Source organism: Caulobacter sp. GW821-FHT10C03 (genome assembly GCF_059415485.1).
On record NZ_JBWKNI010000004.1, the window covers coordinates 1 to 55,694 of the forward strand.

At 66.6% G+C, this 55,694-nt stretch carries 53 protein-coding genes (1 of these 53 running past the window's edge); 14 read left to right on the top strand and 39 right to left on the bottom strand.

Features of this window, described 5'->3' with window-relative positions; translation table 11 throughout:
* From trbL to trbB, 7 genes are all read right to left on the bottom strand, one after another.
* A partial coding sequence (gene trbL, locus AC07NG_RS05865; RefSeq protein WP_492860843.1) for a P-type conjugative transfer protein TrbL occupies positions 1–914 on the bottom strand: 914 nt, incomplete at its 3' end.
* The gene (gene trbK-alt, locus AC07NG_RS05870) at positions 914–1,177 is read right to left on the bottom strand and encodes a putative entry exclusion protein TrbK-alt (RefSeq protein WP_492860842.1); all 264 of its coding nucleotides are present in this window, start codon (positions 1,175–1,177) and stop codon (positions 914–916) included. The genes trbK-alt and trbL, both read right to left, overlap by 1 nt.
* Positions 1,174–1,914, bottom strand: coding sequence for a P-type conjugative transfer protein TrbJ (gene trbJ, locus AC07NG_RS05875; protein WP_492860841.1), 741 nt, complete (start codon positions 1,912–1,914; stop codon positions 1,174–1,176). The genes trbK-alt and trbJ overlap by 4 nt, the downstream gene beginning before the upstream one ends.
* A complete protein-coding gene (trbE, locus tag AC07NG_RS05880) occupies positions 1,911–4,328 on the bottom strand; it encodes a conjugal transfer protein TrbE (RefSeq protein ID WP_492860840.1) in 2,418 nt (805 codons plus the stop codon). Before trbE ends, trbJ begins: the two co-directional genes overlap by 4 nt.
* Positions 4,329–4,332: 4 nt before the next feature.
* The gene (locus AC07NG_RS05885; RefSeq protein WP_492860839.1) at positions 4,333–4,602 is read right to left on the bottom strand and encodes a VirB3 family type IV secretion system protein; all 270 of its coding nucleotides are present in this window, start codon (positions 4,600–4,602) and stop codon (positions 4,333–4,335) included.
* A complete protein-coding gene (locus AC07NG_RS05890; protein WP_492860855.1) occupies positions 4,599–4,910 on the bottom strand; it encodes a TrbC/VirB2 family type IV secretion system protein in 312 nt (103 codons plus the stop codon). The genes AC07NG_RS05885 and AC07NG_RS05890 overlap by 4 nt, the downstream gene beginning before the upstream one ends.
* A gap of 50 nt (positions 4,911–4,960) precedes the next feature.
* Positions 4,961–5,878 carry a P-type conjugative transfer ATPase TrbB gene (trbB, locus tag AC07NG_RS05895; protein WP_492860854.1) on the bottom strand — a complete coding sequence of 306 codons (918 nt, stop codon included), beginning with the start codon at positions 5,876–5,878 and terminating at the stop codon, positions 4,961–4,963.
* Between the two features lie 269 nt (positions 5,879–6,147).
* On the opposite strand from trbB, the gene AC07NG_RS05900 reads away from it, so the two are divergent.
* Positions 6,148–6,411, top strand: a complete 264-nt coding sequence (locus tag AC07NG_RS05900) for a hypothetical protein (protein WP_492860838.1) — start codon at positions 6,148–6,150, stop codon at positions 6,409–6,411.
* On the opposite strand, the gene AC07NG_RS05905 is transcribed toward AC07NG_RS05900, so the two are convergent.
* From AC07NG_RS05905 to AC07NG_RS05915, 3 genes are all read right to left on the bottom strand, one after another.
* Positions 6,408–6,827, bottom strand: coding sequence for a CopG family transcriptional regulator (locus AC07NG_RS05905; protein ID WP_494592706.1), 420 nt, complete (start codon positions 6,825–6,827; stop codon positions 6,408–6,410). The two genes, AC07NG_RS05900 and AC07NG_RS05905, sit on opposite strands and share 4 nt — an antisense overlap.
* Before the next feature lies 1 nt (position 6,828).
* Positions 6,829–8,796, bottom strand: coding sequence for a conjugal transfer protein TraG (locus AC07NG_RS05910; protein ID WP_492860836.1), 1,968 nt, complete (start codon positions 8,794–8,796; stop codon positions 6,829–6,831).
* 286 nt (positions 8,797–9,082) lie between these two features.
* The gene (locus AC07NG_RS05915) at positions 9,083–9,397 is read right to left on the bottom strand and encodes a hypothetical protein (RefSeq protein ID WP_492860835.1); all 315 of its coding nucleotides are present in this window, start codon (positions 9,395–9,397) and stop codon (positions 9,083–9,085) included.
* A gap of 159 nt (positions 9,398–9,556) precedes the next feature.
* Between AC07NG_RS05915 and AC07NG_RS05920 the strand changes: the two genes are divergently transcribed.
* Positions 9,557–10,318: a helix-turn-helix domain-containing protein gene (locus AC07NG_RS05920; protein ID WP_494592707.1), complete on the top strand. Its 762-nt coding sequence runs from the start codon at positions 9,557–9,559 to the stop codon at positions 10,316–10,318.
* 38 nt (positions 10,319–10,356) lie between these two features.
* Entirely contained in the window at positions 10,357–11,283 is a 927-nt protein-coding gene (locus AC07NG_RS05925; RefSeq protein WP_492860833.1) for a 3'-5' exonuclease, read from the top strand.
* A gap of 15 nt (positions 11,284–11,298) precedes the next feature.
* Here the strand turns inward: AC07NG_RS05925 and AC07NG_RS05930 are convergent, their stop codons facing one another.
* The 5 genes from AC07NG_RS05930 to AC07NG_RS05950 form a co-directional block, all read right to left on the bottom strand.
* Entirely contained in the window at positions 11,299–11,934 is a 636-nt protein-coding gene (locus AC07NG_RS05930) for a DUF2026 family protein (protein WP_492860832.1), read from the bottom strand.
* A 107-nt stretch (positions 11,935–12,041) separates the two neighbouring features.
* Complete coding sequence (locus AC07NG_RS05935; protein ID WP_492860831.1) at positions 12,042–13,769, bottom strand: UvrD-helicase domain-containing protein; 1,728 nt, start codon at positions 13,767–13,769, stop codon at positions 12,042–12,044.
* On the bottom strand, positions 13,766–15,499 hold the full coding sequence (locus tag AC07NG_RS05940) for an ATP-dependent nuclease (RefSeq protein ID WP_492860830.1): 1,734 nt from the start codon (positions 15,497–15,499) through the stop codon (positions 13,766–13,768). The genes AC07NG_RS05935 and AC07NG_RS05940 overlap by 4 nt, the downstream gene beginning before the upstream one ends.
* 180 nt (positions 15,500–15,679) lie before the next feature.
* Positions 15,680–16,060 carry a response regulator transcription factor gene (locus AC07NG_RS05945; protein WP_492860829.1) on the bottom strand — a complete coding sequence of 127 codons (381 nt, stop codon included), beginning with the start codon at positions 16,058–16,060 and terminating at the stop codon, positions 15,680–15,682.
* Positions 16,061–16,167: 107 nt separating this feature from the next.
* Positions 16,168–16,791 carry a response regulator transcription factor gene (locus AC07NG_RS05950; protein ID WP_494592708.1) on the bottom strand — a complete coding sequence of 208 codons (624 nt, stop codon included), beginning with the start codon at positions 16,789–16,791 and terminating at the stop codon, positions 16,168–16,170.
* 69 nt (positions 16,792–16,860) lie between these two features.
* Between AC07NG_RS05950 and AC07NG_RS05955 the strand changes: the two genes are divergently transcribed.
* Positions 16,861–18,840, top strand: a complete 1,980-nt coding sequence (locus tag AC07NG_RS05955; RefSeq protein WP_494592709.1) for a PAS domain-containing protein — start codon at positions 16,861–16,863, stop codon at positions 18,838–18,840.
* Here AC07NG_RS05955 and AC07NG_RS05960 read toward each other — a convergent pair.
* The 4 genes from AC07NG_RS05960 to AC07NG_RS05975 all read right to left on the bottom strand — a co-directional run bounded on the left by AC07NG_RS05960 (position 18,809) and on the right by AC07NG_RS05975 (position 22,184).
* Complete coding sequence (locus AC07NG_RS05960; protein WP_492860826.1) at positions 18,809–19,438, bottom strand: ATP-binding protein; 630 nt, start codon at positions 19,436–19,438, stop codon at positions 18,809–18,811. The two genes, AC07NG_RS05955 and AC07NG_RS05960, sit on opposite strands and share 32 nt — an antisense overlap.
* Positions 19,439–19,552: 114 nt before the next feature.
* Positions 19,553–20,191 (bottom strand): DedA family protein, encoded by a 639-nt coding sequence (locus tag AC07NG_RS05965; RefSeq protein ID WP_492860825.1) that lies wholly within the window; start codon positions 20,189–20,191, stop codon positions 19,553–19,555.
* Between the two features lie 198 nt (positions 20,192–20,389).
* On the bottom strand, positions 20,390–21,361 hold the full coding sequence (locus AC07NG_RS05970; protein WP_494592710.1) for a pirin family protein: 972 nt from the start codon (positions 21,359–21,361) through the stop codon (positions 20,390–20,392).
* 226 nt (positions 21,362–21,587) lie between these two features.
* Positions 21,588–22,184 carry an NADPH-dependent F420 reductase gene (locus AC07NG_RS05975; protein WP_492860823.1) on the bottom strand — a complete coding sequence of 199 codons (597 nt, stop codon included), beginning with the start codon at positions 22,182–22,184 and terminating at the stop codon, positions 21,588–21,590.
* Positions 22,185–22,393: 209 nt separating this feature from the next.
* On the opposite strand from AC07NG_RS05975, the gene AC07NG_RS05980 reads away from it, so the two are divergent.
* The 3 genes from AC07NG_RS05980 (at position 22,394) to AC07NG_RS05990 (ending at position 25,118) form a co-directional block, all read left to right on the top strand.
* The gene (locus AC07NG_RS05980) at positions 22,394–23,305 is read left to right on the top strand and encodes a LysR family transcriptional regulator (RefSeq protein ID WP_492860822.1); all 912 of its coding nucleotides are present in this window, start codon (positions 22,394–22,396) and stop codon (positions 23,303–23,305) included.
* A 171-nt stretch (positions 23,306–23,476) separates the two neighbouring features.
* On the top strand, positions 23,477–24,040 hold the full coding sequence (locus AC07NG_RS05985) for a helix-turn-helix domain-containing protein (RefSeq protein ID WP_494592711.1): 564 nt from the start codon (positions 23,477–23,479) through the stop codon (positions 24,038–24,040).
* A 187-nt stretch (positions 24,041–24,227) separates the two neighbouring features.
* Positions 24,228–25,118, top strand: a complete 891-nt coding sequence (locus tag AC07NG_RS05990) for a hypothetical protein (RefSeq protein ID WP_492860820.1) — start codon at positions 24,228–24,230, stop codon at positions 25,116–25,118.
* A 22-nt stretch (positions 25,119–25,140) separates the two neighbouring features.
* Here AC07NG_RS05990 and AC07NG_RS05995 read toward each other — a convergent pair whose 3' ends face one another.
* The 4 genes from AC07NG_RS05995 to AC07NG_RS06010 all read right to left on the bottom strand — a co-directional run bounded on the left by AC07NG_RS05995 (position 25,141) and on the right by AC07NG_RS06010 (position 28,494).
* The gene (locus AC07NG_RS05995; RefSeq protein ID WP_492860819.1) at positions 25,141–25,689 is read right to left on the bottom strand and encodes an ester cyclase; all 549 of its coding nucleotides are present in this window, start codon (positions 25,687–25,689) and stop codon (positions 25,141–25,143) included.
* Positions 25,690–25,828: 139 nt separating this feature from the next.
* Positions 25,829–27,061: an MFS transporter gene (locus AC07NG_RS06000; RefSeq protein ID WP_492860818.1), complete on the bottom strand. Its 1,233-nt coding sequence runs from the start codon at positions 27,059–27,061 to the stop codon at positions 25,829–25,831.
* Between the two features lie 48 nt (positions 27,062–27,109).
* Positions 27,110–27,709 carry an NADPH-dependent F420 reductase gene (locus tag AC07NG_RS06005; RefSeq protein ID WP_492860817.1) on the bottom strand — a complete coding sequence of 200 codons (600 nt, stop codon included), beginning with the start codon at positions 27,707–27,709 and terminating at the stop codon, positions 27,110–27,112.
* Between the two features lie 32 nt (positions 27,710–27,741).
* Positions 27,742–28,494: a 3-oxoacyl-ACP reductase family protein gene (locus tag AC07NG_RS06010; RefSeq protein WP_492860816.1), complete on the bottom strand. Its 753-nt coding sequence runs from the start codon at positions 28,492–28,494 to the stop codon at positions 27,742–27,744.
* A 104-nt stretch (positions 28,495–28,598) separates the two neighbouring features.
* Between AC07NG_RS06010 and AC07NG_RS06015 the strand changes: the two genes are divergently transcribed.
* Positions 28,599–29,528: a LysR family transcriptional regulator gene (locus tag AC07NG_RS06015; protein WP_492860815.1), complete on the top strand. Its 930-nt coding sequence runs from the start codon at positions 28,599–28,601 to the stop codon at positions 29,526–29,528.
* Positions 29,529–29,590: 62 nt separating this feature from the next.
* On the opposite strand, the gene AC07NG_RS06020 is transcribed toward AC07NG_RS06015, so the two are convergent.
* From AC07NG_RS06020 to AC07NG_RS06030, 3 genes are all read right to left on the bottom strand, one after another.
* Complete coding sequence (locus tag AC07NG_RS06020) at positions 29,591–30,025, bottom strand: DoxX family protein (protein ID WP_492860814.1); 435 nt, start codon at positions 30,023–30,025, stop codon at positions 29,591–29,593.
* A gap of 46 nt (positions 30,026–30,071) precedes the next feature.
* Positions 30,072–30,734: a hydrolase gene (locus tag AC07NG_RS06025; RefSeq protein WP_492860813.1), complete on the bottom strand. Its 663-nt coding sequence runs from the start codon at positions 30,732–30,734 to the stop codon at positions 30,072–30,074.
* Positions 30,735–30,842: 108 nt separating this feature from the next.
* On the bottom strand, positions 30,843–32,393 hold the full coding sequence (locus tag AC07NG_RS06030) for a CehA/McbA family metallohydrolase (RefSeq protein ID WP_492860812.1): 1,551 nt from the start codon (positions 32,391–32,393) through the stop codon (positions 30,843–30,845).
* Positions 32,394–32,752: 359 nt separating this feature from the next.
* Here AC07NG_RS06030 and AC07NG_RS06035 point away from each other — a divergent pair, with 359 nt between their 5' ends.
* Positions 32,753–33,580 carry an alpha/beta hydrolase gene (locus AC07NG_RS06035; RefSeq protein WP_492860811.1) on the top strand — a complete coding sequence of 276 codons (828 nt, stop codon included), beginning with the start codon at positions 32,753–32,755 and terminating at the stop codon, positions 33,578–33,580.
* A 188-nt stretch (positions 33,581–33,768) separates the two neighbouring features.
* Here AC07NG_RS06035 and AC07NG_RS06040 read toward each other — a convergent pair whose 3' ends face one another.
* From AC07NG_RS06040 to AC07NG_RS06065, 6 genes are all read right to left on the bottom strand, one after another.
* Entirely contained in the window at positions 33,769–34,230 is a 462-nt protein-coding gene (locus AC07NG_RS06040) for a hypothetical protein (protein ID WP_492860810.1), read from the bottom strand.
* A gap of 235 nt (positions 34,231–34,465) precedes the next feature.
* The gene (locus AC07NG_RS06045) at positions 34,466–35,503 is read right to left on the bottom strand and encodes an alpha/beta fold hydrolase (RefSeq protein WP_492860809.1); all 1,038 of its coding nucleotides are present in this window, start codon (positions 35,501–35,503) and stop codon (positions 34,466–34,468) included.
* Between the two features lie 37 nt (positions 35,504–35,540).
* On the bottom strand, positions 35,541–36,758 hold the full coding sequence (locus AC07NG_RS06050; RefSeq protein ID WP_492860808.1) for an epoxide hydrolase family protein: 1,218 nt from the start codon (positions 36,756–36,758) through the stop codon (positions 35,541–35,543).
* A gap of 217 nt (positions 36,759–36,975) precedes the next feature.
* The gene (locus tag AC07NG_RS06055; RefSeq protein WP_492860807.1) at positions 36,976–39,231 is read right to left on the bottom strand and encodes a TonB-dependent receptor; all 2,256 of its coding nucleotides are present in this window, start codon (positions 39,229–39,231) and stop codon (positions 36,976–36,978) included.
* Positions 39,228–40,559, bottom strand: coding sequence for an MFS transporter (locus AC07NG_RS06060; RefSeq protein WP_492860806.1), 1,332 nt, complete (start codon positions 40,557–40,559; stop codon positions 39,228–39,230). The genes AC07NG_RS06055 and AC07NG_RS06060 overlap by 4 nt, the downstream gene beginning before the upstream one ends.
* Positions 40,560–40,608: 49 nt before the next feature.
* Positions 40,609–41,187, bottom strand: coding sequence for a helix-turn-helix domain-containing protein (locus AC07NG_RS06065; RefSeq protein ID WP_494592712.1), 579 nt, complete (start codon positions 41,185–41,187; stop codon positions 40,609–40,611).
* Between the two features lie 192 nt (positions 41,188–41,379).
* Here AC07NG_RS06065 and AC07NG_RS06070 point away from each other — a divergent pair, with 192 nt between their 5' ends.
* Entirely contained in the window at positions 41,380–44,178 is a 2,799-nt protein-coding gene (locus AC07NG_RS06070; RefSeq protein ID WP_494592713.1) for an ATP-binding protein, read from the top strand.
* A 13-nt stretch (positions 44,179–44,191) separates the two neighbouring features.
* Positions 44,192–46,942, top strand: coding sequence for an ATP-binding protein (locus AC07NG_RS06075; protein ID WP_494592714.1), 2,751 nt, complete (start codon positions 44,192–44,194; stop codon positions 46,940–46,942).
* A gap of 171 nt (positions 46,943–47,113) precedes the next feature.
* Here the strand turns inward: AC07NG_RS06075 and AC07NG_RS06080 are convergent, their stop codons facing one another.
* The 6 genes from AC07NG_RS06080 to AC07NG_RS06105 form a co-directional block, all read right to left on the bottom strand.
* Positions 47,114–47,485 (bottom strand): ester cyclase, encoded by a 372-nt coding sequence (locus tag AC07NG_RS06080; RefSeq protein WP_492860802.1) that lies wholly within the window; start codon positions 47,483–47,485, stop codon positions 47,114–47,116.
* Positions 47,486–47,764: 279 nt separating this feature from the next.
* A complete protein-coding gene (locus AC07NG_RS06085) occupies positions 47,765–48,190 on the bottom strand; it encodes a cyclophilin-like fold protein (RefSeq protein ID WP_492855632.1) in 426 nt (141 codons plus the stop codon).
* 32 nt (positions 48,191–48,222) lie between these two features.
* Positions 48,223–49,191 (bottom strand): alpha/beta hydrolase, encoded by a 969-nt coding sequence (locus tag AC07NG_RS06090; protein WP_492860801.1) that lies wholly within the window; start codon positions 49,189–49,191, stop codon positions 48,223–48,225.
* A gap of 154 nt (positions 49,192–49,345) precedes the next feature.
* Entirely contained in the window at positions 49,346–50,557 is a 1,212-nt protein-coding gene (locus tag AC07NG_RS06095; RefSeq protein WP_492855629.1) for an MFS transporter, read from the bottom strand.
* 86 nt (positions 50,558–50,643) lie between these two features.
* The gene (locus tag AC07NG_RS06100) at positions 50,644–51,552 is read right to left on the bottom strand and encodes a LysR family transcriptional regulator (RefSeq protein ID WP_492855628.1); all 909 of its coding nucleotides are present in this window, start codon (positions 51,550–51,552) and stop codon (positions 50,644–50,646) included.
* 186 nt (positions 51,553–51,738) lie between these two features.
* Positions 51,739–53,037: an integrase arm-type DNA-binding domain-containing protein gene (locus tag AC07NG_RS06105; protein ID WP_492855627.1), complete on the bottom strand. Its 1,299-nt coding sequence runs from the start codon at positions 53,035–53,037 to the stop codon at positions 51,739–51,741.
* A gap of 298 nt (positions 53,038–53,335) precedes the next feature.
* Between AC07NG_RS06105 and AC07NG_RS06110 the strand changes: the two genes are divergently transcribed.
* Entirely contained in the window at positions 53,336–53,797 is a 462-nt protein-coding gene (locus tag AC07NG_RS06110; protein WP_494592715.1) for a low molecular weight protein-tyrosine-phosphatase, read from the top strand.
* 119 nt (positions 53,798–53,916) lie between these two features.
* Here the strand turns inward: AC07NG_RS06110 and AC07NG_RS06115 are convergent, their stop codons facing one another.
* Complete coding sequence (locus AC07NG_RS06115; RefSeq protein WP_110120406.1) at positions 53,917–54,564, bottom strand: TetR/AcrR family transcriptional regulator; 648 nt, start codon at positions 54,562–54,564, stop codon at positions 53,917–53,919.
* Positions 54,565–54,745: 181 nt separating this feature from the next.
* Here AC07NG_RS06115 and AC07NG_RS06120 point away from each other — a divergent pair, with 181 nt between their 5' ends.
* Together AC07NG_RS06120 and AC07NG_RS06125 are read left to right on the top strand one after the other, a co-directional pair.
* Positions 54,746–54,913, top strand: coding sequence for a hypothetical protein (locus AC07NG_RS06120; protein WP_487290672.1), 168 nt, complete (start codon positions 54,746–54,748; stop codon positions 54,911–54,913).
* Between the two features lie 62 nt (positions 54,914–54,975).
* Positions 54,976–55,694, top strand: partial view of an efflux RND transporter periplasmic adaptor subunit gene (locus AC07NG_RS06125; RefSeq protein ID WP_494592716.1) — the 5' portion only. The gene runs 457 nt beyond the window's last position; only the first 719 of its 1,176 coding nucleotides appear in the window; the start codon lies at positions 54,976–54,978; its stop codon lies beyond the right edge, outside the window.

Below are 55,694 nucleotides of genomic sequence, written 5' to 3' on the forward strand. Positions count from 1 at the left end.
CCCATCGCCAGGCCCGCCGCGCCTCCGGCCGCCATTCCCGCCAGAGCGCCGCCGGCCAGCAGGGCGCCGCCGGCCGCGGCCCCCGCGCCCACGGCCGCCCCGGCCGACAGCTGAGGCCCGCCCGCGATCAGGCCGCTGGCGATGCCCGGCGCGAAGAGGCCAAGCCCCAGCAGGCACAGCGAGGCCAGGACAACGGCCAGGGCTTCCTCGATCGTCGGCTGGGTGGAGGCGAACCCGGCGGTGAACTGGGAAAACAGCGTCGAGCCGATGCCAACCACAACCGCCAAGACCATGACCTTCACGCCCGAAGCCACGACCGCGCCCAGCACGCGCTCGGCGAGGAACGCGGTCTTGCCGAATAGGCCCCAGGGCATCAGCACAAAGCCGCACAAGGTGGTCAGCTTGAATTCGATCAACGTCACGAAGAGCTGCACCGCCAGGACGAAGAAGCTCAGAACGACGATCAGCCAGGCCAGCAACAGGACGGCGATCTGGATGAAATTCTCGAAGAAGGCGACATAGCCCATCAGGCCCGAAATGCTCTCGAGCAGCGGGCGTCCAGCGTCGATGCCGGCCTGGGCGACCCTTCCGGGCCGGAGCAGGTCGGCGGCCGAGAAGCCCGTTCCGGAAGCCTTCAGGCCAAGGCCAGCGAAGCTCTCGAAGATGATCCGGGCCAGAGCGTTCCAGTTGCCGATCAGATAGGCGAAGGCGCCGATGAAGAGGGTCTTGCGGATCAGGCGCGCGATGACGTCCTCGCCCTCGCCCAGGCTCCAGAACAGCGCCGCCAGGGTGACGTCGATGACGATCAGGGTCGTGGCGATGAACGCCACCTCGCCGCCGAGCAGTCCGAAGCCGGAGTCGATGTAGGACGTGAAAACGCCCAGGAAGCGATCGATGACGCCGGGCCCTTCCATCAGCGCTTGGCCTCCGAGCCGCTCAGGAAGCGCGTGCGCGCATCGGCCCAGGCCTTCAGGCAGGTCGGCTCTTGCGCGCCGGCCGCGCCGAGCGCCTGGCAGCGCGCCAACTCGGCCTGCTGGGCCTGGGGATGGGTGGGCGCGGCGACTACTGGCGCCGGCGGCACGACCGGCGTCTTGCGGCCGGCCTCGAGCGCGGTGACGAGAACGGCCAGGGCGGCCAGGCCGATCGCGCCCAGGCGAAACGCCAGGCGCGTGTTCATGGCTGATTGAACATCTTGGCCGCGCCAGGCTGGTAGCCTGCGCCGGGCGTCAAAAAGCGACGAAGCTGCTCGCGTGCCTGGTCCTGCGCCGCGGCGCGCTGGGCTGCTTCCAGCGTCTGGGCCCTGCTCGAGGCGGCCAGCAGGGTGATCAGATCCGACAGTTGCTGCGATTGGAGCGCCAGGAGTTGGTTGCCGGCCTGAGCCGCCTGCAAGGCCCCGCTCGCCGACTGGCTGGCGCCCACCAGAACGCTCATCTCCGAACGGGCGTCGTCGAGATTGCCCACGACGCCGGCCTGCACCTTCAGGGCGTCCTGGAAGGCCGCCACGCTGTTGGCCCAGCGCGTGCGCGCGTCGGTCACAAGATCGAGGTCGCCGGCGCTGAGGTCCGCCGGGCGATAGGCGGCCTTGAACGCCGCCTCGATATCGCTGACCCGCAGCGCCAGGCCCTTGGCCTCGTCGACCAAGGCGCGGGTGCGTTGCAGCTGGCTCTGCAGCGTCCCCAGGGCCGAGTATGGCAGCGACGTCAGGTTTCGCGCCTGGTTGACGAGCGACTGGGCTTGGTTCTGGAGGCTGGTGATCTGGTTGTTGATCTGTTGCAGCGAACGGGTCGCGGTCAGCAGGTTCTGGGCGTAGTTGGTCGGATCAAAGACCGTGAACTGCGCGAACGCGACGGCCGGGACGGCGGCCAGAACGCCGGCCGCGAGCAGCAGCCGGCGCCGAGCAAGGCGCTGGGTCATGACAGCATCTCCTGTGGCAGGGTCGAGAGAAGGTCGGCGGCCCAATCGAGCCCCCGCTCGATCAGCCAGGCTCGGGCGAAGCCATCCTGGCCGGCTTTCGCCAAGACCCGGTCCATGGCGGCGTGATCGCTCTTGGAGGAGGCCGCGGCGAAGGCCAGGGCCACTTCGCCCAGACCAAGCTCGAACAGGCGGTCTCCCACCGGCGACTGGCAGTAGTAGTCGCGCTTGGGCGTGGCCTGGGCGAGGATCTCAATCTGCCGGTCGTTGAGGCCAAAGCCCCGATAGACCTCGGCGATCTGAGGTTCCAGCGCCCGGGCGTTAGGGAGGAACAGCCGTGTAGGACAGCTTTCGATGATCGCCGGCGCGATCGTGCTGCCTTGGATGTCGGCCAAGGATTGGGTCGCGAAGACGACGCTGGCGTTCTTCTTGCGCAGGGTCTTGAGCCATTCGCGCACCTGGCCGGCGAACAGCGGGTCATCCAGCGCCAGCCAACCCTCGTCGATGATCACCAGGGTTGGCCGCCCGTCGAGCCGGCCCTCGATGCGGTGGAAAAGATAGGCCAGGACCGCAGCGGCGCCGGGCGCGCCCACGAGGCCTTCGATCTCGTAGGCTTCAAGGTCGGCAAACCCGAGACTTTCATGGTCCGCGTCGAGCAGGCGGCCGGCCGGCCCACCCAGGCAGTAGGGCGCCAGCGCCAACTTCAAAGGCGCATTCTGCAGGAGCGCGGCCAGCCCACTCAGGCTTCGCTGGTCGACGGGCGTGCTCGCCAGGGCCCCTAGGGCCGACCAAAGGTGCTGGCGACCCTCCGGATCGGGCGCCATCCCCTCCTTGGCCAATAGCGCCGTCAGCCAGTCGAGCGCCCAAGCCCGTTCGGCGGGATCGTCGACCTTCGCCAAAGGCTGCAGCGCCGGGGCGCCGTCGGTCCCCAGGTCGTGGAAGCGTCCGCCCATGCCCAGAACCGAGGCGCGGATGGAGCCGCCAAAATCGAACGTGAAGATTTGAGCGCCGGGGTAACGACGGAACGACAGGGCGAGGATGGCCAGCAGCACGGACTTGCCCGCGCCAGTCGGTCCCAAGACCAGGGCGTGACCAACGTCGCCGACGTGCAACGAAAAACGGAACGGGGTCGACCCGTCGGTGCGGGCCTGAAAAAGGGGCGGGCCGCCGAGATGAGCATCGAGGTTTGGCCCGGCCCACACCGCCGACAGCGGCATCATGTGCGCGAGGTTGACCGTCGAGATCGGCGGCTGACGGACATTGGCATAGACTTGGCCCGGCAGGCTCCCGAGCCAAGCCTCCACCGCATTGAGGGTCTCGGGGATGACGGTGAAATCCCGACCCTGGATCACCTTCTCGACCAGGCGGAGCTTATCGTTGGCGACCTTGGGATCGGCGTCCCAGACCGCGACGGTGGCCGTAACGAAGGCCTGAGCCACATCGTCCGCGCCGAGGTCCTGCAGGGCAGCGTCGGCGTCGGCGGCCTTGTTGGCCGCGTCGGTGTCGACCAGCGCCGAAGCCTCGTTGGTCATCACCTCCTTGAGAATGGCGGCGATTGACTTGCGCTTGGAAAACCACTGCCGCCGGATCCGCGAAAGCAGTTTGACCGCGTCGGTCTTGTCGAGCATCAGCGCGCGCGTCGACCACCGATAGGGAATGGCCAGACGATTGAGCTCATCCAGGATCCCCGGAAAGGTCACGCTCGGAAAGCCGATCACGCTCAGCACCCGCAGGTGTCTCTCGCCCAGGCGCGGCTCAAGGCCGCCGATCAGAGGCTCGGTCGCCAGAAGCACGTCCAGGTGCATCGGTGTCTCAGGGACCCGAACGGCCTGCCGTTGGGTGGTGACCGCACCATGCAGGAACGTCAGGGTCTCGGCGTCGTCGAGCCAGGTCGCCAGCGGCATGAAGCCTTCGATCAGCTGCAAGACCCGGTCCGTGCGAGCGATGAAGCCTTGAGCGTCCTCCCAGGCGTCCGGCCCCCGCGAGGCGCGCCCTTCGATCATCAGCGCGCCGAGACGGGAGACATCCTCGGCCGGCGGCCGCCAGACGAAGGTCAGATAGTAGCGGGACTCGAAGTGAGACCCGTGCTCGGCGAATTGCTCACGCCGTTCCAGGTCGACCAGGGCCGACGCGCGGTCGGGAAAACTGCTCCTGGCATAGCCGGGGGCCGGATCACGTCTGGCCTCGATGAATAGCGCCCAGCCCGAGCCGAGCCGGCGGAGCGCGTTGTTCAGGCGCGCGGTGGTCGCCGTCAGCTCGGCCGGAGTGGCGCTGTCGAGGTCGGGGCCGCGAAACCGTGCGGTTCGCTGAAGGCTGCCATCCTTGTTGAGCACCACGCCTTCAGCGACCAAGGCCGCCCAAGGTAGGAAGTCGGCCAAGGCCGGCGTCCGGTCGCCATAGACCTTCAGCGCCATCATCGGCCTACACCCGCAGATAGGGCGGGTAGCGCAGGTGGCGTCGTCCCACCTCGACGAACTGCACATCGTAGCGCGCGGCCCAGACGGCGAGCGCGTGCCCGACCAGCCAGACGATCAGACCGACGATCCACAGCCGCAGGCCAAGACCGATCGCCGCGGCCAACGTGCCGTTGGCGATCGCCACGGTTCGCGGCGCGCCGCCCAGCAGGATCGGCTCCAGCAACGCGCGATGCACCGTGGCATAGTAGCCGGCGGGGACCTCGGCGGACGTCATGCGATCATCGCTCCGCCGCCGAACGAGAAGAACGACAGGAAGAAGCTCGACGCCGCGAAGGCGATCGACAGACCGAACACGATCTGGATCAGCCGCCGAAAGCCGCCTGAGGTTTCGCCGAACGCCAGCGACAGACCCGTCACGATGATCACGATCACCGCCACGATCTTGGCGACCGGCCCCTCGATCGATTCCAGGATCGACTGCAGCGGCGCCTCCCAGGGCATGGAGGAGCCGGCCGCGCGCGCTGGCAGCGCGTAAAGCACACTGCCAGCTGTGAGGGCCGCGCAGCCGAGCCGGTCGAGCATCGTGCCGGCCAGCAGCCGGCGTTTGCGGCGTGCGGCCGCATGAGGCGAGGTCATTGCAGGTCTCCTGGGGGTGAGAGCACGTAGTCGCCGTCGGCGAGCGCCTCGACGGCGGCCAGATCGATCAGGCGGCGCGGTCCGTCCCGTCCCGACAGGACCGCGACGATATCGACCGTCTCGGCGATCAGGGCGCGGGGGACGACGGTGGCCGCTTCCTGGATCAGCTGTTCGAGCCGGCGTAGTGCGCCGAGCGCCGAGCCGGCGTGAATGGTGGCCACCCCGCCTGGATGACCTGTCCCCCAGGCCTTGATCAGGTCGAGCGCCTCGGGACCGCGCACTTCGCCGATGATGATCCGGTCTGGGCGCAGGCGTAGGGTGGAGCGCAGCAGCTCGGTCAGGGAGGCCACGCCCTCCTTGCTGCGCAGCGCCACGGTGTTGGCCGCGAGGCAGCGCAGTTCGATGGTGTCCTCGATCAACACGATCCGTTCGCGGCGGTCGGCCAGTTCGGCGAGCAGCGCGTTGGCCAGGGTGGTCTTGCCGCTGGAGGTGGCGCCGGCGATCAGGACGTTTCGCCGGCCAGCGATCGCGGCCTGGAGCACGGCGGCCTGCCGACTGCTCATCACCCCGGCGGCGACATAGTCGGCCAGGCGCATGGCCCGGACAGCCGGCTTACGGATGGCGAACGTCGGGGCGACGACGACGGGCGGCAGCAGGCCTTCGAAGCGTTCGCCGCCTTCCGGCAACTCGGCCGAGATTCTCGGTGAGCGCGCGTGAACCTCGGCGCCAACGTGATGAGCGACCAAACGAACGATCCGTTCGGCTTCGGCGGCGCTGAGCACCGCCTCGGTCGCGATGAGCCCCTCGCCAAGTCGGTCGACCCAGAGCCGACCGTCGGGATTGAGCATCACCTCGATAATGTCGGGCTCGCCGAGCCAGGCGGCTATAGCCGGCCCGAGCGCCGTGCGCAGCATGCGCTGGCTGCGCTGCGCGGGTTCGCTGTTGAGGAGTTGGAGCGACACTGGGGAGCCTCGGCATGGGGCGGAGGCTTTCTAGAGAAGGCTGACCTTCCGGCGACGCAACAAGCCCCTTGGGTTCGGCGTGGGCTGGCGGGCAAAGACAGGCGATGGCGTAGGCGGGCCGGGTTTGCGAGGAGGCAGAACTACGGAGAGCCTGAAAAACGCCTATGGCTCAGCTTGCGAGGCAGGGCGTTGGCCGTGATGGTAACGGCGTGGTTGAGCGAATGGATTTCACCGACAAGATAAGGGCGCTGGTCATCACCGAGCTGGCCCTGGCCAATCGCGATCCGGAGCGGATCGAGCTGGTTATCGCCCGACTGACCGAACTGCTCGGCGCGGCGCTTGTTGTGGCCCATAGGGATGATCGAAGGGCGCTCGATCAAAGATGCTCCGCGCTCGAAGGCCAGATCCATCGCGAAGCCGTTCTCAAACTTGAGATGCTCAAGGCGCTCGGCGCCGACCGATGGGACGACGAGCCTCCGGCCTAGGGATCCATCAGATCATCAACCTGGGTTCCAGCGATGTCCTGCGACAGGGTCCTGCCCTTGGCGATCCGCCGTCCGAGCGCGGCCAGGAAGTTGTCATAGCGCTCACGCCCCTTGGCCTGCTGCGCCGCCAGCGCCGCCTCGGGGAGCGCCAAGGTGTTAGCCAGCCAGAACCTGACGAAGAGCCCGATGGCTTCGTTGGCGATGAGACCTTGCTGTTCGAGACGGTCGGCCTGCCGCGACAGGCGATCTAGCCGCCGGCTGAGCGCGGCCTCGAGTTGCTCGGCGCCATCGGGCGACAGGAACGATTCAAGCGCGGCCTCGACGACCAGCGCTTGGGAAATGCGCTTGCGGAGCGCGTAGTCCGCCAAGCGGCGCGCCAAGCTGGGGGGAAGGCGGAACGTGTGCTTGCTGCGCACCCTAGAGCTCCACACCATCGTCGGGATCGAGCGCGGCCAAGCGGGCGGTCCCGGACATGCGTTTGTCGACGCGAACACTCGCGGCGTCGAGATCCGCATTGGGACCGACATCCTCGAACGCGAACTCGTCGGTGAAGGTGGGGAGCTCATTCAGGGTCGGCGCCAGTTCGAGCGTGCGGGGCGCAGGTCCCTCGCCAGCGCCTTCAACCGGGGTTGACGGTCCGGCTTCGGCCAAGCCGTCTACCGGGATCGCAAGCCTTGCCCAATCGTCACGCCGCGATTCCGCCGCGCGCCAGGGCGATGGCGGCTGGAGGATTCGTCCAGCCAGGCGCGGATCCTCGAAGTAGCGGGCCTTGTGGGCGCGAATTGGCGGCGAGCCCGCGAGCATAACCACCTCCTCGTCGGCTGGCAGCTGCATGATCTCGCCAGGCGTCAGCAGCGGCCGCGGTGACTCCGCCTTCGAGACCATCAGGTGACCAAGCCAAGGAGAAAGTCTGTGGCCAGCATAGTTGCGCATGGCTCGCTCCTCCGTGGCCGTACCCAAGGCGTCGGAGATGCGCTTGGCGGTGCGCTCGTCATTGGTGGCGAAGCACACGCGCACATGACAGTTGTCGAGAATGGCGTTGTTGGGCCCGTAGGCTCGTTCGACCTGGTTGAGGGACTGGGTGATCAAGAACGCCTTCACGCCGTAGCCGGCCATGAACGCTAGGGTGCTCTCCAAGAAATCGAGGCGGCCGAGGACGGGAAGTTCGTCCAGCATGAGCAGGAGGCGCTGCCGGGTTGAGACGCCCTGCAGGCTTTCGGTCAGTCGACGGACGATCTGGTTGAGGATCAGTCGGATCAGAGGCTTGGTGCGGCTGACATCCGAGGGCGGTACGACCAGGTACAGGGAACAGGGACCGCCATCGACCAAATCGGCGATGCGCCAGTCGCACCGCGCTGTGACCTGGGCGACGACCGGATCGCGGTAGAGGCCTAGGAAGGTCATCGCGGTGGAGAGCACGCCCGAGCGTTCGTTGTCGCTCTTATTCAAAAGCTCGCGGGCGGCGCTGGCGACGACGGGGTGCGGCCCGGCCTCGCCAAGATGCGGGGTGCGCATCATCACCGCCAAGGTCTGCTCGATGGTGCGCCTGGGATCGGAGAGGAAGGTGGCCACGCCGGCCAAAGTCTTGTCCGCTTCGGCGTAAAGCACGTGCAGAATGGCGCCGACCAGGAGAGCGTGGCTGGTTTTCTCCCAATGGCTGCGCTTGTCGAGCGAGCCTTCCGGATCAACCAGAATGTCGGCCACGTTCTGCACGTCGCGCACTTCGTTCTCGCCGCGGCGCACTTCCAGCAGCGGATTATAGGCCGACGACCGCGCATCGGTCGGATCGAACAGAAGGACACGGCCCAGTCTCGCGCGAAACCCCGCCGTCAGCGTCCAGTTCTCGCCCTTGATGTCGTGAACGATGGCCGATCCCGGCCAGGTCAGCAGACTGGGCACCACCAAGCCGACGCCTTTGCCTGACCGGGTCGGGGCGAAACAAAGAACGTGTTCTGGGCCTCCATGACGAAGGTAGCCGTCTTTATGTCGGCCAAGCATCACGCCTTGGTCGACAAGCAGCCCCGCTTTTCGGATTTCGGCGGTTGTGGCCCAGCGCGCGGTCCCGAAGGTGCCGGCCCGGCCCTGTTCTCTCGCACGCCAAACGGACAACGCGATGGCGACGACCGCCGACAGCAGCCCGCCACTCGCCGCCACGAGAGCGCCCCGCAGGAAGACGGAGGGCGCATAGGCGTCGAAGGCGAACCACCACCAGAAGAACGCCGGCGGCGAATAGACGCCGTAGTCGCCCAGTCTGAACCAGGGCGGACCAAGCTGTGGCTGATGGCCGAGTGCATCGGCGGTCAGTTGGGTCGCCGCCCAGGTCGTCGCCAGGACGATCGCGCCCACGACAACGATCGGAACCCAGAGAATTCTGGCAGGCGACATGGCCGTCTCCACACAAGCGGAGACAGACCAATTGCGTCAGGCGGCAGGGACGCCAGGGCCAAAAAGCGCCCATCGCGCCCTGGCGTGCAAAGACAGGCGATGGCGAAAGCCCGTCCTTTGACCGCGCGCCGGTGTAGCGCTAACCGATGGAGACCTTGGTCGGGGAGCCTAGCGGCATGTCCAAGCGCTCGCGCCAAAACCCTGGGAGTCCTCGCACGACTTTTCCAACTCCCCGACTAGGATGGGCAATCTTTGAATTTGAGACGGCCGGAGGCATGATCGGTTCTCAGATCGCGCCCGAGGCGTCGCGGGCTTCCGGCGGCTTCCATGCGTTCTTAAGTCGGTAGGCGTCTTCGTAGGCGAAGCTCTCAACCCTCTGTAGGCCCCACTGGGCGTAGCGCCGCTGCGAGCATGCCCGGCCCACCCATTCACGCAAGTTGGCCGCTTTCTCACTCACGTACCCGTCGTGACCTGCAAGCTTCTCCAATTCGCGGGTCAGCCTATCGATCTGACCAACCAAATCCGGCCGGGGCCGACCGCCAAAGCCGGGCTCGGTCAATTTGAGAAGTTGCTCGACGATTTCATCGTATCGGTCAGCCACGTTTGATCTCCAAAGGAAACGGCACTCGAACACTAAACTTGAGTCGTCGCGGGCACAGGCCGGGTCGGATAGCCCAGGCACAGCGGTGCTGATTGGCCACGCAATTCAGATAGACACCACGCATTGCGTGGGTGTAGGCTTGATTGCGTGGAGAAGGTCATGGCAAGCTTGGAAGCCCCGTCGTCGCAGGATATCCGACTTTTTCGCGCCCAGCTCGACATGAGCCGTGCCGAGCTTGCGAGCCGTTTGGGGGCTGGCGTGCGCACCATCGAGGACTGGGAGGCCGGGCGGCGCACCGCGCCGGTCATGCTCCGCTTGGCGCTCGCGGCGTTGGCCCGGGAGGTTCCGCCCTGGAACCCCGCGCCCGCCTTGACCCCTGAAGCCAGTGTCGAAGAGGCCGAGCTGGCCGTCACGGCGATCCTGGCCCGGCTCGGCGACGAGAGGGCCTCGCGGTTTGTTGATCGCTACAAGGACTGCGTCAGGGCCGAAGCGACACCGGCCGAGCGAGTACTTTGCGGTCACCTGATCGGCTTTGAAGACGGCTACAACGTCGCCGACCTCTGCGAGACCTGGAACAGTTGGCCACAAAGGGGGTGGCGGACGAGCTACGTATTCTGGCCGACGATGCATGGCGTCACTCCGACCGTAGGCGTCGAGTGTCGACATGACGATAAGGTCAGGGAGTTGGCGATCTTCGTGGATCAGCATCGACCCGGTGAGAGACTCCCGGAGAAGCTCCGCATCGAGACGGCGCTGGTGACGCGAGGGGTGCGCGTCCTCTCGTTTAGCGCCGCCGACGTGCTGACCGATGGCGAGCGGTGCAAAGACACCATCGAAGTGGTTGTGTCCGAGATGGTCGACGAAGTCCTCTACGAGGACGGTCAAATCGCAAGTCCCTGGAAACGTCCGGAGCATCGATAGAGATCAGGACGCTCTGGCCTGACACATCGCCGATTCCCATGCCTGACGACGACCAGCCCCACCAAGTCTCGATCGAACCGGACCTCGCCGCCCTGGAGGCCATGGCCGCCCAGCTAGAGGCCAGCGGGCGCTACCGTCTGCTGCGCCGGTTCGAGTTCTGCAGCCTGCACACCGCCTTTGATCCCCAGACCCTCAAGCGCGGCATTTATCTCGACACCGAGACCACCGGCACAGACGGCCGGCGCGACGAGGTCATCGAACTGGCGATGATCCCGTTCGACTACGACCCGACCGGACGCCTCTGCGCGGTCGGCCAGCCGTTCGTGGCCCTCAACCAGCCGTCCAAGCCGATCCCGGCCGAGATCAGCAAGATCACGGGCATCACCGACGCAATGGTTGAGGGCCAGGCCATAGACCCGGTCACGGTCGCCGCCTTCATCGCCGAGGCGGTGTTAATCGTCGCCCACAACGCCGCCTTCGACCGCCCGTTCGCCGAGCGCCTGACCGACGCGTTCAAGTTCAAGGGCTGGGCCTGCTCAATGAGTCAGATCGATTGGAAGGGCCACGGGTTCGAGGGAACCAAGCTCTCTTACCTCGCTGGCCAATGCGGCTTCTTCTTCGATAGCCACCGAGCCGAGAACGATTGCTTGGCGGGTCTGGAAATCCTCGGCCGCCCTCTGCCCACCGGCCGCACGGCGCTCTCTCACCTGCTTGAGGCCGCCCGCACACCCAGCTGGCGCATCGTCGCAGAGCGCTCGCCGTTCGAGATGAAGGACAGGCTCAAGACCCGCGGCTACCGCTGGAACGGCGACGAGGCCGCCGGCCCGAAGGCTTGGTACACCGATGTCACCGAGGCCGACCGCGAGGCCGAACTCCTCTATCTCGCCCAAGAAATCTACGGCTACGAGCCCAACCTCAGCCCCAGGCGCATCACCGCCTTCGAACGGTTCTCCGAACGGGCCTGAGCGCCACCTGCAAGGTTACCAAATCCCAGTCGCGACCGTGGTGGGCAAGGTCAACCGCAGCGGGGCTCCATGGCTGTCGCCCATCATGATCGACGCCTTCTGCTTGCCGGTTCGCTTTCCAAACCAATGATCCGCGACCCTTAGAAGGTCGCCATTGGCTTCGCGATCAAAGAACCGGTCGATCAGCTCCTCGGTCAGCTCGGGATTCGGCATACCGTAGAAGTCGCCCGGCGTGTCCAGTGCATCCAGCGCCAGTGCCTCTTCAGCAAGCGGCCGCTGCAGCATCTTTCGCGGCGTTCCGAAGGTCGCCCCATGCTCGGCGAAGGCTTCCGGGAAGATCGGTGCCATGAAGTCCACTAGGTGGGTTTCCGTCTGAACCCACATGTGAAAACCCCCACCATCCGAGCTCAGCCGTCCCTCGTTCTGGCGCCCGAAGAAGGCGACGTCGGGCCGGTCTCCCCCGTTGACACACAGTCCAAATGCGCCGGCCACGACCTGCGCCCTGATCTTGTAATGCTTGTTGAGAACGAGCGCGCCGAAGGCGGCGAAGAAGATGCAGGCCCGTTCGGCAGACCCGATATCGCGGATAACCCCATGTGCGACCTGGTAGACGCGGTTGTACTCACTCAGCGGCAGCAGGGGTCTGGCCATGGCGGGCTCGGGACGGCGTCGAAGGGGCGACCCAGGCTTACCTGCGCTGCGGACCAAAGACCATGGCCGCATTCGACCGGGTCGCAAAAGCACCCAGGACGACCGCGCTATAGCGCGTGCTTCTCATCAACGAACAGGGGCCTTAGCCCCACCGCCGCCAGGCCAGCCTGATGCTCGGGCCAGATCGCCTGGGGCACCGCCACCCAGAGCAAGTCCCGGGGACGGGTGACGGCGACATAGCCGATCCGTCCGAGCTCGGTCCGGACCCCCGCAAGCAAGTGCTCCAGGTGCGGCTTGGTGACGATGTAGAGCACCGCGTCCAGGCTCTCGCCCTTGGCGCCATGGACCGTATCGATCCGCAGCTTCCTGACCAGGGCTGGATCGAGGGCGCAGACCGGGGCGGCCGGCAACGCCTTGACCGCCAATCGGCGATTGAGATTGTCGGCCGGTTTCAATCCGGACTGGGCTTCGATGGCCACGAGCAACGCCGCGGTCGTTACTCGCAGACGCTGGATCCAATCGGTGTCGGCCTGCAAGGTCGCCGACGGCAGACCCTCGCCCGACGAACGGGCAAACTTCCAGACGAGGCGGCGGACCGCAAGCAGTTCGCCATGCCGTCGCGGGTCGGCCAAGTGAGCCGCAAAGCCGCGCGGCGGATCGTCGAGTAAGGACTGTTCCAGGGCCTCTGCGACTAGAGCAAAGGCGCGATGGACATCGCCGCCGCCGTCCCGTGCCGCCGAGGCGGCCGCCAGCAGTCGCACCGCGCCGGCGCCGACCTCATCACCTTCGCCGGTCAGGGTGTCGACGAGCTTGGCGGCTCGGCACAGAACCGCGCTCTTGGCGGGATCCAGGCCGCAGGCGGCGATGGCGTGACGGAACCGGTCGATCACCACGTCGTAGCGTTCAGGGTCGCAAGGCACGGCAAAGGCGCCGAACGGTGGCGCGTGCGACGCCCGGTCGGTTTCGCCCTGCACTCCGCACAGGGCGTAGGCCACTGCGGTAATCTCCGGAATCGAGCGGTAGTTCTTGGAGAGCGGGCGCGGCGCAGGACTGTGAGCCTGCAGATAGGCGCCGTCAGCGCCGGCATATTCGTAAATGGCTTGGTTGGGGTCGCCGATCAGGGTCACGGTTGCGCCGTGCCGGGCAATAGCCGAGAGGATCGCCTGTTGGACGGAGCCGACGTCCTGGGCTTCGTCGATCAGGATCTGCGGATACCGGTTGGCGAAAGCCTTGAGCAGCCGCGGTTCGGCCCGAAAAGCGCGGCAGCACCAATAGCGGCCTAAGTCGTGGGTGTAGGCGCCGGTCTTACCCAGCCGCTCGACCAGATCCTTGGCCGCGTCGACGTCCAGGTCGATCTGCTTGTTGAACACCTCCAGATAGAAGACGAACCGCCCGCGCACTACTTTGACCCGGATGTTCTCGACGCTGACCGGTGGCCAGCCCTTGGCGGGCGGAGGCAGGGTAAAGCCCTTGAGGAAGGGCTCAGAGCCGTTGACCAGGAAGGCGGCCCGCTGCGCGCCCATCGCTCGATAGGCGTGCGGCCGCAGGACGTTGGCTGTGATGAAGGCGTCGATGGTGTCGATCTCGACGGGGCCCAACGCCGAGACCGCCTTGGCTTGGCACAACGCCGAATAGTCTCGGCGAAAGGTCTCGACGGCGACGTTGGAGAACGACAGTAGGGCTACGCGGCCATTGGGCCGGCCCAGCCGCTCACGCACGGCCAACAGCCGATGCACGGCGGTTCGGGTCTTGCCGCTGCCCGCGCAGGCCAGCACAGCCAGCGGATCAAGGTCTGCAGCGACGACCTCCTTCTGCTGATCAGAGAGGTCGATCATCGGGCCTGCATCTGACAGGCGTGGGCGATGGCGTCTTTGATGTAGCCCGGCACTACGCAGGCCGCGTCCTTGGCCAGGAAGGCCTGGGCGAGGGCCTGGCCGTAGCGGCCCTTCTGCACATTGTTCTGCGGCCGCTCGAACATGCCGCAGAACACCGCCCGCGCGCGGGCTTGACCCTCGGGCAGGTCAACGATTGCTTTGGCCAGGTCCGCGCCGATGCCCGGGTGGATGTCTGTTAGCGCCGCCATCATGGTGGCGACATTATCCGGTTCGAGGGCCAGGTCGTATTCCAGGGTCTTGAGGCCATGACAGACCTTCACCAGCGCGTCCTGGCGCTTGCACATACTTGCGGTGTTAGCCGACACGACAACCGCGTCGCCGGCGGCCGGATAGAGGGCTCTGCCCTCGGCGTCGATAGGGTCGGCGTCGGTGATAGCGGCGACAGGCACTCGCAGGGCCTTCTCGCCGAACAACGGCAGGAAGCAATCGAAGTTGAGGCCCTCAACGCTGATGACGCTGACCCCGTGGTCGCGCAACTTGAAGCCCGCCTTCTCGGCTAGAACGTTGACCAGCATCAGCTCCGCGGCCCCCTCAACGAAGATGATCCGCCGCGCGAAAAAGATCTCCGCTCGGGTCACGTCGAGATAGCGCTCAAGCTTCTCCCGCTTGCCCTTCTCGAACGCGACTGTGCGCGGCAGGAAGGCCTCGACATGGTCGCCCTGGTCGACCAGGCAGATCAGCGTCTTGAGTTCGGCGATGCTGGCGAAATTGGGCGAATGACTGGTGACGAAGATCTGCACGGGCTTTTCGCCCTCGACTGCGGCCTGGATGCCGGTCAGGTAGCGCAGAAGGACGGCCTGCAGCTGCGGATGCAGGTGGGCCTCCGGCTCTTCGATTACTAGGCCCCGGAAGGCGGCGCGGGTGTTCTTGGCCATCTCGCTGAGGACCACGGCCATAAAGATCAGGTTATTGAAGCCCAGGCCGTTCTGCTCGATGTCCAAGGCGTCGACGCTGATCGACAGGCGGGCGGCTAGACGCTGGAAATCGCTAACGCTGAGCCCTACGTCGAGCACCTGGGCCAACTGGTCGCCCAGCATGGTGGCGTGGCGGCCGGCGATCGCTTCCTGAGTCTTGATGATGGGCGGATGCTTCTTCAGCGTTTTGTCCAGCTCAACTAGGGCGGCGTTGATGCCTTCGCGGCCTTCGTCGTCAGCCAGGATTTGGATCAAGCGCGCCAGTTGGCTGCCGCGACTGGGTTTGAGCCCGTGAGACGCATCGCGCAAGGCTGGGAGATAGACCCCGCGCAGGTGGTCGGCCATGTCCGTGGTCAGGCTGTTTTCTTTGTGTTCGCCGCACCAGCGTCTTGCCTGCAGACGGCCGGTCTTGTCGGGCGAGCCGTAGCTAACGGAAAAATGAGCCCGCATTTGATCCCCGCCGGCGGGGCGGACCGCAGGCATGAACTCGGACTCGTCGTCCAGATCCAGGCCCGCGAACACATACTCGAACAGAATGTCGCCCTCGGCCTTTCCGCCTTTGGGCCGGTGGATGTCCTCGGTGGTCATGCGTGGATAGGGCTCGTCGAGGCCGCCTAGGAGCGCGCGCAGCGCGTCGACGACGGCGGTCTTGCCGGCATTGTTGGGTCCGACAAGGATGTTGAGGCCAGGCTGGAACTCCAGCGTGACGTCCTTCAGCTTCCGGAAGTTGCGGACCCGAAGTTCAGCCAGATGCACGCCGTTCTCCCCCCGCGCCCCAGGCTTCACATCGCGCGCCAGAGCGTCGATTCGCAGTATAAAGGACAGCGCCGCTGGAAAGGCGAGCCTAGGACGGTCGAACTCGCGCAGGTAGCGGACGGGTCTGCAACTCCGAGGGCACGAAGCACCTGAACCTTGCCAGTCTCATGCGCCCCTACGTTAAGGCTCAGGTTGGCGCGTCAGAGCGTCCTCAAGGCAGGTGATGAGGGCTTCGCCCGTGAAGGGCTTCTTCAGGAAGCAGGCCGCGCCGAGCTCGAGGCCGCGCTGTCGAGCGCGCTCGTCGACGAAGGCCGTAATCAGGATGACGGGCGTGGCGACGCCGCGCTCGGTGAGGGCGATCTTCAGGTCGAAGCCGCTGAGACCTGGCATTTGGACGTCGCTGATGACGCAAGCGCTGTCTCCGGCATGGTCGGAGGCGAGGAAGGCCGCCGCGGAGTCGAAGGTCGCAACCCTGTGGCCGAGCGAACGGATCAGCGCCTCGAGCGAGGTGCGGACCGCCTCATCGTCGTCGACCACCGAAATCAGGGGAGCTTGCGACACCACTACATCCTCTACGGACGTCGGGCCGCTCCAGGCGCAGGCGACGTCGACGCGGGCATAAGTGCCGCAAACCTGCTGGCCGTGAAATTATACTCGGGTCTATGGCGTTATGACGCAGCCGTCGCCTTCAACCCCAGAAGCTCGGCCAGACGCGCGAACTCAAGCATCGATTTGGCGCCCATCTTCCGCATCGCCGTGCTCCGATGGATTTTCACGGTGATCTCCGAAAGCCCGATCTCGAAGGCGATCTGCTTGTTCATGAGGCCGCCGGCGACCAGGCCCATGACTTGGCGCTCGCGGGCGGTCAGCGTCTCGTAGCGCTGGCGCGCTTCCTCGATCCCGGTGCGCTGCTGGCGCTGGGTCTCGTCCTTGGCGATGGCGGCCATCACCGCATCGAGCATGTCCTGGTCGCGGAACGGCTTGGCCAGAAAGTCGATGGCGCCGGCCTTCATGCCGCGAACGGTCATGGGGATGTCGCCGTGGCCGGTCATCAGCACCACGGGCATGCGGATGTCGGCCGTATTGAGCTGAGCCTGGAAGTCGAGGCCGCTCACGCCCGGCAACCGGATATCCAAGACGAGGCACCCTTTGTCATGCGCATGTCCGGACTTGAAGAAGTCCTGCGCGGTGGCGAACACGCGGGTTGCTAGGCCAACGGAGCGAAACAAGCTGTCGAGCGCGTCGCGGACAGCTGCGTCGTCATCAACGATGTGGACAGTGGGCTCTGACATTTGGCCTGATAGCTGGACCAACCGCCGAGCGCCGTCAATAAAGGCCCGCAACCTTTGGTGAGGATGATGTTGAAGGCCTTCGACGCCGCCGAACAGACGGGCGTTTCGCAGGAGGACATGCGTGCGATCACCAATGCGGTGCCGGCGCTGATCTCGTTTTTCGACGCCGACCACGTCTGTCGTTTCGCCAACGATTTTCACCGTGAATGGTATGGGCGCCCGCCGGAGGATCTGGTCGGCAAGGCGATGCTCGATTTCATCGGCCCAGAGCTGTACGCCGCCCGCCGACCCTTCCTTGATCGCGTCGCGGCCGGCGATCAGGTCGCCTTCGACGCCCAGGTACCCCACCGCGACGGCGGCATGCGCGACGCGGCCATCCGCTACATGCCCAAGATGGGCCCTTCGGGCTTCGAGGGATTCTACATTTTGGTATTTGATGTCGCTCGGCGAAAGCAGGAGCTGGCGGGCATGCTCGACCTCGCCCACGACGCCATCTTCGTGCGCGACCTGCAGGACAACATCACCTTCTGGAACCAGGGGTCTCAGGAGCTGTACGGCCACAGCCGGGAGATTGCTCGGCTCTCCAACGCCCATGATCTCCTTCAAACCCGCTTTCCCGCACCCCTCGACGAAATCAACAGCCAGCTCCTGGCCACCGACCAGTGGCAGGGCGAACTGACGCGGCGCCTGGCCGACGGCCGCGAAGTGGTGATCTCCACGCGCTGGTCGCTGCGTCGCGACGAGACCGGGACACCGGTCGAGATCCTCGAAACCGGCCGCGACATCACCGAAGGCCGCCGGGCCGAGGCGGCCCTGCGCCGTAGCGAATATCGCTTCCGCAACGTGTTCCACGCCATGAGCGTATCGTTCTGGGAGCTCGACTTCTCTGCTCTGGGCGGGATCCTCGGCCGGCTCAGGAGCGATGGCGTGACGGATCTGCGCGCCTACATCGCCGACCACCCGGGCTTCGTGCGCAAGATGATGGAATGTAGCCAGGTCGTGGACGTCAACGACAAGTCGCTGCAGCTGTTCAACGCCACTCGCGACCAGCTGGTCGGTCCCGTCGCCCGCTTTTGGCCGCCGTCGAGCGAACATATCTTCGCCGCCAGCGTCATGGCCTCCCTGGAACGCAAGTCCCACTTCGAGGCCGAGACCAAGTTCCGCACGCACGACGGCCGCGACTTCGACGGCCTCTTCACCTGCTGTTTCCCGCGCGAGCATTTGCAGCGGGGCACGACGCTGGTGGGCATCATCGACATCTCCGACCGAATTCGCGCCCAGGAAGATCTTCAGCGCGTGCAGTCCGAACTCGCTCATGCCGCTCGAATCTCGACCCTGGGCGAACTGACCGCCTCGATCGCCCATGAGGTCAATCAGCCACTCACCGCCATTGTCACCAACGGCGAGGCGGGCATGCGTTGGCTGCGGCGCGAAACCCCGGACCTGGAAGAGGTGCGCAAGGCGATCGACCGCATGATCGGAGAGGCCACGCGGGCGTCGGGCATCATCGGGCGGATCCGAACCATGGCCGTCAAAGGAGAACCCGAGAAGGCCAGGGTCGCGATCAACGGTCTCGTTGAGGACGCCACCCTCCTCGTTCGCCGCGAACTGGCGGCTCACGATGTGGCCTTGCAACTGCAGTTCGCGGCCGACCTGCCGGAGTTGGATGCCGACCGCGTCCAGCTTCAGCAGGTTCTGGTCAATCTGATGATCAATGGCGTCCAGGCGATGGGCGAGGCTGGCGGCCCCGAGAGAAACCTCACCATCCGTACCACGCTGGACGGCGACCGTGTCACGGTGTCGGTCAGCGACACCGGCCCTGGCGTTGCGCCCGAGCGCCGGGACCAGCTCTTCAACGCCTTCTACACCACCAAGTCCAACGGCATGGGCATGGGCCTGTCGATCTGCAAAACGATCATCGAGGCCCATGGCGGCGAGATCACGCTCGACGGAGAGGCCGCCCGGGGAGCGACCTTCCGACTGCGCTTGCCGGTCGCTCAGGCCGCGTCCGCTTCTGTCACCTTAGCGTTCGGGGAAACGTCAGGGTGATCAGGGCGCCGACGGGCGTGAACCGTCGCCTTATCGAGCCTCCGAGCTCATCGGCGAGCGCGTCGACGATCCGCCAGCCGCGGCCTGGCCGGGGCTCGCCCAAGCAGCCGCCGTTGTCGGCGACCCGACAGCGAACCTCCTCATTCTCGGTGAGATCGACACTCACGCGAATGGATCCCTGGCAGGCCAAATCGCCGTGCCGCACCGCGTTGGTGATCAGCTCGGAGACCACAAGGCCCACCTGCCAGCAGCGTTGCGCCTCGATCGCCACGGGCGCGTCGACGAACGTGAGACGGATCTCACGCTCCTCCAGCATGGTCCGAACCAGACTCGCGCAGAGATCCTGGAGATAGATCGACAAGTCTATGATGTCGGGGGTGACCGGTGGCTGCAGCGCGCGGTGGCTTTCGGCGTGGCGACGCAGGCGGGCCGCCGCGGCCGTCAGAGCTTCCCGCACTTCGACATTGGCGTTTCGCGCCGCCTCCCGCGCCAGGCTGGCCACGGCGAGGGCGTAATCATTGGCCACGCGATGGGCCAGTTCGTCCACAAACAGCCAGGCGGCGGCCGGTTCGTTTCTGGTCTGAGTGCTGGGGAACATGCGTGTCCGGCTCCACGTCAACCGCCCCTGTCGGACCGGCTGGGAGACCATCGCAGACGCGGCGGCGGCGATCTTGGATCCAAGCGCGTCGAATAGGATGGCTGCCCGCCGCGCTCAGCAGGCGCAAGGGCGAGGTGCGGTCCCAGCGCGCAGGTGACGCAGAATCGCGACGCTGACGAGGATGACCAGAGCGGCGGCCAAGGCAGCCAGACCCAGGGTCTGCCAAGGAACGTCGGCGACGAGGGCGACGCCGCGCCCGGCCAGGTAGCCCGGGATCAGGAAGACGCCGACCCACACCACGCCCGAAAGCGCGTTGGCGATATGGAAGCGCAAGACCGGCATGGCCATCATGCCGGCCATGATCGGAACAAAGGCGCGCAGCGGGCCGCCGAAGCGGCCGAGGAACAGGGTGGCGACGCCGTACTTTTGGGTGGCGGTGCGGGTTCTGGTCAGCAAGGTCTGATGGCGCGAAAGCCAAGGGTGGGCCAGCGCGCGAACACCCATGCGGCGTCCAAGGGCATAGGAGGCCGCGTCGCCCAGGATCGCGCCGGCCAGGGCGAAGACCACCACCTGGGTCGCATCCAGCACGCCGGTCGCCACCAACCCTCCGGCGACGACCAGCAGCACCGTCGCGGGCAGAAAGGCGCCGATCAGCACCATGGATTCGCCGAACGTGATCAAGCCGACGATGGGTCCCGCCCAGGCGCGATGTTCGGCGATGAAGCTCGAAACCGTATGGGTGAACCCGTCCATGATCTTGTCCTTGGGGTAAGCGGTCTTCGACCGCCGCCGGGGTGAAATGCGCGCTTATGGGTCTCTGATGAAGTCGAATAAAATCGTCCAAGTTGTTCGGCTTTTCCGAACATTGGCGCGAGGCCGGAGCCATGGTCCCAAGGTCTGGCTCAAGGTTCTTGAAGGATCGCGCGACCACCGGGACAGATGGCGTGGGACCTATGGGTTGGAGATCACACCCATCCGGCCAGACCGATAGTCGCCGACCGCGCGCTGCAGCTCCTCGGCCGAGTTCATGACGAACGGGCCGTAGCGAAGGATCGGCGTATCGAGGCGATCACCGCCCAGCACAAGGAGTTCCGTCCCCGCCGTCGCCGACAGGACGACGGGCTGGCCCGCCGTGAGGCGCGCCAGTTCGCCCTTCTCGACCGGCCGGGTGTCGCCGCCGACCAGGGCCGAGCCCTGCATGACATAGACGCCCAGTTCCTGGCTTGCCGTCGGCGTTACCAGGGAGTCGTCGGCGTCGAAGGATACGTGCAGGGCCAACGGCGCGCCAAACGTCTCGACCGGCCCAGTCACCGCGCCGACCTGGCCGGCCACCAGCCGCGCCCGCGTCGCGCCGCCTTCGGACGGCAGGAGCGGGATCTCGCCAGCGCCGATGTGACGGTAGGCGGGGTCAATGTGTTTCGAGCCGGCAGGCAAATTGATCCACAGCTGTACGCCGTGGGTGCGCTCGCCGGGCTTCATGGCCGCGATATCGGGTTGCTCGTCATGAACGATCCCGCGTCCGGCTCGCATCCACTGGACGTCGCCGGGCGACATGGTGCTGGCGTTGCCCAGGCTGTCCTTGTGCCTCATCCGCCCCTCGATCAGCAGCGTAAGGGTTTCGATGCCCGCGTGCGGATGGGCCGAGGCACCCTTGGCCTTGGCTGGGTCGAAGGCAATGGGGCCGAAGTGATCCAGGAAGATGAACGGCCCGACGCTTTCATAGCCCTGACCGGGGACGGCGCGCAGGACGTCTACCCCGTCGCCTTCGATGGTGTGGAAGGCGCGGTGGCGGCTTTGGATCTCTCGAACGGGTGACATGGCGGGCTCCTTGAGGAGCCTCAAGTGGCGTTGGCCAGCGGGGCTTTCACCGGGGAAAAAATCGAAGATCTTGTTCGAGATTTCCGCTCCTGGGATCAGCGCCATGACAGCGTGCGGCGGCGCCTGAAACGCTTGGCGAGCAGCCTGACCACGGTGACGAAGACGAGGAATTTCCAGATTTCCGCAAAGACGTTTGTACGGCGCATGATGCGGTCCTTTCGAGCAGCAGCCAGCGGCGGGGCGCCGCGAGGGCCGCCATCTGCCATTCACGGGACGCCGCAAAACAGCCGAATAAAGTCCCGGAAATCATTCGATGAAATCGAATGGCGGCCTAGCCGATCTTGATCAGGTTGTGGGTGATCAGGGCGCCGCCGAACTGTTGCAGCCGGCCACCCTCGGCGATCTTGCCAAGAATGGCCGGGAAGAAGCCGAGCGATGTGGCCAGCCTGGCGATCTCGCGGTTGGCGTTGTCGTCGTCGCCCGCCAGGAAGAGGACCCGATGGCCGCCGGCGAACTCCGGCGACGCGGCGAGCACGGCGGCCGGCAGGGTGTTGAACCCCTTGACCAGGCGCGCGCCGACAGCCGCCTCTGAGACGACCTGCGACGAGAGCCGCCCGCCAAGATCCATCGGCGTGAAGTTCGTGAAGTTGATGGCGTTGGTCGCGTCGACGACGATACGCCCTTTCCAGTCGGGAACCTGGCCAAGGATTGACGGCGCGGTGCCGAAGGGCGCGGCGAACAAAACAATCTGCGCTTCCAGCGCCTGATCAAGCTCCACCGGCGAGATGACGTCGCCCAGCTCCTGGACGAGCGGCTGCATCGAGCCGGCGCCCCGGCTGTTGGCGATCTGGACGCTCAGGCTCCTGGCGGCGAAGCGACGTGCGAGCGCCGAGCCGATCGCACCGGACCCGATGATGGCGATGGTCATGACGGAGGTTCCTTTCACAAGCGCGGCGAATGTGCGGATGCGCAGGGGCGTCGCCTTGGACGCCTCGTCGATATTTGACGCCCTCGGCGGGAACTGGCTTCCAAATCCGATCAGGGGACGGGCGCGCCTTGCCGAGCGGCAAATCCCTGGCCAAGTCTCGGATCGACGAATGCGTCGAACAAACACCGCATAACCCTTCGAGATTTTCGATGAGCGATCCGGGTAACCCAACCCTCGACCAACTGGCGATCCTGCTGGCCGTCGTCGACGGCGGCAGCTTCGGCGCCGCCGCCCGCCATCTCCGGCGCGCGCCCTCCGTCGTCAGTTACGGCGTCGCTAACCTCGAAGCTCAATTGGGCGTCGTGCTCTTCGATCGGGACAACAGCAAGCGCCCGATTCTGACCGACGCCGGGCGCGCCGTGGTCGCCGAGGCGCGTTCCATCATCGGCGGCGTCGCCGGACTGAAGGCCAAGGTTAAGGGGCTTGCGCTAGGCGTCGAGCCGGAAGTCCTGCTCGCGCTCGACGTCATGCTACCGGCCGAGCGTGTCGTCGACGCCCTGCGAGCCTTCACGGAAGCCTATCCCGCCGTGACCCTTCGCCTCTACACCGAGGCGCTAGGCGCGGTCACGCAGATGGTGGCCTCCGGACGGGCCAGCCTTGGGGTCAGCGGGCCGTTGGAGGTGAGCACGGGCGGGATCGAGCGCATCGGTATTGGATCGGTCCAGCTCGTCCCAGTCGCCGCTCCAGATCACCCGCTTGCACGGGCGGGACGCAATCCACCGGGCGCGGGCCGAGACCACGTTCAGCTCGTTCTGACCGACCGTTCAAACCTGACAGAAGGCCAGGATTTCGCGGTGGTCGGCAATCGCACCTGGCGCCTGGCCGACCTTGGATCAAAGCATATGCTTCTGCGCGAGGGCATCGGCTGGGGCAACATGCCCGAACCGATGGTCCGCGAAGACCTGGCCAATGGGCGGCTCGTCGCGCTCGATATGCCCGACGCGCAAGGCGGGCCCTATCGCCTCCAGGCCATCTATCGCAGCGACTCTCCGCCGGGGCCCGCGGCGCGGTTCCTGATCATGCGCTTCGAGCAACAGGCTGAGACGGCGGCGGACGCGTAGGCGCGGCGGCGGTTAAACCTGCGCCGCCTTTTCCATACCCGGGTATGAAGCGGCCAAACACCGGGAGGCCTCGGAGCAAGCGCGGGTGCAATGGCGACCCGGCCTTGGCCTGGAGAACAGTGACCCCAGACTTCGGAGCCCAAACGGGCGCGTCAGTAAGGGATCACCGCCATGTCCTTCCTTTCCATCGACACCGCCAACGCCGCGCCGGTTTCGGGAATGCTCGCCATGCAGATCCTGGACGAAGAGCGTCGCAGCTTCGCCGACCTGCGCGAAGTGCTCGAAGCGCTCGACCGGACGCTCGAGCCCGAAGCCGCGATGGCGCGCGCTCTGGTGGCCAAGGCCTCTGCGATCGTCTCCGTGGCCACAGGGCCGAGCGAAGACGGACTGGCAAGCGGCGGTCTATCGCCATGGCAGGCCAAAAAGTTGCGCAAGCACATTGAGGCCAACCTCGATGCGCCGCTGACCAACACCGAACTCAGCGCACTGGTCTCCCTGAGCTCAAGCCACTTTGGCAAGGCCTTCAAGGTCAGCTTCGGCGACACGCCCCATGCCTACATCACCCGTCGTCGCCTCGAGGCCGCCAAGACCATGATGCTGGCCGGTCGCGAAGCGCTGAGCCAGATCGCCTATCAGTGCGGCTTCGCCGACCAATCGCACCTCTGCCGTCTGTTCCGCCGCGCCACCGGCGCGTCGCCGAAGGCTTGGCGCCGTCAACACCTGTTGGCGGCCTGACTGCGGGCGATCTAGACAATCGTCCGATTGGGCGTTGAGCTAGGCAAATGACAATCCCAACCCCAAGCCGCTCAAGATCGTTCGAGAAACTGTCGCGGCCTCGGGGCGTGGGGCGATGAGGGTCTGGCGATCATTCTCTCATCGCGCCTCTGGCTATGAGCGGCTTCTTAGTGACGTTTTGCAGAGCGTGGACGAACGCGATGCCGAACTTCTGTGGCCGGTCGATCAAGGCACGCAAGTGCTTGTCAGTGACTACTCGGGCCAGCATCGGCAAGCGACCCACGAGGTCTATTCGTTCCTGATCACGACCTGGGACAAGCTGCAAGCATGGCTGCCGCTACGCGCCTCGTTTCGTGCGCAGTGGTTGCCCGATGGCCGGCGGCTGTCCTTCAAGCAATTGCGGGAGGGAATGCGACGGCGAGCCTATCCGCGCTTCCTCGAGCTGGTTGGAAAACTGCCCGCCAACCTAATCACGGTCATGATTGATAATCGGGTTGGCAGCTTCATCGAGGGCGGCCCAAGGGCGCTTGCGGAAGTCCTGGATGATTGCTTCTTGCCCGACCAAACCGACGCGGGGATCGAGAAGATCTACCGGTTGGCGCTCCTGGTCGCGGTGCTCCAGGCGGGTCTGCGTAACGAAGACCAGCCGTCCCTCTGGATCAGCGACCACGACGAAACACTCGACAGCTATGATCGACGCGAACGCTTCAGCCGCCTAGCCAGCTACCTGACGTTTGGTCTCACCGGATGGCGCAAGCCCGCGGATCAGAACTTCGTGACGACCGAGGCGCTCAACATGCCTGATTGGGTGGAGGACCTCGCCGCCATCCCTGATATCGCCGCCGGCGCCTGCGCCCAATTGAGCGATATCCTACCACTCTTCATGGGCGGCAAGGCTTGGACAGTTCCGATATCCCATGGCGAGAATCCGGACTGGCGCGCAACGCTCTTCGGAGACTGGCTCTCTGCTCCTCATGGCGAGCTTCGCCACGTACTTCTTCGCCTCGCGCCGGATGAGACGGGGGAAATACGAGCATCGGTCCAACGGTTTGTCCGGCGTCCGGCGGTTCTCCCATAGCTAATCGTCAGCGAGCGACGGATCAGCTGGGTTTGATCTGGTCGAACGACGACACGCCCAGTTGCTGGAAGAGCATCAGGCCATGGGGCACGCCCCAATGGGCGGTGATCCTACGGTCCTGGACCTCGACGATGTCCATGATCGGAAATGCGATCTGTCGCCCCGTCGGGGCCAGGCCCATGAACGTGGCCTTGTGGGTGCCACGATAGGTCTTGAACGACGTGACGCGGCCGTCGGCGACGACCTGCAGGTGGACCTCGGCTCGGAAGTCGGGGAAGGCGTCGCGGAAGGTGTGGTAGATCCGCCGCGCCCCGGCCTTGTCGGGCGAATAGCCCGGAAAGGGTGTATGGTCGACGAAGTCCTGGTGGAACAGTTCTTCGAAGAGCGCGAAATCTCCGCCGCTCTGTACCTCCCGGATCAGGCGACCCACGATGGCGCGCGCTTGGGCGTCCTGGGGCGTATCGGTCTTTGAAGACGCCGACGCGCCTGATGCGGCGACGAGGGCGGCCAGGCCGCCAAGGGATCCGACCATCGCGCGGCGGGCGGGATCGAACGCGAACGTGCCGGTCATAGGGTGCATCCTTCGAACACTGGGCGGCTGATGATCCAGGGCTAACCCGGATCGCCGCGCCCGTTCTTGGATCATCCGGCGGCGGATGGGCGACGCAGGGTGTCTGACCCGCGCCGCCCCGGAGATCCCTCGCCGCCGTTTATTCGGCCGCCACGGCTTCTGGCTCAGCGTGGGCGCCGGCGCCGGCGCTAACCCGCCCACCGGCCAGGCCGATCAGGAGGCCGGTGGCGACCGCCGAGGCCGCGGCCGCCCACATGGCGCTCGTCACGCCGGCGCGATCGACGATCAGGCCCCCCACCAGCGCGCCCGCGCCGATCGAAAGCTGAGCCACCGAGACGAAGAGCGCGCCGACATTCTCCAGGCGGTCGGGCGCGGCGTTGAACATCCAGGTCTGCATGGTGATCGGCAGCATGCCGAACGCCAGGCCCCAGGCGAGCACGGCGATCACCGCCGCGATCGGGTTGGCGCCGGTCAGGGCCAGGAGCGAGACCGAACCGGCGGTCAAGGCCGCCATGGCCACGACCGAGACCCGGACGTTGCGGCTGGCGATCCAGCCCCCGACGATATTGCCCAGGAAGCCGGTCACACCGTAACCCAGCAGGACCGCGCTGAGCGCGGCGGCGGTGACGCCGCTGACCTGATTGAGGAACGGGGTGATGTAGGTGTAGCCGGCGAACTGCCCGATGAAGATCAGGATCGCCGCAGCCGACCCCAGCTGCACCATCGGCAGGCGCATAACATCGGGCAGGCCGCGAAGACCCCGGCTCGATTGCGGCTTGATGCTCGGCAGGACGATGGACAGGGCGAACGCCACCACGCCGGCCATGACCGCGGCGACCACGAAGGCCGACCGCCACCCGAAGGCTTCACCCAGCAGAGCGGCCGCCGGCACCCCAGCCACCGTGCCCACCGACACGCCCGAGAGGATCAGGGCCGAGGCCTTGGGGCCCTCGGCGCCCGGACGCAAGCGCGGACCCAGCGAGCCGCCGATCGTCCAGAAGCCGCCGACGGCCAGACCGAGCAGAACGCGGCCGATGAGCATCGTGACGAAGTTGGGCGCCAGGGCGACGACGAGGTTGGACACTGCCAGAAGACCCAGAAGGAACAGCAGGACCTTACGACGATCGAACCCGGCCGCCAGGCCGATGGTCGCCGGGGCGGCGACGGCGGCGACGAAGCCGGGCGTCATCACCGACAGGCCGGCAACGCCTTCGGAGATCCCCATGTCCTGGGCGATCTTGGGCAGCAGGCCCACGGGCAGAAACTCAGTAGTGACCAGAGCGAAGGCGCCGATGCCGATCGTGGCGACGGCCAGCCAAGAGGCGGCCGGACCCTGATGGTCCGGGACGGCCTCGGAAGTTGAGGGACCCATGGCGGGACTCCGAATGAGCGCCCCCGCCAAGAAGGCGGGGGCGTCGGCTCAGCCGAACTTGACGAGGTTGTGGGTGGGCAGCGGACCGCCCGGGAACTGGGCGAGACGACCGCCGACTTCGGCCGAGCCGAGGTCGAGAGGATAGAAGCCCAGGCGTTCGATCAGCGCGCCGACCTGAGCCTTGGCCCGAGCGTCGTCACCGGAGACGAACAGGATCCGACGACCGCCTTCGCTGCGCGGATCGCCCGCGATCAGGCCAGGCTGCAGGTGGTTGAAGGCCTTGACGACGCGGGCGCCCGGAACGAGGTCGGCGAAGACTTCGCTTGAGGCCCGACCGCCCAGATCGACGGGCCGGAAGAGCGGCGCTTCGATCGGGTTGTTGGCGTCGATGACGATGCGGCCCTTCCAGTCGCCCAGGCCTTCGAGGGCCTTGGGCAGCTTGGACCAGTTCACCGCCACCAGGACGATGTCCGCGCTGGCGGCGTCCTCACGCGTGCCGGCCTTTATCGTGGGACCGAGGTCCTGGACGAGCCCGGCCAGGCTTTCAGGACCGCGGCTGTTGGCGATCGTCGCCTCGATCCCCGCGCGGGCCAAAGCCCGCGCAAAGGCCGAACCGATGGCGCCCGCGCCGATGATGCCGATAGTCATGATCGTAATCCTTCAGCTAGAGGGCGACGGGTTCAGGCGGTGAAGCCGCCGTCGGCGAGGATGTCGGCGCCAGTGACGAAGGCCGCTTCGGGGCTGGCCAGATAGGCGACCAGGCCGGCGATCTCCTCGGATTGGCCGTAGCGACCCACCGCGATGCCCGGGCCGACGATCGCCGAGATGGGGCCATCGGCGGGGTTCATGTCGGTGTCGGTCGGGCCGGGATGGACGGTGTTGACCGTGATGCCCTTGGGCCCCAGGTCGCGCACCAGGCTGCGGTTGAAGCCGGCGACGGCGCCCTTGGTCAGCGTGTAGACCGAGGCGGTCGGGAACGCCGCGTAGCGGGTCATCGAGCTGCCGATGTGAATGATGCGGCCGCCGTTCTTCATGTGGCGCACCGCTTCCTGGGTGGCCACGAAGACGCCCGTGACATTGACCGCGATCATGCGTTCGTAGTCGGCGAAGGCGAAGTCTTCGATCGGCGCGTTCACCGCGACGCCGGCGTTGTTCACCAGAATGTCCAGACCGCCGAACGTTTCGACGGTCTTGGCGACCGCGGCGCGAACGGCGTCAGGGTTGCCGGCGTCGGCTTGGACGGCGACGGCCTTGCCGCCGGCGGCGGTGATGGCGGCGACGACTTCGTCGGCCTTGGCGGGCGAAGCGCTGTAGGTCAGGACGACCTGGGCGCCGTCGGCGGCCAGGCGCTTGGCGATGGCCGCGCCGATCGAGCGCGAGCCGCCGGTGACGAGGGCGGTCTTGCCGGCGAGGGTTTGGGCTTGGGTGGTCATGGGAAAGCTCCGTGGTTTGATGGAGCGAATATTGCGATCCCCATTCCTCTGGATTAGGCCTAAGTGGCTTGGATTAGTCTCAAGTCAAACTTGAAGGTCGCGGCATGGAAAGCCTGGCGAATCTGGAATCCTTCGTGCGAAGCGCGGAGATGGGCGGGTTTTCGGCCGCGGCCCGGCGTCTGGGCCTTACGCCAGCGGCGGTGAGCCGCAATGTCGCTACGCTTGAGAAAAACCTGGGCGTAAGGCTCTTCCAACGGAGCACCCGCAAGCTGACCTTGACCGAAGCCGGTGAGCGGTTCCTCGGCGATATCGGCGGCAACCTCGACGCTCTGCAGGGCGCCATCGCCGCCATGTCCGCCGACCGGGACGCACCGGCCGGTGTTCTCAAGGTCAGCCTCAGCCCGACTTTTGGCGAGCGGTACATGTTGCCGATGCTGCCGGAGTTCATGGCGCGCTATCCGGCCGTGCGCATCGATTGGCAGATGGAGAACCGGCAGGTCGACCTGATCGCCGAAGGCTTCGACGCGGCCATCGGCGGCGGCTTCGAGCTGGGGGCGGGCCTGGTCGCTCGGACGCTGGCGCCGGCTCACATCATCGCCGTGGCCTCACCGGACTACATCAGGGGAAAGGATCCGATCGTCGATCCGTCCGGCCTGATCGCACTGGACGGCATCGTCATGAAATCGGCTCGAACCGGTCGGGTCCGCGAGCACATGATGCGCGACGCCCACGGTCGGGAAATGGTCGCGCCCCTTCGCGACACCATCGTGCTCAACGACCCGTCCGCCATGCGCAAGGCCGCTCTGCTGGGCCTGGGCGTCTCGTTGCTGGCAGTGCCCGATGTCCTGCCGTTCCTGGAGTCGGGAGAGCTCGTTCGCCTGGCGCCGCGCTGGTACGCCGACGCCGGTCCGATCTCGCTCTACTACGCCAATCGCGTTCTGCTCCCGGCCAAGACCAGGGCCTTCATCGACCACGTCGTCGAGGTGTTTCGCAAGGAGCGTTACGCTGAACGGTTCGCCGGGAGCTTGGGCTAGACAAGTACAATCGCCCGGCCGCCTTGGGCGGTCGGGCGATCATTGGCGGGTACGGGCGTCGTCTAGGGCTGAGCCAGGGGACGGCCCCCGAACAACGGCGACGAGCGCCGCTTTCGCAGGGCGTCGACGCTGATCGCGCCACCGCCGAACGCGGCGATTTGAAGAAGGCCGCCGGTCATGGCCAGGTTCTTTAGAAAGTGGATCGCCTGGTTCTGGTCACCGAGCGCTCGGTGGAAAACGAGCGCCGTCGCTAGGCAGAAGGCCGCCAGGATCAGCGCCATCAGGCGCGTCTGGAAGCCGATGAGGAAGAGAAGGCCGATACCGACCTCGACGATCACGGCGGCCGCGTAGCCGACCTGAGGCGCTGGCAGGCCGACCGAGGCGATGTAGCCGATCGTCAGCGCCGGAGCCGCGAGCTTCGTCGCTCCGCTGAAGAGGAAGATCACGGCGATCAGCAGTCGACCAAGCGTTGGCGAGAGGGGGGCGAGTTTTTCCATGGGTGTCCTCCGAGGAGAGCTGGACCGGCCGAGCACCGGTCCCCGATCAGGCGGCGATGGTCGCCGCGGCGGCGGGCGGCTGGGTGGCCAAGAGCTGCAGCTCCCAGGCGAAGGCCACGCCGCCGCCGCCGCCGTGCTCGGCGAGAACGGCGGCCACGGCCGGGACCGTGTCCTCGCGCGCCCAGTCGCGCTGCCATTCACCCATCACCGCCAGCCAGGTGATGGGCTGGCCGCCGGCGCTCGCCATGCGGCGAACCGCCATCTCATGGGCCTCGAGCGTCACGCCGCCCGAGGCGTCGGTGACGAAATAGACCTCGTAGCCCTCGCCCAGGGCCTGGATCACCGGCATGGCCAGGCAGATCTCCGTCCAGAGGGCGGCGATCACCAGCTTCTTGCGGCCAGTCGCCCTGACGGCGTCCACGACGCGCTGGTCCTGCCAGGTGTTGATGAAGGTGCGATTGATCGGCTTCTGACCGGGGAAGACATCCTGGATGCCCTTGATCAGGAGGCCGCCGCGTTCCTCGACCACCGTGCTGAGGATCGTCGGCACGCCGAAGGCCTTGGCCGTCTTGGCCAGGCCGACGACGTTGTTGATGATCACTGTCGGCTCGTGGCTGTGCAGATTGGCGAACTGGAAGGGTTGGTGGTCGATGAGCAGCAGGACGCTGTCTTCAGGCGACAGCAGAGCGTCGAGACCGGTCTTGGGCATGGGGATGATCTCCTCCTTGGGGGTGAGGTCATCTTGGCGAGCCAGGGCCGGACTTATCGACGATCCGAGCGGTGGTTTGTCGATCTCGGTGGGATTGTCGTCACAAACTCAGGTCGTTTCGCCCGTCGTCACCACTTGGTTCATCTCGACCTTCGGATAGGTGAAGGTCTGAACGACCATGCCCTTGTCGTCGAGTAACTCGACGGTGTCGCCGCCATTGTTGAGCGATAGAGGCTGGCCGGCTCGGGTCAGACTCCGTTCCGCGCCGTCGGCCAGGATGATGCTGGTGTCGAAGGTCCAATAGGCTCCGCTGAGATCCCGAAGCTGCCAGCCGGCCAGGCTCAAGGGTGCCCCGCTGACATTGCGCACGGTGATCTGCTCGTTCTGCAGGTCCGGCCCCTCGGGATCGGGAAGCAGGGACACCAGCCGCAAGGGCGGGGTCATGATCGACGGCGGAGCCAAGGGCGCGGCGCGACCGTCGAACCAGATCGGCGCGGTCCAGGCGCGGTCCTCATCTTCATGTTCGGCGTCGGGACCAGACGATTGCGTCACCCGGACGAGCACGTACTCCCCAGCCTGGCGCGCATAGACACCATCGAGCGTCCAAACGCCGTCGCCCTGAACCCGATAGGATTGCACCGGCCGGAAGGCCGGGTCGCCGCCTGGCATGTCCTGGAAGACATCGATCCGATAGGCCGCATTGGGCTCGTCAGGATCGCGCAGCTCAAGCGAGAGGCCATACTCGGCATCGGCTTGCGGCGCGGCGACCACATCACCCATGACGGCCTGGCCGGAGCGGAAGATCACCTTGAGGTTCTTGTCTTCCGACGCAAAGGTCCGCCTCGCCCTTAAGGCCGAGAGGATCGCCGGCTTGGTAAGGCTGGCGGCATAGACGCCGACCCGCGCGTCGCTGATCGTACCCCATGTCTTGTAGTGGTTGTCGTGGCCGACGCTGGGGCCCAAACGAAAACCGACATTGAGATAGGCGAAGTACTGGCGCTCTTTGCTCTCGGCGCGGTGCAGGCCGCCTTCCTCCATCGCCGGTGCGTTCAGAACTTCGATCAGCGAGACCGCAGGCCCCAGCCTGGCCACCCAGCTCTCGTCAGGGCCAAGCTTTGCGCGACCATAGTCCGATTCAAAGCGCTGACCGCCGCGCGGATGATTGAACTGCACGACGGGCATGGCCCCCGCGCTGTCGGGGTTTTCCGTGAGCCACCTTAGCAGGTCGGCGAAGTCCCCGCTCTTGGCGTCGATGACGCTGGCCGCATCCAGCACGTTGACGTGGTTGCCGGAGCTGATGGTCGAAAACTCTTGACCGTAGAGCGCGATGAACTGGCCGTCCTTGCTGGCCCTGGCCGCCGCGGACTTCAGCGATCCGGTGTCGCTCCCTTGATAAAGAGCCGGTCGGGTGGCGATGAGCTTGTTGTCCCGTCGATCGGGCGTCGCGCCCATCTCGGCGTCTTTGTGATTGTGTTCGGTGACGGCGAAGAAATCGAGACCGGCGCCCTTGGCCATGGTGAAGGCCTCGCGCGGGACACCGCTGCCATCACTGTAGCTGGTGTGGGCGTGAAGATTGCCGAAGAAGATCTCGTCAGCGACCGCCGGTCCCGCGCCGACGCCGAGCGCGCCCGCGATGATCCAAGCCAATCCCTTGCGCATGTCTCAGCCCCCCAGCCTGACCGTGAGCGTCTCGCGTAGCGCGAGTTTTGGCAAGTCGCAAACCAGCGTTGTGCGAAGGCCGGCCGGCCCATACCCGGGTATGGCATGGGCAAACCCGGGCGCGATTCAAACGATACGGCAAGACAAGTTCGCCGGACGCCGGTGTTTGGCAATCTGACTCAGCGATCGGACGCCGCCGCATCTCCCCTCCCGGCGGGAGGTCCTCGCAAAATCGGCGTGTCTCCCCCGAACGCCGGGCGCGTCGTCCAGATTCGACGGGCCAAATCGTGCCGGCGGCGACTCCTGTCCCCCGCCCCGCCGTCGGCACGCCCCACTCGTCGGCGGCTGGAAACGAACCGATGTCCAAGACAATCATCCTGATCCATGGCGCATGGCTCACCCCCAGCTCGCTCGAGCTGTTCCGTAAGCGCTACGAGTCCCGCGGCTTCACCGTCCTGGCGCCGGCCTGGCCGCTGATGGACGCGCCGATCGTGGCCCTGCGCGACCGGCCCGATCCGCGCCTCGGCGATCTCACCCTGGGCCGCATCGTCGACCACTATACCGGTGTCATCGCCAGCCTCCCCGAAGCCCCGATCCTGATCGGCCATTCCTATGGCGGGCTCGTCGTCCAGATGCTTCTGGATCGCGGCCTCGGCGCGGCCGGCGTGTCGATCGAACCGGCCCCGGCCGCCGGCATCAAGCCCGGCCTCACCGCCTTCGCCGCCGCCTTCCCGGTCTTCGCGGCCTGGGCCGGCTGGCGTCGGGTGCTGCGGATGAAGCGCGCCGCTTTCGGAAAGTACTTCGCCAACGACTTGCCCAAGGCCCAGCAGGATGAGCTCTTCGCCCGCGAGATCGTGCCGGCGCCTGGCCGGATCTACTATCAATCCGTCCTGGGCCTTGGCTCGGCCATCGCCTGGAAGAACCCCGAGCGCGCGCCGTTGCTGTTGATCAGCGCCAGCGGCGATAGGACGATCGAGCCCTCGATGGTCCGCCAGAACCTCAAGCGCTATGCCGCGTCGCCCGCGCTGACCGCCTTCAAGAGCTTTCCGGGGCGCTCGCACTTCCTGATCGCCGCGCCAGGCTGGGAGGAAGTCGCCGACTATGCCCTGGGCTGGGCGCAGAACCCGACCCCGTCACCCGTCGCCGCCGCGGCGCGACCGCTGTCGGGCGCGCTGGCTACCCACTGAACCGAGGCGCTCTTATGCTCCAGCGGCCCGCCCGGCGTTTCGCCGGCGGGCCGCCTTGCATGAAGCCGACCACGAACGACACCGATGTCGCCCGGCGCGGCGTCGAGCAGGTGATCCTGCCCTCGGTGACGCCTGCAAGATGTTGCGGCCCTTAGGCTCACCACGAGGGGTAGGGATCCTCGGCGCTTCTAGGTGCGCTGGGTTACGTCCGCCAACAACCCATCCAGTTCGCCCTGAAGAAGCTCCCGACTGTCTTCAAGTCTGCCGGCGATCCGCAACAGGACGTCCCAGAAGTCACGGACGGCCGCCTCCGCACATTGGCGGGCGCTTGGCAGATCCGCGCCGCGATCGCCCAGTTGGCGAATGAGATCCAGGTCGGCGCCACTGCCGGGTACGCCGGCGTAGCCGATCATGGGGTCCGTCGATTGCGGCAGTGCGCCGACGGACTTTGCGTGGCTGACGGCGGCCGCGCCGCCGAAGAAATAGGCGGCGAACCGGGTCGCGTCGTGTCCATCCTGCGGGAGGGCGAGCCCTGAACTCGTCAACGCCTTCGCCGTCTTGGGGTCGTAGTGCAGGCGGACGGGGACCTTGCCCATCTCTCGTTTGAGAACGACGGCATGGCCGGCCTCATGGATGCAGATCGTGTCCATCGTTCCCCCTGGACCAAAGTCGCGCGAGCCTTACCGGATGCCGGGTTGGTTAAGCGTTACTGTGATGGAGGCCGGAGGCGACGGGCGCAGGAAAATCGCCAGCCCCGCGCAAAGACCGATCCCGTAGGCCGTCAGGGCGATGAGGCCCATCACACGTCGCATTGACGAGGTCCTCGCAGGGATGAAGGCGGCGATCCGATCGGCCAAGCCGACAAGACCGCCGCCCGACGCCCGGTCAGCGGAAGAAGGCGACGAACTCGTTGATCATGACCTGGGGCTGCTCTTCGGGAACGAAGTGACCGCTGTTGTCGACCTTGACCAGCTTGAGGTCCGGGGCCTTCGGCGGAAGGGCCGCCTGCAGCCAGGGATAGCCGATGCCGCCCAGGGCCAGGACCGGCATCTTCAGCGGGCCGTATGTGGCCTCGTCGTCGATGTCCTGGGCGAAGCTGCGATACCAGCCGTTGCCGCCTCGGATGGCGTCGGCGTTGTTATAGGCGGCGAAGTAGATTTCCCGGTCCGCCTTCGAGATCGAGGCGTTGTCGCGCAGCATGTAGTTGAACGACCAGTCCTGGATCAGATGGTAGCGCCCCAGCAGCAGCGCCTCGGGCAGCTCGGGGACTTGGTTGAGCGCGAACCACCACGGCCACACCGGATGGGCGTCGTCGACCTTGGCGCCGAACGACCCCTTCGGCGGGATCATCGGCAGCCCCTTCCAGCCTTCGGACGGGTGGGGCGTGTCGAGCAGGGCCAGCTTGATCGTGCCCTGCGGATAGTTGGCCGCATAGGCGTAGGCGACCATCGCGCCGATGTCGTGACCGGCGATGTTGGCCTTCTCATAGCCCAGCGACCGGATCAGGCCGTAGATATCGCCGGCCATGGTCTTCTTGTCGTAGCCGCCGGCCGGCTTGGCCGACCCGCCCATGCCGCGGATGTCCACGGCGATGACCGTGTAGTGCTTGGAGAGCTCGGGCATGACCTTGTTGAACTCCCACCAGGTCTGCAGCCAGCCCGGCATCAGCACGAGCGGCGGCCCCTTGCCGCCGATCACGTAGTGGATGCGCGTGCCGTTGACGTCGGCGTAGGCGCTCTTGAAGTCGCCCAGGCGCCTGGCCAGGTCGGCGTCGGAGACCGCCGGGATCACTCGGTCGGCGGGCGCGGCGAAAACGGGCGTCGCGGTCGTCAGCGGCGCGGCGAACGATAGGGCCAGGGCGCCGGCCATCAAGGCGCGACGAAGGCTCGCGCCGGCGCGGCGCGTCGAAGTCGGATAGATCATGTCAGGTCTCTTCGGTTGGGGAGCGGGAGAGCGGGACTTAAGCCGCGCGGAGCTTGGCGAAGCAGTTGCGCAGCTCGTCGACGAATAGGGCCGGCTGCTCGAGGGCGGCGAAGTGGCCGCCCTTGGGCGGGTAGTTCCACCAGATCAGCTTGCTGTAGGCGGCTTCACCCCAGCTGCGCGGCGGCAGGTAGACCTCGCCGGGGAAGACGCTGATGCCGACCGGGATGTCGAGCGGAATGGCGGTGAACGAGAAGCTGCGGTTCTCCCAATAGGTCCTGGCCGAGGACGCCCCCGTGTTGGTGATCCAGTAGAGCATGATCTCGTCGAGGATCTCGTCGCGCGAGAGCACCGTTTCAGGTACGCCGCCGCTTTCGGTGGCGTCGACATAGTGGTCGTACATCCAGGCCGCCTGCCCAAGCGGCGAGTCCGAGAGCAGGAAGCCCGTCGTCTGCGGCTTGTTGGCCATCTCGTGGAAGTAGCCCGACCGGGTGTCGCTGTAGAGTTTCAGCGCGGCGATCGCGGCGGCCTCCTGGGGTGTTGGTGACGCCGGGAGCTTGGCGGGCAGGACGATCGGGAAGTTGAGGTGGATGGCGTCCAGGCCCGCGACGTGGTCGCGCGCCATGAGCGTGGTGACGATCGCGCCCCAGTCGCCGCCCTGGGCCACAAAGCGCCCGTATCCGAGCCGGCGCATCAGCGTCGACCAGGCGTGGGCCGTCGTCTGGTGCGTCCAGCCGGGCTTGCTGGGCTTGCCCGAGAAGCCGAAGCCCGGGAGCGCCGGGATCACTAGGTGGAAGGCCTGGTCCGCGGTTCCCCCGTGCGCGGTGGGATCGGTCAGCGGGCCGATGACCTTCATGAACTCCAGCACTGATCCGGGCCAGCCATGGGTCATGATCATCGGCTTGGCCTGCGGGTGCTTGGAGCGGATGTGCAGGAACCAGATGTCGAGCCCGTCGATCTTGGTCTTGAACTGCGGATAGGCGTTCAGCTCTCGCTCGATCCGGCGCAGGTCATACTTGTCGCGCCAATGGGCCATCAGCGCCTTCATGGGCTCGGTGCGAATGCCCTGGCTGCGATCGGGAACGATTTCCGGGTCCGGCCAGCGGATCGCGGCCAGTCGGCGCTTTAGATCGTCCAGATCGGCTTGCGCCAGCGTGACCTTGAAGGGAACGACGGCCTCGCCGGCGGGCGCCGCAGCCAGGCTTTGCGGCGCGGGAGCCAGGCCCGCAAGCGCGACCAGGGCCAGGCCTGAAGCCACCAGGCTCCGGCGAGAGACGAGGGGCTCGTCCCGAAGATGATCTGTGGAAGATGCGGACGACATAGCGGGCTCCCGGCGAGGATCGAGGACGGGCCGCCCTCCGCCAGGATTTGGCGCGAGCGGCGGTGTCCCTCCTTCGTGCCAGCCGCCGGATCGGATGTGTTGAAGACGCCCACGCGAACTGGGACGAGAGCGCGGTAATGACGGTTTCTGCGGGCTAGAGCCTGCGCCGGACGACCAGGCCCAGCGTGCGCGGGGGCGCGCTCGTCACCTGGGTTCGGCCAAGGGTCACGGCGTTGGCGTTGGCGGTCGACAGCGCGACCTCGTCGAACAGGTTGTCGACATAGGCAAGCATCGACCACCGACCATCCTGGCTCTCGACGCCGACACGCAGGTTGGTCAGGACGGAACTGGGAAGCCGTCGGTAGAAGGCGTTGGTAGGCCGAAACTCCGAGTAGGACGCGCCTGAATAGCTCAGGTCCAACTGGATTGATCCGGTGAGCCCGGCGATGGGGCGCTCGTAGCGGGCCGAGGCGGTCGCGGTGGTCTTGGGAATGTAGGGGATGCGATCATTCTTGCGGCCGGCGGCGACCACGGCGGCGTTGATCTGATCTTCGGAGAGCGCCGCGTCCAGGGCGGTCAGCGCGCCCGTCAGGCTAAGGCCCCTCGCGGGACGGATCCGAGCCTCCAGTTCAACGCCCGAGATCTCGGCAGCGCCCGCGTTGGCGGTGAAGCGGAAGAGGCCGTCGGGGCGCGAGCCCAGCGCCTGCAGATTGCTCCAATCGCTTCGGAAGGCCGAGGCCTGGAGGTCGGCGCGGCCGGTCAGGCCCTCCAGCCGGGCGCCTGCCTCGTAGGTCCAGACATGGTCCGACCGATAGGCCACCAGAGCGTCGGGCAAGCCCAGAACCTGGTTCACGCCGCCAGGCCGATACCCCTTGCTGGCCTGGCCATAGACCAGGGCGCCCGGCGTGATCCGATAGCTGGCGTTGAACCGCGAAACCCACCCCGTCTCGCTGGCGTCGTAGCGCGCATAGGGCGTGGCCGGGGCGTTGATCAGGTCCAGGCCCAGCGGCGTCTGGCCCGCGCTCTGGCGGTCATAGCGAAACCGCCGCGCGCCGGCTTCCAGGCGCAGGCGCTCACCTACCTGCCAGCCAAGGTCGGCGAAGACGGCGGTCTGACGCAGCTGCTCGGAGATCTGCCGGATGAAGCGGGGCACGCGGCCCTCGATGACCAGGCCGTTGGCCGGATCGACATCCATCTGGACGTTGCGGACGTCGCCCTCGCGCTCGGCGTGAAAGACGCCGACGGTCCAGGCGAGCGGAGCGGCCGCCTTGGAGCTGGCCCGCAGTTCGAAGCTGTCGCTGTCGGTGGCTTGGCGCGGCTGGATGACGTTGGGAATGAAGCTGGCGACATAGGTGTTGAAGGCCGCCATCGTGGCCGTCGGGCAAGGCGCGCCGCCGCCGCGCAGACGCGCGCACATCGCCGCGTTGTTCAGATAGGTCGCGAAGAACGCGCTGGCGTCGGTGTTGAACTGGTCGAGCCGGCGATGGCTGTGCGAGGCCAGCCCCGTCACCACCACGTCGCCGAGATCCCACTTGGCCGTGAGGCTGTAGATTTCCTGTTTGTCGAGATTGGTCCGGCGAGCCTGGGCGTCGTCCTGATAGTCGCCGGCCTCCAGGACCCAGGTTGGAAGATCGCCGCGAGCGTCCTGATAGTAGGCGGCCGCGTCGATCGTCAGGTCTTGCCGCGGCGTCCAGCGCAGGAGGACCCGCCCGCCCCACCGGCGCGCCTCATTGACATCTTCTTCGCGGCGCGCGCGGCTGTCGATATAGCCGCCGCCGCCTTCTTGGAAGCCGACCAGACGCAGGGCCAGGCGCGCATCGATCAGGGGGAGGTTGAGCATGGCGAAGGCGCGTTCGCCAAGCTCGCCGCCGGCGCGGTGGTAGACATCGACCTGGCCGGCCGCGTCGGTCGAGAATGTGGGCTTGGCGAACAGAATCTTCACCGCGCCGGCCATCGCGTTGGAGCCATAGAGCGTGCCTTGCGGGCCCCGCAGCACCTCGATCCGCTCGACATCGAAGAGGGCCAGGCCCGGCGCGGAACCGCCCGCGTCGTTGCTGGCGCCGACCGATCCGGAAACCGCAACCTCGTCGTAGTAGAGCCCGACCGTTCCTTCGCCGATCCCCTGAACGCCGCGCACGGCCAAGCGCAGATTGGATGGGCCGCCATTGAGCACTGTCAGGCCGGGCGCCAGACCATTGAGACTGGCGATATCGACCACGCCACGGCTTTCAAGATCGTTCGCCGTCAGGGCCGAAACGGCGGCGGGCGTTTCGCGGAGCAGGGTTTCGCGCCGGCTGGCGGTGACGACGACTTCATTGACGCGGTCGCCTTGCTCCTCGGCCTGCGCAGGTGTCGCCAGGTGAGGCGCGGCTAGGGCCCCGGCCAGCAGCATCAGGTTCATCGCCTTCATTGGACGGCTTGTCCCCGAGCGCCGCGCGGCGCGATGGTCACGATGATCAGCACGCTCAGCGCCAAGGCGGCGACCATGACCCCAGCGATAGCGAAAGGACCTTGCGCCTTGAGCAGAGGCAGCAGGGCCAACGGCGCCAGGGCCGCGCCCAGACGATTGAAAGCCCAGGAGAGAGCCACGGCGAAACTGCGGATGCGGGTTGGGAAGACCTCGCCGGCCAGGATGTAGAGCATCGGCACGTACATCAGAGCCACGAGGTTGAACGCGAAGCCCGACACCATCAGGACGATGGGGCTGGCCCCCCAAGCAAAGACGATGATCGCCACCGCGATCAGGCCGGCGCAGAGGCTAAGGCCGAGGCGGCGATCGATCTTGTCGATGAAGGGCGTGGCCGCCAACGAACCGATGGGCGGCCCGAAAGCCGCCACCCCGACATAGAGCAGGGTATCGGACAGCTTGAAGCCCTTCTCCAGCAGGATGGGCGCACTGATGATCGGAAAACTGATCAAGGCCCAACCGCTTAGGAAGTAGAGCCCGAACATCACGCCCCACACCAGGCGCGAAGGCTCGGAAAACGGCGGCGCGGCTTGCGGCGTAGCCGGCCGGTCGCCCTTTCTGAACCGCACCAGCGGCGGAGACTCCAAGAACCGTCCCATGACGGCGTCGGCCTTGTCCTGCCGGCCGGTCGCCAGGAGCCATCGCGGCGATTCCGGCAGGGTGGCGAACGCCAGGGCCAATAGGGACGCGCCGCCGCCGCCAATCACGAACGCCCAGCGCCAGCCTTCCAGGCCAAGCGGCGCCAGCGGCGTCAGCTCCCGGACCAGGAAGATGGCCAGCGGCGCGCCAAGGGCGCCGACCGCACTCACCAGGATCAGGATTGGTCCCCTGCGCGCGGCTGGCAGGATGTCGGTGAGGTAGGCGAACATGACAGGCGGATAGGCCCCCATGGCCATGCCGCCGATCACGCGCAGGATGGTGACCCCCAGAAGACTTGGGGCCATCGACGCGGCCAGTGATGAGGCCCCCAGGAGCGCCATCAGCGCGATCAGCACGCTGCGCCGACCCAGACGGTCGCCGGCCTTGCCAAACACGGGCGCGCCGAGCAGGGCCCCGATGTAGATCGACGACAAGAGCCACGGCAGCTGGCTGGCCGTAGCCGGATCGGGATGCGCGCCGAAGACCGCGGACAGCACGCTCGTCAACGCCACTTCCCAGAGGTCGAAACTGAACCCCAGAGCGCAGATCGTGATGATCGCCACGTGCAGCCGCGACAGCGGAGCCGAGGGCGTTTGGTCCTCGGCTTTCAGGTAGGTCTCGGCGATCGACATGCTTACTCGCAAACCAGCGTCCAACGCGGCCATACCTTGCGCTCTAGTTCTACTGGTCAAGACGAGAGACGGGGCGCGCGCTAGCTTCTTCGTCGACTGTCCGCAGCCAGATCTGTTCTCGCCGCCAGTGATTGGGCGAACGGCCCAGATGGATACGGAAGAGACGTGACAGGTGCGACTGGTCCGCCATGCCGCAGGCCAAGGCGATCTGGCAAAGCGGATCGTCGCTTTCGACCATCAAGGCCTGGGCGCGTTCCAGCCGGCGGCGCGTGACATAGGCTTGCGGCCGTTCTCCGAAATTGACCTTGAAGGCTTCGGAAAAATAGCGGTCGCTCAGATGGGCGATGCGGGCCAGATCAAGCGTTCGGATCTTCTCGTGAAGGTGGGTTTCGACAAACTCCGCCACGCGCTTGGCCTGCCAGGGCGCCAGGCCACCGGAAGCCGGCGGCGCCAGGAGGGCCCCGCGCAGAAGGTCACGCGCCTGGCTGATGTGGTCGCGGACGGGCTTGTGTTCGTCGCCCAGGTGTCGGGTCGCATCGACCAGCAAATCGATGACGACGGTCAGGCGGGATGGGGGCGCCTCATCGCGCCTCATCCTCGGCTCAAGCTCCAAAGCCATGGACGACATCGTCCCCTCCTTCGCGTTCGACCGGCGCCCTTGTCGGTCAAATGCCACGGTGCGGCGCGGCTCGAGCGCAGGCCAGTCAAGACCTGCAAAGAGTTGTTGCGGGCGCTGCGCAACAGGCCCTCATAGCCTCCGCCACCGTTGCGCCAGGGTGCGACACAGGCATAGTTGGCCGACTGTCAAACGGAGCTGGCCATGCTTTCGGAAGGCGGCCAGGAGCACTGCTTTGGCCCTTATCGACTTTCCGTCGCCCAGAAGGCGCTGTTCGAGGGCGGCGGCGCGGTGCGGCTCGGCGGCCGGGCCCTGGACATCCTCACGCACCTGGTGAGCCGCGCCGGCGACGTCGTCAGCAAGGAAGAGCTGATGGCCGCCGCGTGGCCTGGCCATTATGTCGAGGAAGCCACCCTGCGGGCCCATATCGCCACGTTGCGCAAGGCCATCGGCGATGGCCAAGACGGCGCCCGCTACATCGCCAATATCCCAGGTCGGGGCTATTGCTTCGTCGCCCCCGTCGCCGAACGCGCCGCCCCGGTTTCGGACCCGACGCCGGCCCCGATTTCGGCGGGAGGCGCCAGAATTCCACCGGCTCTGCCGCGAATGATCGGCCGGAGCGCGGCCGTCGACGCCCTGGCCAGTCAGTTGCGCGATCGTCGTTTGGTGACGATCTGCGGTCCTGGCGGCATAGGCAAGACGACCGTCGCCGTCGCCGTGGCGCACCAGATCGTGCCGCGCTACGCCGATGGCGTCCATCTCATCGACCTGGCGCCGGTCGCCCACCCCGAAGCGGTGGTCAGCGCGTTCGCCGCCACCCTTGGCCTCAACACCGCGACCGGAGAGTCCAGCGAGGGGCTGGCCCGGGCCTTGGCGGGCAAGCAGATGCTGCTCCTGGTCGATAACTGCGAACACGTGGTGGAGACGGTCGCGGCGATCGTGGAGGAAATTCTGCGTGGCACACCGCACGTCGATGTTCTGGCGACGGGGCGCGAAGCGCTCGGCGCCGACGGCGAAACCGTCCATCACCTGCCGCCCCTTCAGACACCGCCATCGAGCGATTTCATCGGTCCAGACGATGCGCTGCAATTTGCTGCGGTCGAGCTCTTTGTCGAACGGGCCCAGGCCGGCGACGACGCCTTCGTGCTGTCGGCCGCCGAAGCGCCCGTCGTCAGCGTACTGTGTCGCCGGCTGGACGGCATTCCCCTGGCGATCGAGTTGGCCGCCGCGCGGATCGGCCAGCTGGGGGTGACCGGCTTGGCCGCGGAACTGGACCAGCGGCTTTTGACTCTCACTCAGATCAGGCGCTCGGCCCAACCGCGACACCGCACCCTGACGGCGATGCTCGATTGGAGCTACGAACGACTGGACGCGGCCGAACAGGACCTGCTGCGTAGACTCTCGGTCTTCTCAGGAAGGTTCACCGCCCGCGCCGCCGCCATGGTCTGCGGGACCGATCCATTCGACGGCGCGGTCATGGAGACCCTGCAGAGCCTGCGGGCCAAGTCGCTGGTGGCCGCCGAAACGGGCGGCGGGGCGGTGTATCGTCTGCTCGATATGACCCGTGCGTATGCGGCCGCCAAGCTGGAGGCGCAGGGCGAGGGGGACGATGTTCGACGGCGGCATGCCGCGCTCTGCCTGGACATCCTCGGCCGCGCCGAACGCGGTTGGCCTGAGCAGCTGCGCGACGACTGGATGGCCGAGTACGCGCCCTGGATCGACGATATCCGCGCCGGCATCGACTGGGCTTTCTCGGCCGGCGGCGACGCGGTCACGGGGATCGAACTCACCGCCGCCTCCGTGCCTCTGGCCTGCCAGCTATCCCTGATGCGCGAGTTTCGCGGGCGGGTGAACCGAGCGATCGTCGAACTTGAGCGCCTGCCGTTTCCCCTTCCCATTGCCGAGGTCCAGCTCAACACGTTCCTGGGCACGGTGTCCTTCCATGAGTCTGGTTCGGGCTCGATGATCACCTCGGCCTACGCCAAGACCGTGAGCCTTTCGGAGACCCTGAACGATCCCAACCACGACAAATCGGCCACGCTCGATCTCTTCCAATGGGCTTTCAGCCTGGGCGACTACCCAGCGGCGCTGAAGGCGGCCGAACATCTGGGCATGCTCGGTCGCGCCAGCTCAGATCCCATGCTGCAGCTGACCTCCGACCGGCAGATCGCCCAGGCCAGCCACTTCCTCGGGGACCACACGCGAGGTCGGACCTACGCCGAGCGCGTCCTCAACCATCCGACCCAGGGCATCCGCCTTCCGGTCGGCAGTCCGATGCAGTTGAACCGCAAGGTGTCCATGCGGATCATCCTGTCGCGGATCCTCTGGATCGAGGGGTTAGCGGATCAGGCCATGGCGATGGCGCTCGAGGCTATCGAACTCTCCGCGTCCGATCTTTCCCTGGCGCTGTCGCAAACCCTGGCGCTTGCGGCGTGCCCGATCGCCATCTGGCGCGGCGACATGGAGCTGGCCCTGCAACTGACCGAACGCCTTCGCCATCACGCGCGCGCTTCGGGGACGGAGTATTGGGCTAGCTGGGCCGAAGCCATTCTCCACACTCTCAAGGCCGATCCGCAGGACAGCCGGCTGCACGTCAACAGCCACCTGCTGGGCGCAAAGCAGCTCGACGGCTTGGGCGCTCTGGACTGGCGATATGCGAGCGCCGAATCGTTGGAACGGGTTGAGCGCGGTGTTGTGGGATGGTGCGCTCCGGAAATCCTACGCGCCGAAGGGCAGATCGCCCTAGTCAGCGGCGGCAGCGACGCCCGCCGTATCGCCGAAGGCTATTTCGAGCGTGCTCTGGACCTAGCCACCCGGCAGGGCGCGCTATCTTGGCGTCTTCGCGCGGCGACGAGCCTGGCGCGCCTCTGGGCGCAGGACGGTCGTGGCAAGGAGGGACTGCAGATGCTGGCCCCGATCTGCGATCAGTTCACCGAAGGGTTCTCGACCGCCGACATCCTGGCCGCCAAGTCGTTGCTCGAGACGCTCCGTGTGGCGGCATGAGGCGGACAGGTCGATGATGACGACAAGACCCGGCGCCGCGGTTGAGGATGCGCTCAATTTTGGCCCGTTCAGCCTTCGGCGCTCCGCCAAGACCCTGCGCGAAGGGGACAATCCGGTTCACCTCGGCGAGGCGATCTTCGCCATCCTTGCGGCGCTGGTCGAGCGCGCGGGCGAGCAGGTCACGCCGGATGAGTTGATCGTCTACTCTGGTCGCGCCGGCGATGGCGGCGCGGAAATGATCGAGGCCTATGTCCGGATCCTGTGCCGGCGCCTGGGTCTCGATCCCAGCGGGCGCGCCTACATCACCCGACGCTCGACGGGCTACTGCTTTGGCGCGTTAGTGAGCCGACAGAGCGTGCCGTCGACCCCGTCGCTGCGGGTGGTGAAGACCAGGAACAACCTGCCAGGACCCGGTGACCGTCTGGTGGGGCGCGACGAAGACATCCGCAACATCGCCGAACTGCTGGATCAGGCGCGCTTCGTGACCGTGGTCGGGGCGCCCGGCGTGGGAAAGAGCGCCGTCGCCGTCGCGGCCGCAGAAAGTACCAGCGCGCGCTTCGTCGACGGGGCGTGCTTCGTCGACCTCGGAGTCGTCAAATCACCGGACGGACTGGCGAACGCGGTGGCTATGGCCCTGGGTGTCGGCAGTCTCTCGGAGGACCCGTCCCCCAGCATCTTGGCCCATCTGCGCGACAAGCAGTTTCTTCTCGTGCTCGACGACTGCGCGGGAATCGCCGAGGCGGCGCCGTCATTCGCCGACCGCTTGCTGGAGGCTTGTCCTGGCGTGCGTTGCCTCACAAGCGCGCCGCGACCTTTGGGGGCCCCCGACGAGCGCGTCTATCGCCTCCAGGGTCTTTCCGTCGAGACGGGCGACGCATCGCCCGCCGCAGCGCTCATGAAACAGCGACGGATCGAACGCCTGATGGCGCCCGATCTGTCGGACATGGACTTCTATCCCTACGGCCGTCTGGTCGAGGCCTTGGCCGGCGCGCCGCTCGCCATAGAGCTTGTCGCCGCCGCATCGCCCGAGCACGTCGATGCGCTGGCTTCCCGCATTCCAGCCTACGGCAAGGACGGGCTGGGCCTCGATGTCGTCCTTGGATGGGCATTGTCGGCGCTTGATGAATCCGAAGCCGCCTTTCTGCGCCAACTCGCCAGCTTCAACGGTTTCATCAGCCTCGCAGCCGCCCAGTCCATGGCTCAGATTTGCGGGGTCTCGGACCTGGGCGCCGTCATGGGACGGCTGGCGGGGATGCACCTGGTCACCCGCGATATCGTCGACGGCGTCCTGCTCTATCGACTTCACGCCGCTGTGCGGGACTTCGCCCTTTCCGGTCTCCAGAGCGAAAATGACTACGCGCTTGTCCGTCGTCGCCATGCCGAGGTCTGCCACGAAATCCTCAAACGCGCCGAAGGTGATTGGGATGAGCTTGGTCAGCGTCAGTGGGTGGAGCGCTACGGCTATGTCATCCACGATCTAAGGTCAGCCATCGACTGGTGCATGGGCATTGGTGACCGCCCGCTCGGGGTGGCGTTGACGGCCGCGGCCGTTCCCTTGGCGGTGCAGCTGTCTCTGACCGCGGAGTTCCGCGGGCGCGTGAAGCTGGCGCTAGACGTCAGCGATGGCTGGCGGCGTAGCCCGATCCTGCAGATGCGCCTCAACACCGCCTATGCAAACCTCGCCCAGCTGACCTGGGGCACCGGAGCCGAAGCGACGGCCGCCTTCTCCAAGGCTCACGAATTGGCCGAGCGGGTCGGCATCGCCAGCGAGCAGGCGTCGACCCTTCTGGGGGTCTGGTCCTGCGCCTTCGGCAAGGCCGACTACCCGGCCGCCGCCGAGTTCAGCAACCGTCTGAGCATGGTGGCCAAGGTCTCGTCCGAACCCTTCATCACCCTGCTGGGCGATAGGACCTCGGCCCAGGCCCAGCACTTTCTCGGGCGTCACGATCGGGCGCGGATCCTGGCCGAGCGGGTCATCAACTATCCGCAGCGCTCCATTCCCCTGTCGATGTCGATGCCGGGCGTGAGCCGGCAAGTCTCGATGCGCATCATCATGGCCCGGATCCTGTGGATCCAGGGGCATCCGGACCAGGCCGAGGAGATGGTCGAGGCGGCGATCAGCCATGCCGCCGCCGACCTGGGCATCGCCATGTGCCATGCACTGGCCTTGGCCGCCGCGCCGGTCGCCCTGTGGCGGGGGGACGAGGCCCGAGCCCAGACCCACATCGACCGCCTCCTGGACTTGTCCAGCGCGGGTCAGGCCAACTATTGGCGCAGCTGGGCCCAGCGCTTCGAGGAAGTGCTGCGTTGGCGCCAGACCGGCGTCGCTGTGGCGCCGCCCCAAGACGCCAAGCAGGCGGACGCCATGGCGACCTTCGCCGCGGTGTTCATTACGCCGGGTGTCCTGGCTCGCGTTGAGGCGGGTCTGGTGGGCTGGTGCGCGCCGGAGGTTTTCCGAGCCGAAGGCGAGCGCCTCCTGGGTCAGGGCGACCATGATGGCGCCGAAACAAGCTTCAAGCGTGCGCTCAACCTGAGCCGTCGTCATCGCGCGACCGGTTGGGAGTTGCGCGCCGCCAACAGCCTGGCGCGGCTCTGGAACAGTCAGGGCCTGGCCGATGAGGCCGAGGCGCTTCTGGCCCCGATCGTCGAAGGGTTCAGCGAAGGGCACGCCACGGCCGATCTGCGAGCGGCGCACGAGGTTCTCGCCAAACTCAATCGCGGCGGTGTGCGAAACCACAAGGATGGCCGCCCTCCTCGGGGTTGAGGCGGTGTGAGGAGGGCGGCGGGTCCTGGGTTTTGGGGGAGGAGGACCCGTCCTTGAGGACGTCTCCACAGTCTCATTTCAGCGGCGATGGCGCTTGGACGCTCAGCGTCGATTTGACAGGTTCGGCGGTGCTTTAGTGAGGCAGAGGGTGGGGCTCCGCATCCTGATCGTCTATGCGACCGGCTCGATCCGCCAATGTTCGCAGAGCTTACCGGCGCTAACGCGATAGGCCTGCAGGGCTTCAAACGCGATCCTGGTTCCAGTGGGCGGCAAGTCGCCCAGAGGATTAAGGTGGGTTCCCGTGATCTGAGCCAGAACCATAACCCGACTACCTTCAGCCATCATGTCCAACGGGCGCCAGATCATGTCCGGAAAGGCCGAGCGAAGGCCGCCCAGATAGCGTTGGAGTTCGCAGACGTCGAATTGGCCGTCGTTTGGTGATCGACAAGATGTATCGACCAGCTCGACCAGAGCGTCGAGCGCCCCTTGGTTGACGAGATCGTAGTAGCGGGAAATGACGCTCTTGTTGACTTCGATCGACATTTGCAAATCCTTGCATAGCGCGATCTCAGAGTGGGCGAAGCCGGCTGGGCGGCCTTGAATATTACCCTCCGCGTTGGAGCCCATCAGCGGTACTTGCCGCGCCGGAACATCAAGCAGCGCCCGCGATCTTCAAGACGCCAACAAGCCGGGGACTTTGGGCATGATGCTGAGCTAGTGGAATGGGCGCCGACAGCACCGGACCAATTACGGGGTCAGCGGTTCGATATGGCAGCTCCCCACCACTGGCTGCAAAACAAGCAAGCCAGAGCCTGGACCCGTTCACTCTTGGGGACCGCGCTCGGCACGGTACACCTGGATCTTCAGCGGTCCTGGTCGATCGAAGATCGAAACATCGCCGGCCACCTTGCCAAGGACGACGATGCCGGGCTGGGGCACGCGGCCCCGGCGGTAGTAAATCACTAAGTCGTCCGAGCCCCACAAGCCGAGCGTGCCGGGCTCGAAATCCAACTTACGTGGGGCCTGCGGCAGCGGTGCAGGCAAAGTCCCCGTCTTCTCCTGCCTCAGGTGGTCGCGCATCTCGATCGTCATCGGCAACCGCCGCGCGAAAGCGCGCGCGGCGGCGTTGTCGGTCAGGGTGGCGGTGACCTCGCCCCACGGCGACAAGATCTGGATGCGCTCTTGCGCCATGGCGTGTCCCATTGAGACGAGGGCGAGGCTGGCGGCGGCCAGGACGGTGCGACGCATGGCGGGTCTCCCTGGATTGAGGACCGGTCGCCCTAGGCGGCCAGGTGTTGCCGGAAGAAGCGGGTCAGCTTGGCGAACGGGATCATGTCCACGCGGTCGTAGAGGTCGACGTGACCCGCGCCCGCCACCCAGACAAGCTCCTTCGGCTCGGCGGCGCGACGGTACGCTTCGGCGCTGAACTCCTTGGAGTGGGCCTGGTCGCCGCTGATGAACAGCAAGGGGCGCGGCGAGATCGTTTCAAGGTCGTTGAACGGATAGAAGTTCATGAACTTGATGTTGCTCGTCACCGTCGGCTTGGTGGTGCGCTCGCGCGACGCGCCGGGCGGCGTCACCTCGCCGCGCGGGGTGCGGTAGAAGTCGTAGAACTCACGCTGGATGGGATCGGTGTCGGCCGTCAGCTGCAGGGTCGTGCCGCCGGCGACCTCGACCGTCCCGCCTTCGAACTCAGCCCAGCGCTTCTGGGCCGCCGCGGCGATCATCTGCTTGCGCTGCTCGATCGAAACGGTGTGGTTCAGCCCATCGCGATTGGCCGCGCCCATGTCGTACATGCTGACGGTGGCGACCGCCTTCAGGCGTGGGTCGATCTTGGCCGCGCTGAGGATGAAGCTGCCACTGCCGCACACGCCGATGCCGCCAATGCGCTCGCGGTCGATGAAGGGCCGCGTGCCCAGGAAATCCACCGCGGCGCTGAACGCCTCGGCATAGAGGTCCGGCGCGACCGCGTTGCGCGGCTCCCCCTGGCTCCCGCCCCAGAACGGCAGGTCGATGGCCAGGGTCACGAAGCCCTGCTCGGCCATCTTGGTGGCGTAGAGCGTCGCGCTCTGCTCCTTCACCGCGCCCATCGGATGGCCGACGACCAGCGCCGGGGCCTTGGCGCCCGGGGCGAGGCCCTTGGGCGTGATGAGGTTGCCTGCGACTGTCGTCTGGTACTGAGTCTTGAAGGTGACCGGTTGGAGGGTCACGCGATCGCTCTTGTAGAAGTTGTCTGCGCCGTGGGTCATGTCCTGAGCCTTTGCGGATGCGGGGATAAGCGAGGCGGCGGCGAGGGCGGCGACGCTCGCGCCGACCCCCTGGAGGAGAAGTCGACGGTCCAGCGCCGATGGGCGCGCGAGGGCCGGAAGATTGTCTGGGCTTTGCATGAAAATCTCCGTGGGGTCAGAGTCTGGCGAGACGGCGCGGGACGCTGAGGGCGGCGAACCCCGCCGAGGCGCAGAGCAGAAGGGCGCTGATGAGGAAGGTCGCGCGGTGGCCGCCGGCGTCGAACAGCAGTCCGCCGCATGCCGCGCCGGCCGTGATCGCCAGCTGGATCACCGCGACCATGAGGCCGCCGCCCGCGTCGGCGTCGTCGGGAAGGGTTCGCGCCAGCCAGGTCCACCAGGCCACGGGCAGGGCCGTGCCCACGAAGCCCCACCCGATCAGCATGGCCATCGTCGGCAAGGCGCTTGGGCCGACGACGATCAGGCCAAGGGAGATCACGGCCATCAGCAGCGGCGCGACGAGGAGCACCGCTCTCAGGCTCGCGGCCACGAGGCGCCCGATCACGGCCGTGCCGGCCAGCCCGGCCAGGCCCATCAGCAACAAGGCCAGCGAGAGCGGCGAGGCGCCAAGCCGGGTGACGCCTTCGAGGAAAGGGCGCAGATAGGTGAAGAGCGCGAACTGGCCCGCGAACAGCAGGCCCATCGCCACCATCCCCGCCTTGGCATAAGGCCGGCGCAGGACGCCGACGACGCTCGGCGTCGCGCCGAATGATGACGGCATCTTCGGCAGGGCGAGCCATTGCCAGGCAAAGGTCACAGCCGCGAGCGGCACGACCAGGAAGAAGGCGCCGCGCCAGCCGATGAACTGCCCGAGGAATGCGCCCAGCGGCGCGGCGACCAGGGTGGCCACGGCGTTGCCGCCGTTGACCAGGGCCAGGGCGCGAGGGACCTCGTCGTGCCGGACCAGGCGCATGACGGTCGCCGCCGACAGCGACCAGAAGCCGCCGATGACGACGCCGACCAGGGCGCGGCCGACCATGAAGAGCGGCGCGTTGGGCGCCAAGGCCACCAGAAGTCCCGAAATCACCATGACGCCAGTCAGCCCGAGCAGCACGAGCCGTCGGTCCAGCCGCGCGACCCGGCCGATCGACAGACTTGTGAGCACGGCGAACAGGCCAGATACGGCGATGGCCTGGCCAGCCATGCCCTCAGTCAGCCGCAGGTCCGCGGCGATTGGGGTCAGCAGGCTGACCGGCATGAACTCCGAGGCGATCAAGGTGGCCACGCACAGCGTAAGCGCCAGGACCGCGCTCCAGCGGCTGCGGTCGGCCGGCACGGTGTCAGAGCGGGTTGAGACGGTGTCGAGGTTCAGGCTGGCGGCGGTTTCCATGGCCAGCAAGATAGGGGCTGGGGGGAGGCGCAATAGCCGCCACCCGTTTATCGCGGCGTTGAGCCCCGCTCATCATCGCCAGCCAGTCAGAGGCCGAGCGGGCGCTCCTCTCGGATAAGGTCGATCAGCAGGCGCAGCCCGGTCGGCAGCTGCCGGCGGCCTGGGTAGTAGATGTAGAAGCCGGGTCCGTTCGAAGCCCAGTCGCCGAGCACCGTCCGCAACGTTCCCCGAGCGACCTCCGCGGCGACGCACGGCTCGGGCAGATAGGCCAGCGCCGCCCCGCCCTTGACCAGATCGATGGCGAAGGCGGTGTCGTCGATCGTGACCTGGCCAGGAACGTCCACCGCCAGCGCCTCATCGCCGCGCTCGAACTCCCAGTGGTAGATGCTGTCGTCGCCCAGCCGGATGCGCAGGCAACGATGCCGCGTTAGGTCCGAGGGATGCTGGGGCGCGTCGAACCGAGCCAGGTAACCGGGCGAGCCAACCACCACCCAGCGGATGTCGGCCGACAGGCGCTGGGCGACCATGTCCTCCGGCACGGTGCCGCCGTAGCGGATGCCAGCGTCGGCGCCGGCCGCGACCACATCCACCAAGTGGTTGGCGATCACGACGTCGATGGCGATGTCCGGATAGCGCTCGACAAAAAGCGGCAACACCGGGGCCAGCAGCAGCGTGCCGGCGTGTTCGAGAACGTTGAGCCGGATCCGCCCTGCTGGTTCGGCGCGAAACCGGTTGAGCGTATCCGCCGCCGTCTCGATCGCCTCGAAGGGGCCCAGGATCGACGCCTGCAGGTGCTCGCCCGCCGCGGTCAAGGTGACGCTACGGTTGGTGCGGTTGAGCAGGCGAACCCCGAGCCGGGCTTCGAGACCCTTTAGCGAGTGGCTGAGCGCCGAGGCGCTGACGCCCAGCTCCAGCCCCGCCCGGCGGAAGTTGCGGTGCCGAGCCAATGCCAGGAAGTAGCTGAAGTCTGCAAGATCGGTTCGGCTGAGCGGCATGCCGTAGACTGGCCCGTTATGGCGGCCCGTGGCAATGTTGATGAAGTATCTTCAACAGTCTGAGCCGATACCAACGGCCTTTGCCTTGGACACCCATATGGGCGCGAGGCCTCGCCTACTCTAATCGCGGACGTTCAGCGGAGCGAGCGGCCCCCGTCCATTGAGACTCTCCACCGTTGCCCGGGCCTAGGCCGCTATTCGCATCCCCGCGGTGACCGAACCTGTGCGTTCCCAAACCACTGACTGCTTGGCGAAGCCCGCGATCCAGAGCTGGATATCCGGACCGGACTTGGCTGCGCTCTGGCACACGACCTGGGAAATTCGCTCCTGCTGTTTGCGCAGGTGGCCCGAGAGCAGCCGGTCGCGAGTGATGTAGCCCGTGTTCACGCCGGGCAGGGAGTGGTTCATCAGCAGGTGGGCGTCTAGCTCGGAAACCTCGGCGATCTGCGCGACCGTCCGGAAGGTCTGGCGCAGGTCATTGCCCCACTTGGACAGAACGATCCGCTTTTCTTTGTGCTCAACGATGTGGCCGCTCGCGCTGTCCGCCGGGAAGAGCCAGAACTCGGCCTGCTCGGGATGCAGCATTCGGCCCCAACGCATCGCCCGGATCACGCACCGCATCATCGCTCGCGACAAGGGGATATCGAAGGCCTTCTTCGCGCCTCCCTTCGGGCGCGGCACATGCAGGATCCTCTTGCGGAGATCGATGTGCTCAATCCGGACCTTTTTGAGCGCGGTTGGGCGCGAGCCGGAAAGCAGGACGAGCAGATGATACTCGCGGCGTATGGGGCTCTCCAGGGCGTGCGCCTGGCGCAGCCAGCCCACCAAGTCCTGGTCCCCCATGCCGGTGTCGCGACGGACCTCGACGTTCCAGTCGATCGCTTTGACAGGGTTCACGCCGGGCAACGCGGGGTTGGTCTTGAGGGCGTGATTGTAGATCGCTCGCAAGCTGCGCATGGCGCCGTTGGCGATGTAGGGTCCGTTCAGCTCGCTGATCCGCTCGTGGCGCTCGACGACCATCGACGGCGTTTCGCCCAGGCGAGCGAGCGGTCGGTCAAGCCAATCCGCCATCAGTCGCTCGATATGGTCGCGGTAGTTGGCGATCGTTCCGGGATCGCGTCCCTTACGGAGCAAATGGCGATCAAGATAGTTCTGCCAAGCCGTCCGTAAGGTGACCGGTCCGCTCTTGGACTTCGCTTCCCCGCCAGGTTTTTCGCCCCGCGCGATCTGGCCGAGAAAGTCTTTGGCCTTGTTGCGAGCGTCGCGGCTAGAGAGCTCGCCGAACTCGCCCAGCTTGGCCTGAGCACGAAACTCGCGAACGCCGTGCTTCCAGTGCTCGCCCTCCGCCATGAAGGTTTTTCGGCGCTTGCCGACCTTGAGCAGGAAGCCGGACAGCTCCGTGTCGCGGACGAGATACTGCCCTGTCTCGGCGTAGGGGAGTCGGGCGATCGCCTTGTCTGTGAGAAGAAGCTGTTCGGACGCCATGTTCAGACCCAGAATTTTAGTCGGGGTTTAGTCGGGGGAAGTGCTCCGTGTGAGTTTCTCGAGGTCCATGTACGCTAATGTACGCTAGATCGCGAAAATCATCATAATTACAATGACATACAACGCTTGCGGAGGCAAGTAATGTGGCTCTAGAGGGCGCTGGAGAAGGCCCTACTACATTCTACGAATCTGAGGGTCGGACGTTCGAATCGTTCCGGGCGCGCCATTTTCTTCTCCTAGAAGATCTCCTGAAAAATCAGAGTTGTCGGCGCGGCGGGTTTTGGCCTAGCGGTTCGGCATGACCATTTCCGTGCTGTTCGTCTGCCTGGGCAACATCTGTCGCTCGCCGCTAGCCGAGGCCGCGTTTCGGCTGGAGGCGCAGCGTCTGGGGCTGGACGTCGTCGTGGATTCCGCGGGGACCGGTGGCTGGCATGCGGGCGATCCGCCGGATCGGCGGGCCCAGGCGACGGCGCGGCGGCATGGGGTGGAGATCGGCCACTATGCGGCGCGGCAGGTGACGGCGGCCGACTTCGAGCGCTTCGACCACGTGGTGGCGCTGGACCTGGACAATCTGCGGAACCTGAAACGCCTGGCGCCGGCCGGAAGCCGGGCGCGGCTGAGCCTGCTGCTGGATCACGTCGAGGGGCGGGCCGGCGAGGCCGTGGCCGATCCGTACTATGGCGATGAGGCGGGGTTCGAGGTGACCTGGGCGGATGCGGTCGCCGGTGCGCGGGGGCTGGCGGCGAAGATCGCGGGCTGACCCCCTCAGTCGCTTCGCGACAGCTCCCCCAGAGGGGGAGCATCTTCTTGGCTCGGCGCTCTTAGATCCTCCCCCTTTGGGGGAGGTGGCCCGGAGGGCCGGAGGGGGCCCAGCAGCCCCTACCGATCCCCCAGGTGCACCCGGATCAAACTCCGCGCGGCGCGGGCGACCGAGCGGGCGGGGCCGTCGGCGCCGAGGGTGACGCGGGCGGTGTAGGAGCCCTCCATCAGCAGCATCAGCGAGTCGGCCAGCTCGTGGTCGGCCGCGCCGGCGCGGCTGCACAGGTCGATCAGCCGGCCGTGCAGCGAGCGCTTGTAGTTCACCGACACCTGCTGGGCGGGGTGATTTTCCTCGTGCAGCTCGATGGCGGCGTTCGACAGCGGGCAGCCGTGGATGTTGGTGTCGCAGGCCTTGGTCTCGAAGGCGTCGAAGATCGCCTCGAGCTGGCCGCGCGGATCGCTGCAGCACATGGCCGTGACGCCGTCCCACCAGGCCCAGTATTCGCGCTCCTGCTCGCGCAGGACCTCGGCGACCAGCTCGTCCTTCGAGGGGAAGTTCCGGTACAGCGTCATCTTGGTGGCCTCGGCCTCGGCCGCGATGGCCTCGACGCCGACGGCCCGGATGCCGTGCTGGTAGAAGAGCTCGCGGGCCGTCTCGAAGATCCGGTCGCGGGCGGGCCTCTTGGACGCCGGCGGGCCGTCCGGCGCGCACGCCGTCCCGGCTCCCAGCTCCCCCGAGCCGACCTCCCCAGATTTTCTCGCAGCCATTTTCGCAGCACCTCGCCTTGACGTGAGAGTTACCGGTCAGTATCTCTCCGGATGTCAGTGATACCGAACGGTATCGTCACATTCTAGATCGTTATCCGCCATCGCCAAGTCAAGCAACCAGCCTCAAGCAACCGACCCTGCGACATTTCCTCCCTCTTAGCCCCTGAACGGAGCGCAAGCCATGCCGAACGCGAGCGACCTCACAGCCGCCCCCGAAGCCCCGGCCGCTCCCGTGATGGGTTGGCTGACCACCGCCGCCGAACACGGCCGCACCCTCAAGCGCTGGATCGGCCGGACGGCCTCCCAGCCCAAGCCCAGCCGCCGGGCTCGCCGTCCGGCCTGGGAATAGCGTCCCAGCGTAACCCCTCCCCGTCCGCTCCTCCCCGAGCGTCTCTTTCGACAGGTTCCCCGATGCGCCACGCCATCAACACCTTCGCCGGCCTCGCCGCCATGGCGGTCCTGGCCGCCTGCAGCGCCAAGGCCCAGCCCGAGCAAGGCCCCGCCCCCGCTGTCCCGGTCACCGTCGCCGACGTGGCCTTCAAGTCGCTGCGCCAGTGGGACGACTTCACCGGCCGCCTCGAGGCGGTCGACACCGTCGACATCCGCCCCCGGGTCGGCGGCTATGTGAACACCGTCCGCTTCACCGAAGGCGCCTATGTCCGCAAGGGCCAGGTGCTGTTCGAGATCGACCCGCGCCCGTTCCAGGCCGACGCCGCCCGCGCCTCGGCCGAGGTGGCGCGCGCCAAGGCCGGCCTCGATCTCGCCGTCGTCAACCGCGAGCGCGGCCAGCGGCTGATCGACCAGAACGCCCTGGCCCGCAGCGAATTCGACCGGCTGTCGTCGGAAGAAAAGGCCGCCCAGGCCAATCTCGCCGCCGCCCAGGCCGCCTTGCAGACCTCGCGCCTGAACCTGGAATGGACCCGCGTGACCTCGCCGATCGACGGCCGGGTCTCCAAGGCCCTGATCACCCGCGGCAACCTGGTCACCCAGGCCGACATGCTGACCACGGTGGTCTCCGACACCCCGATCTACGCGGCCTTCAGCGCCGACGAGCAGACCTTCCTGAAATACGCCGCCGCCGAGCGCGGCAAGGAAAGCCCGGTCTATATGGGCCTGATGACCGAGGACGG

Coding starts and splice junctions, on each gene's coding strand:
- AC07NG_RS05930 (WP_492860832.1), bottom strand. CDS start 11,934: ATGGCCAGACCCCTGCTGCCGCTGAGTGAGTACAACCGCGTCTACCAG.
- trbJ (WP_492860841.1), bottom strand. CDS start 1,914: ATGACCCAGCGCCTTGCTCGGCGCCGGCTGCTGCTCGCGGCCGGCGTT.
- trbK-alt (WP_492860842.1), bottom strand. CDS start 1,177: ATGAACACGCGCCTGGCGTTTCGCCTGGGCGCGATCGGCCTGGCCGCC.
- AC07NG_RS06000 (WP_492860818.1), bottom strand. CDS start 27,061: ATGGGTCCCTCAACTTCCGAGGCCGTCCCGGACCATCAGGGTCCGGCC.
- AC07NG_RS05910 (WP_492860836.1), bottom strand. CDS start 8,796: ATGTCGCCTGCCAGAATTCTCTGGGTTCCGATCGTTGTCGTGGGCGCG.
- AC07NG_RS06025 (WP_492860813.1), bottom strand. CDS start 30,734: ATGCCCAAGACCGGTCTCGACGCTCTGCTGTCGCCTGAAGACAGCGTC.
- trbB (WP_492860854.1), bottom strand. CDS start 5,878: ATGCTGCGCACGGCGCTCGGGCCGGCTATAGCCGCCTGGCTCGGCGAG.
- AC07NG_RS06095 (WP_492855629.1), bottom strand. CDS start 50,557: ATGGAAACCGCCGCCAGCCTGAACCTCGACACCGTCTCAACCCGCTCT.
- AC07NG_RS05975 (WP_492860823.1), bottom strand. CDS start 22,184: ATGACCATCGCCATCATCGGGTCCGGTGCGATCGGCTCGGCGCTCGCA.
- AC07NG_RS06015 (WP_492860815.1), top strand. CDS start 28,599: ATGGAAAGCCTGGCGAATCTGGAATCCTTCGTGCGAAGCGCGGAGATG.
- AC07NG_RS06085 (WP_492855632.1), bottom strand. CDS start 48,190: ATGCGTCGCACCGTCCTGGCCGCCGCCAGCCTCGCCCTCGTCTCAATG.
- AC07NG_RS05920 (WP_494592707.1), top strand. CDS start 9,557: ATGGCAAGCTTGGAAGCCCCGTCGTCGCAGGATATCCGACTTTTTCGC.
- trbE (WP_492860840.1), bottom strand. CDS start 4,328: ATGATGGCGCTGAAGGTCTATGGCGACCGGACGCCGGCCTTGGCCGAC.
- AC07NG_RS06020 (WP_492860814.1), bottom strand. CDS start 30,025: ATGGAAAAACTCGCCCCCCTCTCGCCAACGCTTGGTCGACTGCTGATC.
- AC07NG_RS06115 (WP_110120406.1), bottom strand. CDS start 54,564: ATGGCTGCGAGAAAATCTGGGGAGGTCGGCTCGGGGGAGCTGGGAGCC.
- AC07NG_RS06075 (WP_494592714.1), top strand. CDS start 44,192: ATGATGACGACAAGACCCGGCGCCGCGGTTGAGGATGCGCTCAATTTT.
- AC07NG_RS06090 (WP_492860801.1), bottom strand. CDS start 49,191: ATGACCCACGGCGCAGACAACTTCTACAAGAGCGATCGCGTGACCCTC.
- AC07NG_RS06080 (WP_492860802.1), bottom strand. CDS start 47,485: ATGTCGATCGAAGTCAACAAGAGCGTCATTTCCCGCTACTACGATCTC.
- AC07NG_RS06055 (WP_492860807.1), bottom strand. CDS start 39,231: ATGAAGGCGATGAACCTGATGCTGCTGGCCGGGGCCCTAGCCGCGCCT.
- AC07NG_RS05925 (WP_492860833.1), top strand. CDS start 10,357: ATGCCTGACGACGACCAGCCCCACCAAGTCTCGATCGAACCGGACCTC.
- AC07NG_RS05960 (WP_492860826.1), bottom strand. CDS start 19,438: ATGTTCCCCAGCACTCAGACCAGAAACGAACCGGCCGCCGCCTGGCTG.
- AC07NG_RS06105 (WP_492855627.1), bottom strand. CDS start 53,037: ATGGCGTCCGAACAGCTTCTTCTCACAGACAAGGCGATCGCCCGACTC.
- AC07NG_RS05995 (WP_492860819.1), bottom strand. CDS start 25,689: ATGACCGGCACGTTCGCGTTCGATCCCGCCCGCCGCGCGATGGTCGGA.
- AC07NG_RS06040 (WP_492860810.1), bottom strand. CDS start 34,230: ATGGACACGATCTGCATCCATGAGGCCGGCCATGCCGTCGTTCTCAAA.
- AC07NG_RS06060 (WP_492860806.1), bottom strand. CDS start 40,559: ATGTCGATCGCCGAGACCTACCTGAAAGCCGAGGACCAAACGCCCTCG.
- AC07NG_RS05965 (WP_492860825.1), bottom strand. CDS start 20,191: ATGGACGGGTTCACCCATACGGTTTCGAGCTTCATCGCCGAACATCGC.
- AC07NG_RS06035 (WP_492860811.1), top strand. CDS start 32,753: ATGTCCAAGACAATCATCCTGATCCATGGCGCATGGCTCACCCCCAGC.
- AC07NG_RS06005 (WP_492860817.1), bottom strand. CDS start 27,709: ATGACTATCGGCATCATCGGCGCGGGCGCCATCGGTTCGGCCTTTGCG.
- AC07NG_RS06110 (WP_494592715.1), top strand. CDS start 53,336: ATGACCATTTCCGTGCTGTTCGTCTGCCTGGGCAACATCTGTCGCTCG.
- AC07NG_RS05900 (WP_492860838.1), top strand. CDS start 6,148: ATGGATTTCACCGACAAGATAAGGGCGCTGGTCATCACCGAGCTGGCC.
- AC07NG_RS06045 (WP_492860809.1), bottom strand. CDS start 35,503: ATGATCTATCCGACTTCGACGCGCCGCGCCGGCGCGAGCCTTCGTCGC.
- AC07NG_RS06065 (WP_494592712.1), bottom strand. CDS start 41,187: ATGTCGTCCATGGCTTTGGAGCTTGAGCCGAGGATGAGGCGCGATGAG.
- AC07NG_RS05890 (WP_492860855.1), bottom strand. CDS start 4,910: ATGCTCGACCGGCTCGGCTGCGCGGCCCTCACAGCTGGCAGTGTGCTT.
- AC07NG_RS05980 (WP_492860822.1), top strand. CDS start 22,394: ATGAGCGATCCGGGTAACCCAACCCTCGACCAACTGGCGATCCTGCTG.
- AC07NG_RS06070 (WP_494592713.1), top strand. CDS start 41,380: ATGCTTTCGGAAGGCGGCCAGGAGCACTGCTTTGGCCCTTATCGACTT.
- AC07NG_RS05950 (WP_494592708.1), bottom strand. CDS start 16,791: ATGTCAGAGCCCACTGTCCACATCGTTGATGACGACGCAGCTGTCCGC.
- AC07NG_RS05935 (WP_492860831.1), bottom strand. CDS start 13,769: ATGATCGACCTCTCTGATCAGCAGAAGGAGGTCGTCGCTGCAGACCTT.
- AC07NG_RS05970 (WP_494592710.1), bottom strand. CDS start 21,361: ATGGCGCTGATCCCAGGAGCGGAAATCTCGAACAAGATCTTCGATTTT.
- AC07NG_RS05885 (WP_492860839.1), bottom strand. CDS start 4,602: ATGACGTCCGCCGAGGTCCCCGCCGGCTACTATGCCACGGTGCATCGC.
- AC07NG_RS06010 (WP_492860816.1), bottom strand. CDS start 28,494: ATGACCACCCAAGCCCAAACCCTCGCCGGCAAGACCGCCCTCGTCACC.
- AC07NG_RS05985 (WP_494592711.1), top strand. CDS start 23,477: ATGTCCTTCCTTTCCATCGACACCGCCAACGCCGCGCCGGTTTCGGGA.
- AC07NG_RS06030 (WP_492860812.1), bottom strand. CDS start 32,393: ATGCGCAAGGGATTGGCTTGGATCATCGCGGGCGCGCTCGGCGTCGGC.
- AC07NG_RS06120 (WP_487290672.1), top strand. CDS start 54,746: ATGCCGAACGCGAGCGACCTCACAGCCGCCCCCGAAGCCCCGGCCGCT.
- AC07NG_RS06100 (WP_492855628.1), bottom strand. CDS start 51,552: ATGCCGCTCAGCCGAACCGATCTTGCAGACTTCAGCTACTTCCTGGCA.